The organism is Mameliella sp. CS4, from assembly GCF_019392335.1.
Taxonomy (GTDB): domain Bacteria; phylum Pseudomonadota; class Alphaproteobacteria; order Rhodobacterales; family Rhodobacteraceae; genus Antarctobacter.
In genome coordinates this window covers 57672-112545 of record NZ_JAHXRQ010000007.1, presented here as the reverse complement: position 1 = coordinate 112545, position 54874 = coordinate 57672, and the positions used below count along the sequence as shown (strand labels likewise).

General features: G+C 65.9%; 54 protein-coding genes and 2 tRNA genes (2 of these 56 only partly in view). 29 read left to right on the top strand and 27 right to left on the bottom strand.

Annotated features, from left to right (window positions below; translation table 11 throughout):
* The 3 genes from KZZ07_RS10960 to KZZ07_RS10950 form a co-directional block, all read left to right on the top strand.
* Window positions 1-1538 carry the 3' portion of a xanthine dehydrogenase family protein molybdopterin-binding subunit gene (locus tag KZZ07_RS10960; RefSeq protein ID WP_219514139.1) on the top strand. It extends 760 nt beyond the left edge of the window, so the window shows 1538 of its 2298 coding nt (coding positions 761-2298); its start codon lies beyond the left edge, outside the window; the stop codon is at window positions 1536-1538.
* Window positions 1519-2568 carry a T6SS phospholipase effector Tle1-like catalytic domain-containing protein gene (locus tag KZZ07_RS10955; RefSeq protein ID WP_219514138.1) on the top strand — a complete coding sequence of 350 codons (1050 nt, stop codon included), beginning with the start codon at window positions 1519-1521 and terminating at the stop codon, window positions 2566-2568. Before KZZ07_RS10960 ends, KZZ07_RS10955 begins: the two co-directional genes overlap by 20 nt.
* Window positions 2569-2757: 189 nt before the next feature.
* Window positions 2758-3225 carry a CoA-binding protein gene (locus KZZ07_RS10950; protein ID WP_219514137.1) on the top strand — a complete coding sequence of 156 codons (468 nt, stop codon included), beginning with the start codon at window positions 2758-2760 and terminating at the stop codon, window positions 3223-3225.
* Between the two features lie 22 nt (window positions 3226-3247).
* Here KZZ07_RS10950 and KZZ07_RS10945 read toward each other — a convergent pair whose 3' ends face one another.
* From KZZ07_RS10945 to hisA, 6 genes are all read right to left on the bottom strand, one after another.
* Window positions 3248-4219, bottom strand: coding sequence for a zinc-binding metallopeptidase family protein (locus KZZ07_RS10945; RefSeq protein WP_219514136.1), 972 nt, complete (start codon window positions 4217-4219; stop codon window positions 3248-3250).
* A gap of 58 nt (window positions 4220-4277) precedes the next feature.
* Complete coding sequence (locus KZZ07_RS10940; protein WP_219514134.1) at window positions 4278-4805, bottom strand: YcxB family protein; 528 nt, start codon at window positions 4803-4805, stop codon at window positions 4278-4280.
* Window positions 4806-4814: 9 nt separating this feature from the next.
* Window positions 4815-5120, bottom strand: coding sequence for a phosphoribosyl-ATP diphosphatase (locus KZZ07_RS10935; protein WP_219514131.1), 306 nt, complete (start codon window positions 5118-5120; stop codon window positions 4815-4817).
* 23 nt (window positions 5121-5143) lie between these two features.
* Window positions 5144-5551, bottom strand: a complete 408-nt coding sequence (locus KZZ07_RS10930; protein ID WP_219514130.1) for a hypothetical protein — start codon at window positions 5549-5551, stop codon at window positions 5144-5146.
* Window positions 5552-5562: 11 nt separating this feature from the next.
* Entirely contained in the window at window positions 5563-6345 is a 783-nt protein-coding gene (gene hisF / locus KZZ07_RS10925) for an imidazole glycerol phosphate synthase subunit HisF (protein WP_219514128.1), read from the bottom strand.
* A 430-nt stretch (window positions 6346-6775) separates the two neighbouring features.
* Complete coding sequence (gene hisA / locus KZZ07_RS10920) at window positions 6776-7498, bottom strand: 1-(5-phosphoribosyl)-5-[(5-phosphoribosylamino)methylideneamino]imidazole-4-carboxamide isomerase (RefSeq protein ID WP_219514127.1); 723 nt, start codon at window positions 7496-7498, stop codon at window positions 6776-6778.
* A gap of 135 nt (window positions 7499-7633) precedes the next feature.
* Here hisA and KZZ07_RS10915 point away from each other — a divergent pair, with 135 nt between their 5' ends.
* Both KZZ07_RS10915 and KZZ07_RS10910 read left to right on the top strand, forming a co-directional pair.
* Entirely contained in the window at window positions 7634-8017 is a 384-nt protein-coding gene (locus KZZ07_RS10915) for a DUF2147 domain-containing protein (RefSeq protein WP_219514126.1), read from the top strand.
* Between the two features lie 128 nt (window positions 8018-8145).
* Complete coding sequence (locus tag KZZ07_RS10910; protein WP_219514125.1) at window positions 8146-8538, top strand: DUF2147 domain-containing protein; 393 nt, start codon at window positions 8146-8148, stop codon at window positions 8536-8538.
* Between the two features lie 40 nt (window positions 8539-8578).
* Here KZZ07_RS10910 and hisH read toward each other — a convergent pair whose 3' ends face one another.
* From hisH to KZZ07_RS10855, 11 genes are all read right to left on the bottom strand, one after another.
* The gene (gene hisH, locus KZZ07_RS10905; RefSeq protein ID WP_219514124.1) at window positions 8579-9214 is read right to left on the bottom strand and encodes an imidazole glycerol phosphate synthase subunit HisH; all 636 of its coding nucleotides are present in this window, start codon (window positions 9212-9214) and stop codon (window positions 8579-8581) included.
* A 39-nt stretch (window positions 9215-9253) separates the two neighbouring features.
* Window positions 9254-9841, bottom strand: coding sequence for an imidazoleglycerol-phosphate dehydratase HisB (gene hisB, locus KZZ07_RS10900; protein ID WP_219514273.1), 588 nt, complete (start codon window positions 9839-9841; stop codon window positions 9254-9256).
* 65 nt (window positions 9842-9906) lie between these two features.
* Window positions 9907-10944 (bottom strand): COG3904 family protein, encoded by a 1038-nt coding sequence (locus KZZ07_RS10895; RefSeq protein WP_219514123.1) that lies wholly within the window; start codon window positions 10942-10944, stop codon window positions 9907-9909.
* A gap of 90 nt (window positions 10945-11034) precedes the next feature.
* A complete protein-coding gene (locus KZZ07_RS10890; protein ID WP_219514122.1) occupies window positions 11035-12084 on the bottom strand; it encodes a COG3904 family protein in 1050 nt (349 codons plus the stop codon).
* 196 nt (window positions 12085-12280) lie between these two features.
* Window positions 12281-12355 (bottom strand) — tRNA-Gly (locus tag KZZ07_RS10885).
* A 67-nt stretch (window positions 12356-12422) separates the two neighbouring features.
* Window positions 12423-12497 (bottom strand) — tRNA-Gly (locus tag KZZ07_RS10880).
* Window positions 12498-12595: 98 nt separating this feature from the next.
* Complete coding sequence (locus tag KZZ07_RS10875) at window positions 12596-13234, bottom strand: autoinducer binding domain-containing protein (protein ID WP_219514120.1); 639 nt, start codon at window positions 13232-13234, stop codon at window positions 12596-12598.
* A gap of 77 nt (window positions 13235-13311) precedes the next feature.
* Entirely contained in the window at window positions 13312-13695 is a 384-nt protein-coding gene (locus KZZ07_RS10870) for a VOC family protein (protein WP_219514117.1), read from the bottom strand.
* Window positions 13696-13698: 3 nt separating this feature from the next.
* Window positions 13699-14283, bottom strand: a complete 585-nt coding sequence (locus KZZ07_RS10865; protein WP_219514115.1) for a DUF2314 domain-containing protein — start codon at window positions 14281-14283, stop codon at window positions 13699-13701.
* A gap of 201 nt (window positions 14284-14484) precedes the next feature.
* Complete coding sequence (gene pyc / locus KZZ07_RS10860; RefSeq protein ID WP_219514113.1) at window positions 14485-17928, bottom strand: pyruvate carboxylase; 3444 nt, start codon at window positions 17926-17928, stop codon at window positions 14485-14487.
* 95 nt (window positions 17929-18023) lie between these two features.
* On the bottom strand, window positions 18024-19181 hold the full coding sequence (locus KZZ07_RS10855; RefSeq protein ID WP_219514271.1) for an alpha-hydroxy acid oxidase: 1158 nt from the start codon (window positions 19179-19181) through the stop codon (window positions 18024-18026).
* Window positions 19182-19304: 123 nt separating this feature from the next.
* Between KZZ07_RS10855 and KZZ07_RS10850 the strand changes: the two genes are divergently transcribed.
* Both KZZ07_RS10850 and KZZ07_RS10845 read left to right on the top strand, forming a co-directional pair.
* Window positions 19305-19793 (top strand): hypothetical protein, encoded by a 489-nt coding sequence (locus KZZ07_RS10850; RefSeq protein WP_219514111.1) that lies wholly within the window; start codon window positions 19305-19307, stop codon window positions 19791-19793.
* Window positions 19794-19897: 104 nt separating this feature from the next.
* Window positions 19898-22303, top strand: a complete 2406-nt coding sequence (locus tag KZZ07_RS10845) for an ATP-dependent helicase (protein ID WP_219514110.1) — start codon at window positions 19898-19900, stop codon at window positions 22301-22303.
* Window positions 22304-22315: 12 nt separating this feature from the next.
* On the opposite strand, the gene KZZ07_RS10840 is transcribed toward KZZ07_RS10845, so the two are convergent.
* From KZZ07_RS10840 to KZZ07_RS10830, 3 genes are all read right to left on the bottom strand, one after another.
* On the bottom strand, window positions 22316-23407 hold the full coding sequence (locus KZZ07_RS10840; protein ID WP_219514109.1) for an N-acetylglucosamine-6-phosphate deacetylase: 1092 nt from the start codon (window positions 23405-23407) through the stop codon (window positions 22316-22318).
* 21 nt (window positions 23408-23428) lie between these two features.
* The gene (locus KZZ07_RS10835) at window positions 23429-23905 is read right to left on the bottom strand and encodes an Lrp/AsnC family transcriptional regulator (protein ID WP_219514108.1); all 477 of its coding nucleotides are present in this window, start codon (window positions 23903-23905) and stop codon (window positions 23429-23431) included.
* Between the two features lie 92 nt (window positions 23906-23997).
* Window positions 23998-27321: a hypothetical protein gene (locus KZZ07_RS10830; protein ID WP_219514107.1), complete on the bottom strand. Its 3324-nt coding sequence runs from the start codon at window positions 27319-27321 to the stop codon at window positions 23998-24000.
* A 248-nt stretch (window positions 27322-27569) separates the two neighbouring features.
* Here KZZ07_RS10830 and KZZ07_RS10825 point away from each other — a divergent pair, with 248 nt between their 5' ends.
* On the top strand, window positions 27570-28196 hold the full coding sequence (locus KZZ07_RS10825; protein ID WP_219514106.1) for an SIMPL domain-containing protein: 627 nt from the start codon (window positions 27570-27572) through the stop codon (window positions 28194-28196).
* Window positions 28197-28278: 82 nt separating this feature from the next.
* Here the strand turns inward: KZZ07_RS10825 and KZZ07_RS10820 are convergent, their stop codons facing one another.
* Window positions 28279-29574 carry an O-acetylhomoserine aminocarboxypropyltransferase/cysteine synthase family protein gene (locus KZZ07_RS10820; RefSeq protein ID WP_219514105.1) on the bottom strand — a complete coding sequence of 432 codons (1296 nt, stop codon included), beginning with the start codon at window positions 29572-29574 and terminating at the stop codon, window positions 28279-28281.
* A gap of 251 nt (window positions 29575-29825) precedes the next feature.
* Here KZZ07_RS10820 and KZZ07_RS10815 point away from each other — a divergent pair, with 251 nt between their 5' ends.
* Both KZZ07_RS10815 and KZZ07_RS10810 read left to right on the top strand, forming a co-directional pair.
* Window positions 29826-31448: a thiamine pyrophosphate-binding protein gene (locus tag KZZ07_RS10815; RefSeq protein ID WP_219514104.1), complete on the top strand. Its 1623-nt coding sequence runs from the start codon at window positions 29826-29828 to the stop codon at window positions 31446-31448.
* Between the two features lie 75 nt (window positions 31449-31523).
* Window positions 31524-32441, top strand: coding sequence for a haloalkane dehalogenase (locus tag KZZ07_RS10810; RefSeq protein WP_219514103.1), 918 nt, complete (start codon window positions 31524-31526; stop codon window positions 32439-32441).
* Window positions 32442-32445: 4 nt separating this feature from the next.
* Here KZZ07_RS10810 and KZZ07_RS10805 read toward each other — a convergent pair whose 3' ends face one another.
* Together KZZ07_RS10805 and KZZ07_RS10800 are read right to left on the bottom strand one after the other, a co-directional pair.
* A complete protein-coding gene (locus KZZ07_RS10805) occupies window positions 32446-33606 on the bottom strand; it encodes a WD40/YVTN/BNR-like repeat-containing protein (protein ID WP_219514102.1) in 1161 nt (386 codons plus the stop codon).
* A 66-nt stretch (window positions 33607-33672) separates the two neighbouring features.
* Window positions 33673-34674, bottom strand: a complete 1002-nt coding sequence (locus tag KZZ07_RS10800) for a GT-B fold glycosyltransferase domain-containing protein (RefSeq protein ID WP_219514101.1) — start codon at window positions 34672-34674, stop codon at window positions 33673-33675.
* Window positions 34675-34771: 97 nt separating this feature from the next.
* Between KZZ07_RS10800 and KZZ07_RS10795 the strand changes: the two genes are divergently transcribed.
* Window positions 34772-35359: a hypothetical protein gene (locus KZZ07_RS10795; protein WP_255564287.1), complete on the top strand. Its 588-nt coding sequence runs from the start codon at window positions 34772-34774 to the stop codon at window positions 35357-35359.
* A gap of 281 nt (window positions 35360-35640) precedes the next feature.
* On the opposite strand, the gene KZZ07_RS10790 is transcribed toward KZZ07_RS10795, so the two are convergent.
* Complete coding sequence (locus KZZ07_RS10790; protein WP_219514100.1) at window positions 35641-36333, bottom strand: metal-dependent hydrolase; 693 nt, start codon at window positions 36331-36333, stop codon at window positions 35641-35643.
* Between the two features lie 97 nt (window positions 36334-36430).
* On the opposite strand from KZZ07_RS10790, the gene KZZ07_RS10785 reads away from it, so the two are divergent.
* The 5 genes from KZZ07_RS10785 to KZZ07_RS10765 are packed head-to-tail and all read left to right on the top strand — an operon-like array spanning window position 36431 to window position 40319.
* Window positions 36431-37081, top strand: coding sequence for a ceramidase domain-containing protein (locus tag KZZ07_RS10785; RefSeq protein ID WP_219514099.1), 651 nt, complete (start codon window positions 36431-36433; stop codon window positions 37079-37081).
* Window positions 37082-37115: 34 nt separating this feature from the next.
* Window positions 37116-37403, top strand: coding sequence for an Asp-tRNA(Asn)/Glu-tRNA(Gln) amidotransferase subunit GatC (gatC, locus tag KZZ07_RS10780; RefSeq protein ID WP_219514098.1), 288 nt, complete (start codon window positions 37116-37118; stop codon window positions 37401-37403).
* Entirely contained in the window at window positions 37403-38890 is a 1488-nt protein-coding gene (gene gatA / locus KZZ07_RS10775) for an Asp-tRNA(Asn)/Glu-tRNA(Gln) amidotransferase subunit GatA (RefSeq protein WP_219514097.1), read from the top strand. Before gatC ends, gatA begins: the two co-directional genes overlap by 1 nt.
* 32 nt (window positions 38891-38922) lie before the next feature.
* Window positions 38923-39627 (top strand): hypothetical protein, encoded by a 705-nt coding sequence (locus KZZ07_RS10770; protein WP_219514095.1) that lies wholly within the window; start codon window positions 38923-38925, stop codon window positions 39625-39627.
* A gap of 8 nt (window positions 39628-39635) precedes the next feature.
* On the top strand, window positions 39636-40319 hold the full coding sequence (locus KZZ07_RS10765; RefSeq protein WP_370631124.1) for an N-acetylmuramoyl-L-alanine amidase: 684 nt from the start codon (window positions 39636-39638) through the stop codon (window positions 40317-40319).
* 299 nt (window positions 40320-40618) lie between these two features.
* On the opposite strand, the gene KZZ07_RS10760 is transcribed toward KZZ07_RS10765, so the two are convergent.
* Together KZZ07_RS10760 and KZZ07_RS10755 are read right to left on the bottom strand one after the other, a co-directional pair.
* The gene (locus tag KZZ07_RS10760) at window positions 40619-42019 is read right to left on the bottom strand and encodes a helix-turn-helix domain-containing protein (RefSeq protein WP_219514093.1); all 1401 of its coding nucleotides are present in this window, start codon (window positions 42017-42019) and stop codon (window positions 40619-40621) included.
* Between the two features lie 43 nt (window positions 42020-42062).
* Window positions 42063-43289, bottom strand: coding sequence for a multidrug effflux MFS transporter (locus tag KZZ07_RS10755; protein ID WP_219514091.1), 1227 nt, complete (start codon window positions 43287-43289; stop codon window positions 42063-42065).
* Between the two features lie 178 nt (window positions 43290-43467).
* Here KZZ07_RS10755 and KZZ07_RS10750 point away from each other — a divergent pair, with 178 nt between their 5' ends.
* The 11 genes from KZZ07_RS10750 (at window position 43468) to KZZ07_RS10700 (ending at window position 51243) form a co-directional block, all read left to right on the top strand.
* Window positions 43468-45000, top strand: coding sequence for an acyl-CoA carboxylase subunit beta (locus KZZ07_RS10750; protein ID WP_219514090.1), 1533 nt, complete (start codon window positions 43468-43470; stop codon window positions 44998-45000).
* Between the two features lie 18 nt (window positions 45001-45018).
* On the top strand, window positions 45019-45477 hold the full coding sequence (locus tag KZZ07_RS10745; protein ID WP_219514089.1) for a hypothetical protein: 459 nt from the start codon (window positions 45019-45021) through the stop codon (window positions 45475-45477).
* Window positions 45474-45818: a hypothetical protein gene (locus KZZ07_RS10740; protein WP_219514088.1), complete on the top strand. Its 345-nt coding sequence runs from the start codon at window positions 45474-45476 to the stop codon at window positions 45816-45818. The genes KZZ07_RS10745 and KZZ07_RS10740 overlap by 4 nt, the downstream gene beginning before the upstream one ends.
* On the top strand, window positions 45815-46312 hold the full coding sequence (locus KZZ07_RS10735; RefSeq protein ID WP_219514087.1) for a DUF6497 family protein: 498 nt from the start codon (window positions 45815-45817) through the stop codon (window positions 46310-46312). The genes KZZ07_RS10740 and KZZ07_RS10735 overlap by 4 nt, the downstream gene beginning before the upstream one ends.
* Window positions 46313-46526: 214 nt before the next feature.
* The gene (locus KZZ07_RS10730) at window positions 46527-46670 is read left to right on the top strand and encodes a hypothetical protein (protein ID WP_219514086.1); all 144 of its coding nucleotides are present in this window, start codon (window positions 46527-46529) and stop codon (window positions 46668-46670) included.
* 150 nt (window positions 46671-46820) lie between these two features.
* Window positions 46821-47183: a hypothetical protein gene (locus KZZ07_RS10725; protein WP_219514084.1), complete on the top strand. Its 363-nt coding sequence runs from the start codon at window positions 46821-46823 to the stop codon at window positions 47181-47183.
* Window positions 47184-47541: 358 nt separating this feature from the next.
* The gene (locus tag KZZ07_RS10720; protein ID WP_219514083.1) at window positions 47542-47739 is read left to right on the top strand and encodes a hypothetical protein; all 198 of its coding nucleotides are present in this window, start codon (window positions 47542-47544) and stop codon (window positions 47737-47739) included.
* A 138-nt stretch (window positions 47740-47877) separates the two neighbouring features.
* Window positions 47878-48090, top strand: a complete 213-nt coding sequence (locus KZZ07_RS10715) for a hypothetical protein (RefSeq protein WP_219514082.1) — start codon at window positions 47878-47880, stop codon at window positions 48088-48090.
* Window positions 48091-48216: 126 nt separating this feature from the next.
* Window positions 48217-50217: an acetyl-CoA carboxylase biotin carboxylase subunit gene (locus KZZ07_RS10710; RefSeq protein ID WP_219514081.1), complete on the top strand. Its 2001-nt coding sequence runs from the start codon at window positions 48217-48219 to the stop codon at window positions 50215-50217.
* Between the two features lie 3 nt (window positions 50218-50220).
* Window positions 50221-50643: a hypothetical protein gene (locus KZZ07_RS10705; protein WP_219514080.1), complete on the top strand. Its 423-nt coding sequence runs from the start codon at window positions 50221-50223 to the stop codon at window positions 50641-50643.
* 81 nt (window positions 50644-50724) lie between these two features.
* Window positions 50725-51243: a hypothetical protein gene (locus tag KZZ07_RS10700; RefSeq protein ID WP_219514079.1), complete on the top strand. Its 519-nt coding sequence runs from the start codon at window positions 50725-50727 to the stop codon at window positions 51241-51243.
* Window positions 51244-51331: 88 nt separating this feature from the next.
* Here the strand turns inward: KZZ07_RS10700 and KZZ07_RS10695 are convergent, their stop codons facing one another.
* Window positions 51332-51775 carry a DUF4174 domain-containing protein gene (locus KZZ07_RS10695; protein ID WP_370631123.1) on the bottom strand — a complete coding sequence of 148 codons (444 nt, stop codon included), beginning with the start codon at window positions 51773-51775 and terminating at the stop codon, window positions 51332-51334.
* A gap of 168 nt (window positions 51776-51943) precedes the next feature.
* On the opposite strand from KZZ07_RS10695, the gene KZZ07_RS10690 reads away from it, so the two are divergent.
* Window positions 51944-52831 (top strand): hypothetical protein, encoded by an 888-nt coding sequence (locus tag KZZ07_RS10690; protein ID WP_219514077.1) that lies wholly within the window; start codon window positions 51944-51946, stop codon window positions 52829-52831.
* 23 nt (window positions 52832-52854) lie between these two features.
* Window positions 52855-54874 carry the 5' portion of a methylmalonyl-CoA mutase gene (gene scpA / locus KZZ07_RS10685; RefSeq protein WP_219514263.1) on the top strand. Its footprint extends 119 nt past the window's final position, so 2020 of the gene's 2139 nt are visible here — the first part of the coding sequence; the start codon lies at window positions 52855-52857; the stop codon falls past the right edge of the window.

The following is a 54874-nucleotide window of genomic DNA, read 5'->3' as shown; positions in this document are numbered from 1 at the left end:
TTCCCTACCCGGAGTATTTCGTGCTGCCCTTTGCGGCGAGGGAGACGGGCCGCTCGGTGCGCTGGATGTCGGACCGGTCAGAGGCGATGCTGTCCGACAACGGCGGGCGCGACCTGGTGACGACGGCAGAGCTTGCCTTTGACGCGGACAACCGCATCACCGGCTACCGGCTGCATACGCGGTCGAACCTGGGGGCCTATAACTCGCATTTCGGGCAGTTCATCCAGTCGAACCTCTTTGCCAGGGTGCTGACCGGCACATACGACATCCAGACGGCCTTTTACCGTGCCGAAGGGTTTTACACCAATACCGTGCAGGTGGATGCCTATCGCGGCGCGGGCCGCCCAGAGGCGATCTATGTGCTGGAACGGGTGATGGACCGCGCCGCGCGCGAACTGGGCGTCGACCCGCTGGAGTTGCGCCGCATCAACTTCATCAAGCCCGACCAGTTTCCCTACAAGACCGTGACCGGCGAAAACTACGACGTGGGCGATTTCGTGCGTGTCATGGGCCATGCCGAGACGACAGCGGACCTGTCCGGTTTCGCGGCCCGCCGCGCGGCCTCGGAAAAAGCGGGCAAGCTGCGCGGTTTGGGGGTTTGTTATTACATCGAGTCTATCCTGGGCGCCCCGAACGAGGATGTGAAGGTGGAATTCACCGAAGACGGCGGTGCAAAGATCTATGTCGGCACCCAGTCGAACGGGCAGGGGCATGAAACCGTGTTCCGCCAGTTCCTGGCCGACCAGACCGGCATTCCCGCCGAAAAGATCGAGGTGGTGCAGGGCGACAGTGACCTGATTGCCAGCGGTGGCGGCACGGGTGGGTCGCGCTCTGTCACGGTGCAGACCAACGTGACGCTTCAGGCGGTCAGCGACATGGTTGCAGGCTTTTCCGATTTCCTCGCCGGCGAAATGGGCGTGGACGCGTCGGAGATCAAATTCGACGATGAGACCTTCCGTGCAGACGGGTCGAACCTGACGCCCACCATGCTGGAGGCGGCGCAGATGGCGCGTGAGGCGGGCCGCGAGGATCTGCTGGTCTGGCAGGCGACCTCGACCCTGCCGGGGCGGTCCTATCCCAACGGCTGCCATGTCGCCGAGGTCGAGATCGACCCGGAAACCGGCCAGACGGTCTGTGACCGCTACAACGTGGTTGACGATTTCGGTAACCTCATCAACCCGATGCTGGCCGAGGGGCAGGTGCATGGCGGTGTGGCGCAGGGGCTGGGCCAGGCGCTGACCGAACATGTGGTCTACGACGAGGATGGGCAACTGCTCACGGCCTCGTTCATGGACTATGCCATGCCGCGGGCCGACAATATGCCCATGATCGGGTTCGAGACAGAGCCGGTGCCTTCCGCCGCCAACCCGATGGGGATGAAGGGCTGTGGCGAGGCCGGGACGGTGGGGTCCATGGCCGCCGTGTCGAACGCGGTTCAGGACGCGCTTTGGGCGCGTGGGATCAAACAGGTGGACATGCCCTTCACGCCGGCGCGCGTCTGGGCCATGCTGGAAGGTGATGCGATCGCAGCTGAGTGACATTGTTTTCGGCTGGCTCCGCCGCAAGTCTTCGGCGGACCATTCCGCCTATGCGCGGCGGCGCGGGCCGGTCGATCATGTCCTTATCCTGGATGGCACCATGTCTTCGCTTACGCCCGGCGAGGAAACAAACGCCGGGCTGACCTATCTCCTCCTCAAAGAGGCCGGGCATTCCTCGCTCTACTACGAGGCCGGGGTGCAATGGACGGACTGGGGCGCCACGACCGACGTGGCGCTTGGCCGTGGCATCAACCGGCAGATCCGCCGCGCCTATGGCTATCTCGCCTCGCGCTATCGCGCGGGAGACAGAATCTTTCTGATGGGCTATTCGCGTGGCGCCTACGCGGTGCGGTCGCTGGCGGGGATCATCGACATGGTGGGGTTGCTACGAGCGGAATGCGCCACCGAACGCAATATCCGCCAGATCTATCGCCTGTACCAATACGCCCCCGAGGGGCCCGCCGCACGGGCCTTTGCCGCGCGCACCTGCCACGCCGAGTCGCCGGTCGAGATGATTGGCGTCTGGGATACGGTCAAGTCGCTGGGCCTGCGTCTGCCGCTGCTCTGGCGGCTGACCGAGTCCGAACACCAGTTTCACAATCATTCCCTGGGGCCCGCGATCCGGCATGGTTATCATGCGCTGGCCCATGACGAGACGCGCTCTGCCTATGCGCCGGTGCTCTGGGACTGCCCGCCGGGCTGGGCGGGCAAGGTCGAACAGGTCTGGTTCCGTGGCACACATGGCGATATCGGCGGGCAATTGGGCGGATACGATGCCGCGCGGCCTCTGTCCAATATTCCCCTGGTCTGGATGCTGGAGCGGCTGGAAGCGCGCGGCGTGACCCTGCCGGAGGGATGGAGGACGCGATTTCCCTGCGATGTCACCGCCCCCTCGATCGGCACATGGATGGGGATCAGCAAGCTGTTCATCCTGCGCCGGGCGCGCCGGATCGGCCAGGACGCGTCAGAAAGCCTGCATCCCACTCTGGTGGACTCGATGGCCCCCGACGGCGCGCAAGTTGCGGGATAGGCGGATAGTCAAGAAAAATGTTCACAGTTTCTTTACAGACCTTGGAACTGTGGCTTTGACGCCTATCTTTCTATCAGGATCGCGGGGCCGGAACCCCCGTGAGACCTTCACTGTCCCTCGTTCCGTGACTGGCGCCCGGGTTTTATCCCGGGCGCTTTTTCTTTTCGCGAAGCCGGTATATTGGGGGGTATGAGCTATTCGGATGACAAGCTGAAAGAGATTCTGACGCGGACCAAGGTCGTTGCGGTCGTTGGCGTGTCGATGAACCCGGTGCGGCCCAGCTACTATGTCGCGCGATATCTTTCGCTGAAGGGATTTACAGTGATCCCGGTCAATCCGGGACATGCTGGCAAACGCCTCTTCGGGCAGGAGGTGCGGGCCTCGCTGGCCGATTGCCCCGATACCGTGGACATGGTCGACATCTTTCGCCGCCCGGAATATGTGCCGCCCATCGTCGAAGAGGCGCTGGAGGTTTTTCCCAAGCTGCGCACGATCTGGATGCAGATCGGTGTCGTCAACCAGGAGGCGGCGGAACTGGCCGAGGCGCGCGGCGTCGACGTGGTGATGGACCGCTGTCCCAAGATCGAATACCAGCGCCTGTTCGGTGAACTGCGCATGGGCGGTTTCAACACCGGGATCATCTCGTCCAAACTGTGACCGATCGTCTTGGAGGCCTGCGCTAGGTCCTGAAGGCGGCGCGCAGCTGGGCATGGACAAAGCCCTGTTTTTCGCGGACCGCCGGGGTCAGCACGAACGGGTAGAGATCCGGCAGCTCCAGCGCGCGGTTCACATGCGTCACGGCCAGCGACAGGCGCACCGCGTGATCCAGCACGCGGTCGGCCTGTGGGTCGGCGTAGGCGTCATAGCCGGGCGGCGGCCCCTCGGGCAGGGCAAGCCCTGCGGCAGCGGCGCTGTCGGCGATATCCACCAGGTGCAACAGGTGAGCGACGGTTTCGGCCCAGTCCTCGTGCGGGTGCGCCGTGGCATAGGGGGTGATGTGGGTCTCGCCGGGATCGCGCGGGGCGGCGTAGTGGCGTTCCAGCGCCTCACCGTAGTCGGCGCGCTCATCGCCGAAGAGCGCGCGAAAGGCGGGTGTGAAAGCGGGCCGCACGGTCAGCCGTTCGAAGAGGAAATGCGCGCATTCGTGGCGCATGTGGCCCAGCATGGTGCGGTAGAGTTCTCCCATGTCGTCCTGGCGTTCCGCCCGGGTGGCCTCGTCTGCCTCGCTGACGTTGATGGTGATGACGCCCTGTGCGTGTCCCATCGTCACGGCCTGTTCGCCCTGCGCGGTCTCCTCGGACAGCATGCGGAACACCGGGCGCGCACCGGGGTCACTGTCGGTGAACCAGCCCCAGCGCGCGAGGTTGGCCAGCATCCAGCGCTTGGCCGCCTCTGTCCGCGCCCAGAGCGGCAGGTTGTCCGGTTCGCGCAGGTCCGGCACCGTTTCCGTCATCGCGCAGGAGCGGCACAGCCCGTCCGCCTCCGGTTCGGGCAACCAGTTGCAGCCGATGGCCTCATGATTGGCGCAGCGGTCCGCTGTGGCCACCATTCCCTGCGCCTGTGGATCGAAACCGACCTCCTGCCCGCAGGTGCAGCGGTCATTGTCGAACCAGAGCGGGGTCTGGCAGGCGGGACATTTGAAAACCTGCATCCGGGGTCCTTTCAGGAGTGTCCGGCAGGCCAACGCGGCATGGCGGCTTTGGGGTGCCTCAGCGGTGGGCGGCCATCCAGCGCAGGCAGTCGTCGCGCGCGGCGCGCATCTCTGCATCGTCGGCAAAAGCCGCTGCCGGGATCACGATGTACTCCATCTGCCCGGTCAGGAACAGCAGGCCCTCGGGGTCTTCGATGACTTCCAGCACGGCGGGCCAGCGCAGCAGGCTCTCGCTCAACTCGCCGGTGATGCGCAGCCCCTCTGCCGACAGGTGGTACTGTTGCGGCGCCTGGCGGACCGGCGCGTCCCGGACCGACTCCCAGACGTGGCGGCGGCGCCAGATGAGCAAGCCGATCAACGCGACCATCAGGGCGGCAAATGGCAGGTACGACGACCATTCCGGCAGGCGCATGTCGGTCGCATTGGCAAGTGTGACCAGCCCCAGCAGGACCGCGACATAGACAATCAGGGCGGCCAGAACGCCCCAGCGCATCAGCCAGGGCTGATGGCGGCGGCGCAGGCGGGCGCAGATCGCTGCGTGTTTCAGGTTTCGGATCGTGCCAGTGAATTGCAGCGTGTCGGACATGGTATCGCCTCAGCGCGCCGCTTTTTCGGCGATGCCGGATTGCCCCTGGCGCCGGGCCAGCTCTGCCATGACCTCGCTCAGCGCCACGTCGCGCGATTTCAGCATGACCAGCAGGTGAAAGAGCACGTCGGCGGATTCCGAGACCAGTCGCGCGCGGTCGTCCTTGACCGCCTCGATGATCGCCTCGATCGCCTCTTCGCCGAATTTCTCGGCCACTTTTTCCGGGCCTTTCGCCAGCAGCTTGGCGGTCCAGCTATCGTCGGGCGAGGCTTTGGCACGGGTGGCGATGATCTGTTCGAGGTCGTCCAGGGTCATGTCGGTTCCTTTTCAGGCGGCTGTCAGAGACGGCTGTCCCCGGTCAGAATTGTATCGAGCAGGGACCAGAGTTGAGGCTCCATCGGCGTGCCCAGCACCTGCGCGCTGTTGAGTGGGGTAAAGACCGGGCGGGCCTCGGCCCTGTCGTCCTCGGACCAGTCCAGCAGACTGGGTCCGTCGCGTGAAATGCCGATCCGCAGGCCCCATCGTTCATCCGGTCCCGCGCCTTCGGTCCAGTCCCCTATGAAAAGCCGGACGAGGGGCAGGTGGTCCTTTGTCCCCAGCGTCACGCCGACGGTGTACCACCCGGCGGACAGGTCCCCGACCTCCAGGTAGCCGGTGACGACGGTTGTGGGCGCGCCGCAGCAATTGCAAGCGGTCTCTTCGATCTCGCCCTCGCGGAGGGTGACGTCAGAGCCGTCGCTGAACACGCGTGCCCCCTTTATAGCCTGACCGGGATGCCGGCGGCGGCCATGTGCGCCTTGGCCTCGCCGATGGTGAAAGTTCCGAAGTGAAAGATCGAGGCGGCCAACACCGCGCTTGCGTGCCCCTCGGTCACGCCTTCGACAAGGTGGTCCAGCGTGCCGACCCCGCCAGAGGCGATCACCGGGATGTCCACGGCGTCAGAGATGGCGCGGGTCAGGGGCAGGTTGAAGCCCGCCTTGGTGCCGTCGCGGTCCATCGAGGTCAGCAGGATTTCCCCGGCGCCCTTGGCCGCGATGGTGCGGGCGAATTCCACGGCGTCGATGCCGGTGGGCTTGCGGCCTCCGTGGGTGAAGATCTCCCAGCGGCCCGGCAGGCCTTTTTCGCGATCCTCCGGTTCGACCGTCTTGGCGTCGATGGCGCAGACGATGCATTGGCTGCCGAACTGGTCGGCGGCCTCGGCGACCACGTCGGGGTTGGCCACGGCGGCAGAGTTGAAGGACACCTTGTCCGCGCCCGCGAGCAGCAGGGCGCGGACATCCTGAACCGTGCGCACGCCGCCGCCCACGGTCAGCGGGATGAAACACTGTTCGGCCGTGCGGGTGACCACGTCGAACATGGTGCCGCGGTTTTCATGGGTGGCGTGGATGTCGAGAAAACAGATCTCGTCCGCGCCGGCGGCGTCATAGGCGCGGGCGGCGTCCACGGGATCGCCCGCATCGCGCAGGTCAACGAAATTGACGCCTTTGACGACACGGCCGTCGGCGACATCGAGGCAGGGAATGATGCGGGTCTTGAGCATGGCGTTGCGTTAGCGCGAATTGACGGGCGAGGGAAGGGGCAGGACGTCGGGCCTGCGTCTCTTCGGGAGGTTGCAAAGCTGCACCCGCGCCCGACTGGGACGGTGCAGAAGCTCTGCTTACTGGACGGAGAGCTCGGGCCGGGGGGCTTTCGGCCGGAAACCCGCTGGCCGGGACCGTGCAACGCGATGCAGGGCAGTGGCGGGGACAAGATAGTAGCCCAAGGGCAGGCGTGCGTTCCACAAAAGGTCATTCGGACGCAAAGGGCCGCCTTTTTCCGGGTTTTCCAGCACGGAAAAGATCACGTTTACGATCCAGATCGCGGCCATGAACATGAAACGGTCCTTTTGGGAACTTGTCTGTGAAAGAGGTGTATCAAGCCGCCCGAAGGCGGCGCAGTCAGGAAGTCCCGACCTGGTCCTGTGATGCGATTCAGCCCTTGAGCGCCTCAAGGGCTGCCTTGAGGTCTATGGCGCCGTCATAGAGCGCGCGACCCGAGATCGCCCCGTTCAGGGGGGCGCCGCAGTCGCGCAGGGCCTTGAGGTCCTTGATCGACGACACGCCGCCTGAGGCGATCACCGGGATCGTCACCGCGTTGGCCAGTGCTGCCGTGGCCTCGACGTTCGGGCCCTGCATGGCGCCGTCGCGGTTGATATCGGTGTAGATGATCGCCGCCACGCCCGCGTCCTCGTAGCTGCGCGCCAGGTCCACGGCATCCACCTGCGTGACCTCGGCCCAGCCCTTGGTCGCCACGCGGCCGTCCTTGGCGTCGATGCCCACGGCCACCTGTCCGGGAAAGGCGCGCGCGGCCTCGCGCACCAGTTCGGGGCGTTCGACGGCCACGGTGCCCAGGATGACCCGCGACAGGCCCTTGCCCAGCCACATCTCGATGGTGGCCATGTCGCGGATGCCGCCGCCCAGCTGGGTCGGCGTCTTGGTCTGCTTCAGGATCGCCTCGACGGCAGCGGCGTTCACCGGCTCTCCGGCGAAGGCGCCGTTCAGGTCGACAAGGTGCAGCCACTCACAGCCCTGCGCCACGAATTCCAGTGCCTGGGCGGCGGGATCGTCGTTGAAGACGGTCGCCTTGTCCATGTCGCCGCGCAGCAGGCGCACGGCCTTGCCGTCCTTCAGGTCGATCGCGGGATAAAGGATCATTTCGGGCTGCCCTTTCAGAGTTTTGCCGCGCCTTAGTATGACGCCACGATAGATGCAACGCGACCTTGCGTCATGCTTGAACGGGGTCGGGCGCCGCCGACACAGTCAGATTGACCTGAACGGGAGGAGACGGACATGAAACTACTCAAGATTGCGGCACTCTGCGGATTGGCGGCGAGTGCGGCGGCAGCGGACCCGGTCGAAGGCATTTGGCAGACCCAGCCGGACGACGGGTCCTATGCGCATATCGCGATGGCGCCCTGCGGTGGCAAGATCTGCGGCAAGATCGCGCGCACATTCAACGCGGGCGGTGAATACGCCTCTTCGACAAAGGGCAAGACCCTGGTGATCGACATGGTCCCGCAGGGCGGGGGCAAGTACCAGGGCAAGGTCTGGCGCCCGTCGAACGACAAGATCTACCTTGGCAAGATGACCTTAAACGGCAACAGCCTGAAACTGCGCGGCTGCGTGGCGGGTGGCTTGATCTGCTCGGCGCAGACCTGGAGGCGGGTGCAGTGACGGGGCCGGCAAAGACCTGATCAGCAATATTTTGCGGACAGGCTTGCGGGCACTGGAAAAGCGCCGTGCGCCATCCATATGCGTGGTAGGGTCCACTCCCGAAACTTCTGTATCAAAGGACGCATCTCATGCCCCGCTTTCGCCTGCTTCTGCCGCTTGTGCTCGGTAGCCTGGCGGCCCCCGCTCTTGCCGATCCGGCCGTCGGACTCTGGCGCACGGAACCCGACCGCAAGAACCTGACCAGCCTGATCCGCATCGACACCTGCGGCGCCGCGCTCTGCGGCACGGTGCTCAAGGCCTTTGACCCCCAGGGGCGGGAGGTACAGACAGCGAATGTCGGCAAGCGGCTGTTCTGGGATCTCAAGCCCGCCGGGTCGGGCAACTATGGCGGCGGGACCGTGCGTGTGCCGCTGCTGAACGTCCAGGCCAAGGCCAAGGCGGAACTCTCCGGCAACAAGCTGCACGTGACCGGCTGCAAGGGGCTGGTCTGCGACGGCCAGACCTGGGTCCGCGCGAACTGAGACAGGTCGGGGGCCTCTGGCCCCCCGCCTCGCGTTGCGTTCAGGGCTGCCAGGTCAGGAAATTGGCGATCATGCGCAACCCGGCCCCGGCGCTTTTCTCCGGGTGGAACTGCAACCCGATCATGGTGCCGCGCGCCACGATGGCAGTGACATCGCCGCCATAGTCCACATGGGCGACCCGCTGTGCCGGGTCGTTCAGCCGCATCTGGTAGGAATGCACGAAATAGGCGTGTTCACCGGTCTTGATCCCGTCAAGAACAGGGTGAGGGTTGTCGATCACCAGGTCGTTCCAGCCCATGTGCGGGACCTTGAGCGTCTTGTCCGCGGGCGCAATCACCTCAACCTCGCCGTCGATCCAGCCCAGGCCCGGCGTCTCGGCGTATTCATGGCCGACGCGCGCCATAAGCTGCATCCCCACGCAAATCCCCAGGAAAGGCCGCCCGCGGGTTTCCACCGCTTCGATCATCGCCTCGAAACAGCCAGAGTTCCGCAGGGCCGAGGCGCAGGCCGGAAAGGCGCCGTCGCCGGGTAGCACGATACGGTCGGCCCGGGCCACCACGTCGGGGTCGTCGGTAACGCGAACCTCGCCCGCGCCGGTTTCCAGCGCCATCTTCTGAAACGCCTTTTCGGCGGAATGCAGGTTGCCGCTTTCGTAGTCGATGATTGCCGTCAGCATCGCGGCCTCCTTGGTCAGCGGATCGCGTTTTTGGGCGGTCTAGAGCGCGCCCTTGGTCGAGGGCACCGCATCCGCCTTGCGCGGATCGGTTTCCAGCGCGTCGCGCAGGGCGCGCGCCACCGCCTTGAAGGCGGCCTCGGTGATGTGGTGGCTGTTGACCCCGTGCAACTGGTCGACGTGCAGGGTGATGCCGCCGTGCGTGCTGAGCGCCTGGAAGAACTCACGCACCAGTTCCGTGTCGAAGGCGCCGATCTTCTGGCTGGGCAGGTCGAGGTTCCAGACCAGGAAGGGGCGCGCAGACAGGTCCAGCGCGGCGCGGACCAGCGCATCATCCATCGGCAGCAGGCAGGAGCCGTAGCGCACGATGCCCTTTTTGTCGCCCATCGCCTGGGTCAGCGCCTGGCCCAGGGCGATGCCCACATCCTCGACCGTGTGGTGATCGTCCACATGCAGGTCGCCCTTGGCCCGCACGGTCATGTCGATCAGCGCGTGGCGCGAAAGCTGGTCCAGCATGTGGTCGAAGAAACCGACACCGGTTTCATTGTCGTAAGTGCCGGTGCCGTCGAGATTGATCTCGACGCTGATCTCTGTCTCGGCGGTCTTGCGGGTGATCTTGGCGGTGCGCATCATCTTGTCCCCTGAAGTCGGCCCCTTATAGGCATGGCTGCGGCGGCGTCAAAGGGGGAGGGGGCTCAGTCGGCGCAGGCCCGCAGCATCGCGTCCAGCGTGGCGGCGTCGGGGAACTGACCTCCTCCGGACAACACGCTGCGTTCGCGGGGCAGGTCGTTGCTCTCAAAGAAGAAACGCTTGCCGGTGTGGTCCTTGGGATTGACCGGCAATCCCAGGGTCATCCAATGCACATCGGTGTCGACGCCGCTGTCGATCCTGTGGGCCTGCCACATGGGAATCCGCTCTTCACCGATGGTCAGGGCCATGTCATTGGCCTTGGCCGGGTCGAAAGAATAGATGTAGTCACGTGCCGAGTGGTCACGGATGGTCAGCAGCCAGCCCTCTTGTTTGCGCGAACAGCGCAGCGTGAATTCCTTTTCCGGCGCGCCACTGTCGAAGAGGATGTCCCAGCGCATCACCAGCCCGCCCTCGGCCACCTCGACGCGGCGGGTGTCCTGCGGGGCCGAAGCGATGCGCAGGCGATCCAGTTCCCAGGCGTCGAGAAAGTGCATGGCCCCGGGGGCAACCTGGCTGGCCAATGTCAGAAATTCGGCGCTGATGCCCATCTCGATCAGGTAAAGGACCAGCTGTCCCATGATCTGCTGCGTTGCCGAGGTGGGCAATTCCTGTCCCTGCGGCGCGTAGAACTGGTGCACGCCCAGCTGGCCCGGTTCGATCCAGCGTTCCTGCCCGCCGATCAGGGCAAAGGCGCAGGCAGATTCGCAAGTGCCTTCGCCTTGCAAGGTTTCGGCATACCCGTCGAGAAATTCCGTGCGCCCAACGCTGACGGTCAGCCCGTGCTCCCGAAACAGCCGCCCCAGGGCGATGGCCGCGCCAAGGTTTCCTCCGGGCGAATCAAGCTCGACGTGGCCGTCTACGCCCGTCTCTTCGAGTAAGGCGCGAAAGGCGTCCGGGGTCGCAGCGGTGATCTCGCCTTTGGCGGAAACCCATGTGCACCCGACGCAGTTGCCGCCGCTGGAGGCGCGCTTGAAGGTCATCGGATCCGCAGCGGCGGCGGAGGTGGCAATGCACAGGGCGGCGGCAAGAAGGGAACGCAGCATGGAAACTCCGGGTGTCGAAATCGCGCTGACGTTAATCAGCGTCGGGTGCGCTGTAAACTTCTGATGGCACGGACTGTCGAGGCGCGTCCGTCAGTCCCCGCAGGCCCGGGTGAGAACATCCAGCGTTGTCTTGTCCGGGACGGTTCCCTGGGCCGAGAGAACGTATATGAAATTTGTCATCCGGTTGGTCTGGAACCGAAAGTCCTTGCCGACATGGCGGTGCAGATCGAGTGGCAGGCGGACCGTGAGAAAATAGTCGTCTGCCCGGGGGCCCAGCTCGATGACATTGTCAAAAGACATCGGGTAGGCCGTGTCCCCCAGGGCGACCTGCATGTCCGGTGCCCCTCTTTGCCGGTCGGGAACGCCGTTGTTTGCGCCGATCCCCGTATCGAGGATCGAGAGCAACCAGCCCGAATGCCCGCGCGAACACCGCAGGCTGTAGGCCCTGTCGAGATCGCCGTCCGAGCCAAGGGAGTCCCAGCGGGCCACAAGGCCCCCATCCCCTGTTTCGAGGCGGAGAGGCGTGCGGCTGCTTTCCGTGCTGATGCCAAGGCGCGCCAACTCCGCCTCGGTCAGATAGTGCATCTGGTCGCCCGGGATCTTGCTGGCCAGCGTCAAGAGTTCGGCGCTGATGCCCATTTCGATCAGGTAAAGGACAAGCTGGCCCATGATCTGCTGCGTGGCGGCGGTCGGGATATTGCCGCCATCGGGGCTATAGAACTGGTGCACGCCCAATTCGTCACCCTCTACCTGGCGGCTGGTGCCACCAAGCAGGGCAAAAACGCAGGCTGACTCACAAACGCCACCTTCGATTCCCTGATCGTATTGCGGCAAATCCGGCATGGGCGCGCTGCGGCCGACGGTTGTGCGGATGCCCTCTTTGCGGAACAGGCGCCCCAGGGCGATGGCGGCGCCCAGGTTGCCGCCGGGGGAATTCAGGCGGAGACTGTAGCCAACGCCGTTTTCCTGCAGATAGGTCCGGAACGCCTCGGGCGTCTCGTCGGTGATTTCACCCTCTGCCGAGGTCCATTCGCAGCCGATGCAATTTCCGCCCGACCAGCGTTTCTCAAACCGCATGGGCTCTGCAGCGGCAGAGAGCGCGCAGGTTCCCAGAACGGTAGCCAGAAAAAGAGACTTCATCACGATACCCCGCGGAACGAATCCTTTGACGCTAACCAGCGTCGCGCGCCATGTAAACCACTGAGGAGACTGGCGGATAAGTGGGGAGGCATCGGTTGCCGCGGGCCTGTGAGGACTTCATGAAAGACGGTGATGGCGCGTTGTATGTCGAAACCATACCGCGCCAGATATTTTGTGAACCGAAGAGAATGACAGATGGAGCGGGCGAGGCGATTCGAACGCCCGACCCTAACCTTGGCAAGGTTATGCTCTACCCCTGAGCTACGCCCGCGAAACCATCTTGTCGTTCCGGATCCTTGTGTCCTGCGGTGGGTGCCGCCCAAGGAAGTCCGGCCATTTGGAGCGGGCGAGGCGATTCGAACGCCCGACCCTAACCTTGGCAAGGTTATGCTCTACCCCTGAGCTACGCCCGCGTGCCAAATGGTGAGCGCGGAATTAGCCTCTACGGCGTGAGGGTGCAAGAGGAAAATGCACGCGCGCGCCGCTTTTGATCCAGGCACCTGCCGCCGGACTATTCGGCGGCCGCCGGCGGGCTTGTCCCGGGGCGGCGGACCTCTGTCCCGGTCTTTCCATCGCCGGTGCACAGGAACACCGTCAGGTCATCCCCATGCGCCCGAAGCAGGGGGGCCGACACCAGTCCGGCCCGCGCCGCAAGTGCCGCCAGGTCAGCGCGGCCCAAATCGCCGCCCAGGGTGATCAGCGCGGCCTGTCCCGGGTCGCCAATGCGCAGGGGAATAGAGATCCCGGCCCGCATCCCCATCTCTGCGCCGATCCGGACATGACGGCGGCGGTCCCCTGAAATCTCGCCCATCTCGTCCAGGTATTCTTCGCCGACCATGATGGGCGTCAGGTAGCGGCAGCCATGCATCCGAAAGGCAGAGGTGTAGCGGATATGCGGAAATCGGCGCAGGTCGTCGAACCAGCGCGAGTCGATCGTGGTGCGTATGAACTGCGCCTGTTCCCAGTTACGGAAATCGGTGGCGTAGACGTAGTCGACAACCGTCAGGCCCAGGTCGCGGGCAAGACCGACGATCAGGTCGCAGACATGTTCGGTGGTTATAGTGGCTTCCAGCTGTACGAGGAAATCCAGAAGCCGTGGGGGAATGAATTTTTCAGTGCCCTGCAGGGCGGTGCCGTCGAAATGTGTCATGCAGACAGTTTCGATTGTGGTGGCGGAAATGACAGTAGGGATTTCCGGAGACTGGCAGAATTGACAGGTGCTGCGGCTCAGTCCCCGGCGGGTTCGATCAGGTCCCAGCGGTTGCCGAACGGATCGCGAAAGACCGACACGGTGCCATAGGTTTCATGCCTCGGGGCCTCTTCGAATTGCGCGCCGGCGGCGATCAGCCGGTCATGGTCGCCCGCGAAATCCTGCGTGTGCAGGAATAGCCAGACCCGTCCGCCCCCTTGTTGGCCGATGTGGTCTCGCTGCGGGCCGACGGCCCGGGCCAGCAGGAATTGGGTTTGCGCGCCTTTCGGGGCCACCCGCACCCAGCGTTTTCCGTCGCCGTGGTCGCTGTTTTCGATCAGCTCAAAGCCCAGGCCATCGACGAAAAAGACCAGGCCCGCGTCGTAAGAGGGGACAAGGATTGCGACGAGGGCGAGGTGCATGGATCACTGCCAGAGTTGGGGAACGGGAGTGTCCACCAACAGGGCGCGCAATTCGCTGGCCAGCGGCTCTTCGATTCTGCCCAGCCGGGCGCGGGTTGTGAAATAGCCATAGTACCGACCGTCTTGCGCCTGTACCGCCCAATCCGCGATCTGCGGGTTCAGAAAGTCGATCGGGGCGCGCAGGCGCTTGCCGGGCATAAAGCGCGGGTCGCTGGCGAGCCTGCCGGAGAACCCCTTGCCCTTGCGCCGGATGTTGTCGACCCAGACGAATTCGATCCGCTTGTCCGGATCATCGACGCGCACCGCGACGTAAAGCGCGAGCGAGGGCGAGAAGTATCCGTATTTCTTTTCCGTGGCAGAGAGAGCCGCAGGCAGCGAGGCCCGGGCCAGCCCAAAGGCGCGATTCATCGCCGGGTCGCTGCTGCGGACCTTCAGCACGTCCAGCTCACCCGGCGGCAGCGCATCTTCGGGGATCTCGTAGACCGGGCCGGGGGTGTCGAAGGGGATCTCGCCGTCGGTCGCACCGCGGGCCGCGAGCGCAAGCGCCATCAGGGCGCAGAGCATGGCGGTTGTCCGGCGGAAGAGCATGCGGGAATCCTTCCCGATTCTGGAATGGCAGCAAGAGGATCATAGCCGCCGGACCCGCGCGCGGCAACGTCCCGGGGTGTCGTGCGACGTCCGCTTGTCCACAGGCCGGGGCGGATCTGACGTCAGGCTGTGGATATCCCGATTGGGAAAAGAAAAACAGCCCCTTGCGGGGCTGTTCTCAGATCATGGAAGAGGCGGGCCTCACTCCAGTTCGATCAGCAGGTCCTTGGCGTCGATCTGGCCGCCCGGCGTGACATGGACCGCCTTCACGGTGCCGTCGCGCTCGGCGTGCAGGCCGGTTTCCATCTTCATTGCCTCGATGGTCAGCAGCAGGTCGCCTTCCTTGATCCTCTGCCCGACGGTGACCGAAACGGTCGCCACCACGCCCGGCATCGGCGCGCCGATGTGGTCGGGGTTGCCCAGCTCGGCCTTGGGGCGCGCCGCGCTGGTGCCTTGCGCCTTGCGGTCCGGCACGCGGATGGTGCGCGGCTGGCCGTTCAGCTCGAAGAAGACCCGCACTTCGCCATCGTCATGGGTTTCGCCCACCGCCTGCAGGCGGATCTCCAGCGTTTTCCCCGGGTCGATCTCGGCGGTGATCTCCTCTCCCGGCTCCATGCCGTAAAAGAAGGTCCGCGTGGGCAGGGTGCGCACCGGGCCATAGGTCTCGTGCCGCGCGGCGTAATCGGTAAAGACCTTGGGGTACATCAGGTAGCCGTTCAGGTCCTCGTCGTCGAAGACAACACCTTCCAGCTTGCCTTCCAGCTCCTTGCGGGCGTCGTCGATGTTGATCGGCGCCGCCTTCAGGCCCGGACGCTCGGTAAAGGGCTTGTCGTCCTTGAGGATCTTCTTCTGGATCTTCTTCGGCCAGCCGCCCGGGGGTTGGCCCAGGTTGCCCTTCATCATGTCGATGACCGAGTCGGGGAAGCTGAGGTCCTTCTTGGGGTCCTCGACATCTGCCCGCGTCAGGCCCTGGCTGACCATCATCAGTGCCATGTCGCCCACCACCTTGGACGAGGGCGTAACCTTGACGATATCGCCGAACATCCGGTTCACGTCGGCGTAGGTGTGCGCCACCTCGTGCCAGCGGTCCTCCAGGCCCAGGCTGCGGGCCTGCGCCTTGAGGTTGGTGAACTGGCCGCCCGGCATCTCGTGCAGATAGACCTCCGATGCGGGCGACTGCATGCCCGACTCGAAGGCCGCGTACTGGCCGCGCACTGCTTCCCAGTAGTTGGAAATCTCGCGGATCGCCTCCATGTCCAGACCGGTGTCGCGCTCGGTGAACCGCAGGCCCTCGACGATCGAGCCCAGCGTCGGCTGCGAGGTATTGCCCGAGAGCGCATCCATCGCGGCATCCACCGCGTCCACGCCCGCGCGCGCGGCCTCCATGATGGTGGCAATCGCCGCGCCCGAGGTGTCATGCGTGTGGAAGTGGATCGGCAGGCCGACCTCTTCCTTCAGCGCCTTGACCAGCGCCGCCGCCGCATTGGGTTTCAAGAGGCCCGCCATGTCCTTGAGACCGAGGATATGCGCGCCCGCGTCGCGCAGGTCCTTGCCCATCGCGACATAGTATTTCAGGTCGTATTTGGCCCGGTCGGGATCGAGGATATCGCCCGTGTAACAGACGGTGCCTTCGCAGATCTTGCCGGTTTCCAGCACCGCGTCCATCGCGACGCGCATGTTTTCGACCCAGTTGAGACTGTCGAAGACGCGGAAGACGTCGACGCCGGTCTCTGCCGCCTGTTTGACAAAGAACTGCACCACGTTGTCGGGGTAGTTGGTATAGCCCACGCCATTGGCGCCGCGCAGCAGCATCTGCGTCATCAGGTTGGGCATCCGCTCGCGCAGGTCGCGCAGGCGCTGCCAGGGGCATTCCTGCAAAAAGCGATAGGCCACGTCGAAGGTGGCGCCGCCCCAACATTCCACCGAGAAGAGCTGCGGCAGCTTATGCGCATAGGCGGGGGCCACCTGGATCATGTCCAGACTGCGCATCCGCGTCGCCAGCAGCGACTGGTGCCCGTCCCGCATGGTGGTGTCGGTGATCAGCACCTGTTTCTGCGCCGCCAGCCAGTCGGCCACCGCCTGCGGGCCTTTTTCCTCCAGCAGGGTCTTGGTGCCAGCGGGCGGCGTCTCCAGCGGCACCTTCGGCGGGCGAGCCGGTTTCAGGTCCGGGTGCGGCATGGTGCGGCCCTGCACCTCGGGGTGGCCGTTTACCGTGATGTCGGCGATGTAGGTCAGCACCTTGGTGCCCCGGTCACGCCGCTTCTTGAAGTCGAACAGCTCCGGCGTCGTGTCGATGAACTTGGTCGTGTACTGGTTGTTCAGGAAGACCGGGTGTTTCAGCAGGTTGATCACGAACTCGATGTTCGTGGTCACGCCGCGGATGCGGAACTCGCGCAGGGCGCGGTCCATCCGTCGGATCGCCTGTTCCGGTGTCGGTGCCTTGGCCGTGACCTTGACCAGAAGCGAATCGTAGAACCGCGTGATGACACCGCCGGCGTAGGCGGTGCCGCCGTCCAGGCGGATGCCCATGCCGGTGGCCGAGCGGAAGGCGGTGATGCGACCGTAATCGGGGATGAAGTTGTTCGACGGGTCCTCGGTCGTGATCCGGGTCTGCAGCGCGTGGCCGGTCAGGCGGATGTCGTACTGGCTGGCCTTGCCGGTGGCTTCGGCCAGGGACTTGCCCTCGGCGATCAGGATCTGCGCCTGCACGATGTCGATGCCGGTCACTTCCTCTGTGACCGTATGTTCCACCTGCACGCGCGGGTTCACTTCGATGAAGTAGAACTTGCCCGTCTCCATATCCATCAGGAATTCGACGGTGCCCGCGCATTCATAGTTCACATGGGCGCAGATCTTGCGGCCCAGCTCGCAGATTTCCTCGCGCTGCGCCTCGGACAGGTAGGGGGCCGGGGCGCGTTCCACGACCTTCTGGTTGCGGCGCTGCACGGAACAGTCGCGCTCATAAAGGTGATAGATGTGGCCCTGCTTGTCGCCGAGGATCTGCACCTCGACGTGACGGGCGCGGGTGATCATCTTTTCAAGATAGCCCTCGCCGTTTCCAAAGGCGGCCTCGGCCTCGCGCCGGCCTTCCAGCACCTTGTCCTTCAGCTCCTTGGGGCCTTCGATCGGGCGCATGCCGCGACCGCCGCCCCCCCAGGACGCCTTGAGCATCAAGGGATAGCCGATCTCCTCGGCCTCCTTCGCGATCTTGTCGAAATCGTCGCCCAGCACCTCTGTTGCCGGAATCACCGGCACACCGGCCTGAACCGCCACCTTGCGGGCGCTGGCCTTGTCGCCAAGGGCGCGCATGGTTTCCGCCTTGGGCCCGATAAAGGTGATGCCGGCGGCAGTGCAGGCGTCCACGAAATCGGGGTTTTCAGACAGCAGGCCATACCCCGGGTGGATCGCATCTGCGCCCGAGGCCTTGGCAACGCGGATGATCTCTTCGATCGACAGATAGGCCTGAACGGGGCCAAGCCCTTCGCCGATGCGATAGGCCTCATCCGCCTTGAAGCGGTGCAGCCCCAGCTTGTCTTCCTCCGCGAAGACGGCCACCGTCTTCTTCCCCATCTCGTTCGCCGCACGCATGATGCGGATCGCGATCTCGCCCCGGTTGGCTACCAGGATCTTTTCAAAATCTGCCATGTGTCGAGGGTCCTTCTCCGGCACAGTCGCGCCATTCTGCGCAATATTATTACTTTGAGAGTATGCCGCGACGCAGCGCAAGAGGGGTTTGCAAATTATTCCTGCGCGACGGTCGCGTTTGCAAACTCTGTTTTCCCGCGCAGATCGGCGGGCCGTGACACGCCAAGCTGGCCGATATTGGCCACCAGGTCCCGGCGCAGAATCTCTGCCAGGTGGGCGGGGCCGGGCGCGCCCAGGGCGCAGACGGCATAGTGCCACGCTCGGCCCAGCATGACGAAATCCGCCCCCAGCGCGATGGCCCGCAGGATGTCCAGCCCGCCCTCGATCCCGCTGTCGAAGATCACCGGCAGGCGCGTGGCGGCGCGCACTGCGGGCAGGTAGGACACCGCGCCGCGGGCGCCGTCGAACTGCCGGCCGCCGTGGTTCGAGACCCAGACCGCATCCACGCCTTCGCGCTCAAGCCGTTCCGCATCCTCGGCTTTCAGGACGCCCTTGACCACCAGCGGCCCCTCCCAGGCCTCGCGCAGCCAGCGCAGGTAATCCCAATCGGGCGCCGTGCGCAGCAGGTAGCCGATATGCGCGGTGGGATCGCGGCTGGCCATGTCCTGCGAATAGCGGTCCAGCGTCTTCATCCGGGGCATCCCGGCGCGCAACCGTGCCAGGGACCAGGCCGGGCGCCGCGCGCATTGCAGCGCGATCCGGGGCGTGATCCGGGGCGGCTGCACCAGCCCGCCCTTGACCTGTCTTTCCCGCCGCGAGGCGACGGGAACGTCGACCGTCACCACCAGGACGTGAAAGCCGCTGGCCTTGGCACGTGCCAACATGTCGCGCCGCATGTCGGGGTCGCGCGGCGGGTACAACTGGAACCAGCCCTTGCCGCCGGTCTCGGGGCCGACCTCCTCGGGGGTGGCATTGGCGACGGTCGACAGCGTGTAGGGCAGGCCGGCCTGTGTTGCCGCCCGTGCCAGTATCCGTTCCGCCCCGGGCCAGAGCAGCCCCGACTGGCCCACCGGCGCCACGCCGAAGGGCAGGGGATGGGTTTCCCCGAACAGCGGGACAGAAAGATCCGGCGCCACCTCGCCGTCAAGGATTGAGGGCGTAAACAGCACCTGATCGAGCGCCGCCCGATTTCGGCGGGCCGTGGCCTCTGTCCCGGTCGCCGTGTCCAGGTAGGCCCAGGCGAATCGCGGCACGCGGGCCCGCGCGGCCCGGCGCAAATCGGCGACAGTCATGAAGCGGCTGTGCAGGTCCATGCGGGTATCTGGCGTCGGAAAGCAGCGATCCGCAAGCGGGTCGACCTGCATTCGCCTCAAATCTTCAACTTATTTTAAGTGCCGTGGCGGAGTGTGTGGGCATCGACACGGAAAGGACAGCACATGCACGCGATGATCGTCGACCACGATGCCACCCGGCTTGAACGCAGCCAGATCGCCTTTCTGGAGGCGGGGATTCACGTTACCGGCTCTGGCAGCCACGCGGTGGCCGAAACCTGCCTGAAACGGGCGGTGGTCGATGTGCTGGTGCTGGATGACGATTGCGGCCCGGACCGGATCGCGGCGCTGACCGCCCTGGCGCAGCGGCGCAATCCCCGGCTGGTCACGCTGATGCTGGCCCGCGAGGTGGGCGAGGCGACGGATCTCTATTCCGACGCCGTGACCTCGCTGCATTGCGTGCTGGACGGGCGGGTGTCGCCGCGCATGGTGGCGCGCATGGCGCAGGCCTCGCTTGCGGGGCGCGCTGCCTGCAAGATGACCCCGGTCCGTGCCGATGCCGCGTCGCAGCCCGCCCGAGAGGTGCCGCTGCCGGTGTTTTCCACCACCCGGCGCAAACCCGTCATGCCGACAGAGGTGGCGATGCACGCCTGAGCGGCGGCGGATCAATGCGGCGGGGCATGAAAAACCCCGCCGAGGCAAGGAACACAAGGCGAACACGGCTTTCCCTGCGCGCGCAATGACGCTAGATTGGCGTCATGAGCAGTTTCGATGAATTCGACGCTTTCGAGGCGTCCTCGCTGTCGGCGCGCGCAATGGCCGCGCGCCCGGCCCCCTACCTGGACGAGCTGAACCCCGCGCAGCGCGAGGCGGTGGAAACGCTCGACGGGCCTGTGCTGATGCTGGCCGGGGCCGGGACGGGCAAGACCAAGGCGCTGACCGCGCGGGTGGTGCACCTGTTGAGCACAGGGCGCGCCCGTCCGAACGAGATCCTGTCGGTCACCTTTACCAACAAGGCCGCGCGCGAGATGAAGAATCGCATCTCGGGTATGCTGGGCCAGACCGTCGAGGGGATGCCCTGGCTGGGCACCTTCCATTCGATCTGCGTCAAGCTGCTGCGCCGCCATGCGGAGCTGATCGCCGATGATTCCGATTCGGTGGTCGAGGGCGCCGGCGAGCCTACCGGCCCGCATCTGAAATCCAATTTCACCATCCTCGACACCGACGACCAGCTGCGCCTGCTCAAGCAACTGGTCCAGGCGGCGGGTATCGACGACAAGCGATGGCCGGCGCGCCAGCTGGCCAACATCATCGACGGTTGGAAGAACCGTGCGCTGACGCCCGACAAGATCCCCGCCTCTGACGCGGGCGCCTACAACCACCGTGGGCCAGAGCTTTATGCCGCCTACCAGCGCCGCCTGCTGGAACTGAACGCCGTCGATTTCGGCGACCTGCTCTTGCATGTGGTCACCATCTTCCAGACCCACCCGGACATCCTGGAGAAATACCAGCGCTGGTTCCGCTACATCCTTGTGGACGAATACCAGGATACCAACGTCGCCCAATACCTCTGGCTGCGCCTGCTGGCCTCCGCGCACAAGAACATTTGCTGCGTGGGCGACGACGACCAGTCGATTTATGGCTGGCGCGGCGCCGAAGTGGGCAACATCCTGCGGTTCGAAAAGGATTTTCCAGGCGCGCACGTCGTGCGGCTGGAGCAGAACTATCGGTCCACCCCGCATATCCTTGCCGCTGCCGGCGGTGTGATCCGGGGCAACCAGGGCCGCCTGGGCAAGGAACTCTGGACCGAGGCGCAGCAGGGCGAAAAGGTCCGCCTGATCGGCCATTGGGACGGCGAGGAAGAGGCCCGCTGGATCGGCGAGGAAATCGAATCCATGCAGGGCGGCACCCGCGGAATGCGCCCTTACAGCCTTGACGAGATGGCCATCCTCGTCCGCGCCAGCCACCAGATGCGCGCCTTCGAGGACCGTTTCCTGACCATCGGTCTGCCCTATCGTGTCATCGGCGGCCCCCGCTTTTACGAGCGGATGGAGATCCGCGATGCGATGGCCTATTTCCGCCTCGTGGTTTCACCCACTGATGACCTTGCCTTTGAACGCATCGTCAACACACCCAAGCGCGGCCTAGGCGACAAGGCGCAGCAGACCATCCAGCGCATCGCCCGTGAAAACGGTGTCAGCCTGCTGGACGGCGCGGCGCTGGCGGTGGAACAGGGGGCGATCAAGGGCAAGGGCGCCAAGGCACTGGGGGAGCTTGTGGTCGGCCTCGCCCGCTGGGGCCGCATGACCGGGGACAAGGACCTCAGTCACATGGAACTGGCCGAGATCATCCTGGATGAAAGCGGCTACACCACGATGTGGCAGAACGACAAGACGCCCGAGGCGCCGGGCCGGTTGGAGAACCTCAAGGAACTGGTCAAGGCGCTGGAAAGCTTCGAGAACCTGCAAGGGTTCCTTGAACACGTCAGCCTCGTCATGGACAACGAATCCGACGCCGAGGGGGCCAAGGTTTCGATCATGACGCTGCACGCGGCCAAGGGGCTGGAATTCCCGGTGGTCTTTCTGCCGGGGTGGGAGGATGGTCTTTTCCCTTCACAGCGCAGCATGGACGAAAGCGGGGTCAAGGGGCTCGAAGAGGAACGGCGCCTGGCCTATGTTGGCATCACCCGCGCCGAGGAAGTCTGTACCATCAGTTTCGCCGGCAACCGCCGCGTGTTCGGCCAGTGGCAATCGCAGATGCCGTCACGCTTTGTCGATGAATTGCCCGAGGACCATGTCGAGGTGCTGACACCTCCGGGGCTCTACGGCGGCGGATATGGCGCGGCGGGCGGCGTGGGGGGCATGTCCTCGGGGCTGGAAAGCCGCGCGGCAGAGGCCAATGTCTACAACTCCCCGGGCTGGAAACGCCTGCAATCCCGCCAGGGTGATCGTCCGATCAGCCAGCCACGCGAGAGCCGGAGCCAGGTGATCGACCTCGACGCCGTCTCGGCCCACACGGTGGGAGAGCGGGTCTTTCACCAGAAATTCGGCTACGGCACGATCCAGGGCATCGAGGGCGACAAGCTGGAAATCGCCTTTGAGAAGGCAGGCACGAAAAAGGTGGTGGCGCGGTTTATCCATGCCGCCGATGACGTACCGTTCTAATCGCGCATTTGCTCAGGCGGGCAGGGGATGCCCGCCGATATAGACAGCTGTGAGATCAAGCGCCCCGTCCAGAACCACCAGGTCGGCAGAGGCGCCTTCGCGGATGCGGCCGATGTCCGGGCGCCCGATCCAGTCGGCGGGCAATGTGCTGAGCCGCGCCGAGGCCTCTGCCAGCGGCAGACCGATGCCGACGAGGTTGCGCAAGGCCTGGTCCATCGTCAGCGCAGACCCCGCCAGCGTTCCATCGGTCAGCCGCATGGCGCCCCCGGCCTTGTGCACATGTTGCGCGCCCAGCCGAAACGCCCCGTCCGGCATCCCGGCGCCCGCCGTGGCATCGGTCACGCCGTACAGCCCGGGGATGGCCCGGCGCGCGGCAAGGATCGCGCCGGCTTCCACATGCAGCAGGTCCGGAATGACCTCGGCAAAACCGGCATGGGCCAGCGCCGCACCGGCCAGCCCGTTGCCACGATGCGCCGCCGGGCTCATCGCGTTGAACAGATGTGTCACGCCGCAGCCCGCCTGCAGGCAGGCGGCGGCGCGGGCGTAGTCACAAAGCGAATGCCCCAACTGTACCTTGATCCCTGCCGCCTGCGCGGCGGCGATCACGCGGTCGTCCGGGTCCATCTCTGGCGCCAGCGTCATCACCCGGACCGGGGCCAGCGTCAGCCAGCGGCGTAGGGCGTCCAGATCCGCCGCCACGGCAAAATCCGGCTGGGCGCCCAGCTTGTCGGGGTTCAGGAAAGGGCCTTCGAGATGTGCGCCCAGCACGCGGGCGGCGTCGGGCCAGTGCGCCGCCATCGCGGCATCGACGGCCCCAAGGAACCTCTCGACCTCGGCAAAGGGGGCGGTGACGGAGGTGGCCAGCATCGAGGTCGTGCCATGTCGGGCGTGCAGGCGGGCGGCGGTGCGGATCGCCTCGGCGCCGGCCATCATATCCTCGCCGCCGCCGCCATGCACATGCAGGTCGACAAAACCGGGCAGGACAAAGGGCGGCTCTGGCGTCTCCGTCGGGCGGCCCTCGATCCGGTCCACGCAGCGGCCAAAACCCAGGTCTCCGGTGACCCAGCCGGTTTCGGTCAGGATGCTGCCCCGCACTGTTTCCATCCTTGATCCTCCTGACGGGGCTCAGCCGATCGGCAAAGGCGCGTCGGGTTTCGGCTGATCCATGACGATCTGCGAATGCACCCGGGCCACCACCGGATGCGCCAGCAGCACCTCATGGATCAGGGCGTTGAGCGCGGGTAGGTCGGGGCAATAGACCCTGAGCAGGTAGTCCGCCTCGCCGGTCATGGTCCAGGCCGAGACGATTTCGGGCCGCAGCCGCAAGAGACGGGAAAAAGCGGTGCCTTCCTCGGCGCCGTGGCGGGCCAGTTGCACCTGAACAAAGGCCTGCACGTCGAGGCCGAGCTTTTCCGGATCCAGTCGCGCACTGTAGCCCTGGATCACCTTTGCCTCTTCCAGCCGCTGCCGCCGTCGTCCCGCCTGGCTGGCCGAAAGGTGCAGCCGCTCGCCCAGTTGCTGCGCCGTGGCCTGGCCGTCCCGCTGAACGGCGTCCAGCAGGGCGACGTCCGTTTCATCCAATGGCGTGCGTCGTTCCCGCATGTCCTGCCCTTTTCGCGCGTGTGTCATGTGCGCGGCGTTGGTCTTGCGGGAATGATGCGCGCCGCGCGGCGCGCCGTAAAGGGCAAACCCGGTCAGGTCTGCGGCATGGTCAGCGTCAGGTTGCGGTTGCCCTTGGTGTAGCGCAGGGCCTCTTCGCCGATGGCGGTTACGCGGCCACCGTCCAGCCGGTCGCCAACCTTGACCTTCTGGTACTTGCCATTGGCCAGCCGCACTAGCGCACGGCGATTTTCAGCGGTGCCGTAGACGCCGATCAGGTTGATCTTTTTCAGGTTGATCGCATTGGTCGCGGTGGCGGCCCGGGCGACGCTGGCGCTGGAGGGAACCTGCGGTGCGACGGTGCGCGGTGCCACCGCGGCGGCGGTCTGCACCGGCTCCGCGGGCACAAGGCTGCGGTCCGCGTTGTCGACGATGGCGGCCATGTTGCGCGGTCGGCCAACGGGCACCAGCGAGCGGCGCACCGCCTGGTCCGTCGCCTCGGGCGCGTCGATCTCGGCCTGTTCCTGCGCCGTGGGCGGGCGCATCACGGGGCGTATTTCGGCCAGTTCCGACCGAGAGATGCCGCCCAGCTGGCTGCGTTCGCGCAGTTCCATCAAGTCGTCCGGCCGGGTCTGCGGCCGGACGCGGGGCATGGCGTTCAGCCGGGTGCGGATCGCGCCCGGTGCGTCAAGCTCGGGGTCCGGGGCCAGGGCCGCTTCGTCCCGCAGGGGCGGGATGACCGGCGGCCGCCCGGTAAAGATGCGCAACCCGTCCGGTGTCAGCGCACCCTCGGGCGTGGCGCGCACAAGATCCCGTTCGTCGAAATCAAAGGTCAGCCCGGCTGGCGGCGGCAGGCCCGGGTCCTGGAAGTCAGGTCCTCGCTCCAGATCCTTGGCCTGGGGCAGGGCGACGGCGTCGAAGATCTGGATGTTCGGGTCGATCGAGGCGGCATAGACGTCATCGACACCGTCCTCGGGCGGGCGGTGCGGCTTGGCAGGCGCCCGTTGCCAGATGCCGGAGGCGGCATAGCTGACCGCGGCCTCTTCGGGGGTCAGCTGGCGCGGATCTGTCGGCACGGCAAGCGGTGCGACCAGGGACTCGGGCGCCGTGGCGGGCGGGTCAAAGGCGGCGATCTGGACCTTGCCCTCGGGGCGGGCCACGGGACGCGCCGAGATCGCCGGCGCCGCGCTGGCCGGTGGCGTGGCGGATTCGAGGATCTCGCCATCGTCGCCTGTGGCGCGGGGGGCATCGGGATCGCCATCGGGCAGAGAGGCAACGGCGCTTGCCGGTTCATCGGCTGAACGGAACAGCCGCGCCAGCCCGTCTTCAAGGAAGACGGCGGCCCAGGCTGCGACCCCGGCCAGGAACAGCAGCAGGATCGCCGTGAGCATCAATCCCAGGTATTTAGGCTTGCCTCCGGTTGTGTCCCGATCACGCGCGCCGAAAACGGTCATGCGGTCCCGTTCGCTGGGCTGGTTGAAGGCCATTCCGGCAGGGATCGCGGCAACGCCACCGCCGACAGCGGCCTGTCCGCCGCTCCGGTCCTGACCCTGAGGGCCGCGCAGGGCCGCCAGTTTGGCCAGCGGGCTCGGACGCGGCAGACCGCCGGGTTTCGAGCCGACATGCGGCCCCTTGCCGGGGGCGGGAACGGCCTTGCGCGCGGCGGCGGGCGCGGCAAGAAACTCGTCTTCCTTCGCCTCGCGGGCGGGCACGGCGGCAAGCGCCGCGGCGCGGGCGGCGGCCACCTTCGGGATCGGTTTGACGCCGGGTTTCGCCGCAGGCTTGGTCTTGCCTTTCGTCTTGGGCGGCAAGACCGGGCGCTTGGCCTGTGCTGGAGCGGCACGATCACCAGAGGGTTTTGCGGCCTCGGCTTCGTCCGCTGCGGCTGAGGCCTGGGCCAACAGGGCAGAGGCGGTCGGGGCCGAAAAGAAGCCGGTACGTGCCTGCGGGGCAGGCGCCGACGCCGGAGCCTTGGAGGGCGACTCCGGCATCTCTGTCTTGCTGTCCGCGGCGGGGGCGACAGGGGTGAAACGTGCTTTCAACTCGCCCGTGACGGGCGGTCGCGGAGCGGCGACATCCCCTGATGGCCCGGACCCAACTGCCCCGGAGCGGGTCGCCCGGATGGTTGAAAACGTATAGGGCCGCTCTGCGTCGGTTTCGGCCGGGGCGGCGGAAGGCGCGGGCTGTTGCACCTGCGCGGCGGGGCGCGGTGCGGGGGCCTTGGGGGCCGCAGGCTCGGCAGCGGGTTGAGGGGCGGCAGGCGCTTTCGGTGCCGGGGCGGACCTGGGGGGAACCGCCGGTGCCTTCGGCGCCCCTTGGCCAGCGGGGGCCTGTGGCGGGATCGCAGGCGCCTTCGGTGCAGCGGCAGGGGCGACAGGCCCAGGCTGCGGCGGTGCCGACGGGGCCTGCGGGGCTGCCGGGACAGAGGGCTCTGGCCCTTTCGCCTTGGGCGCAGGGGCTTTGGGCGCCGGTTCACTGGGGGCCACAGCGGGCGCAGGGGCCTTCGGGGCCGGTGCTTCCGGGGCCGGGGCGGCTGCCTTGGGGGCCGCTGGTTGCGCGCTTACGTCCGGCTTTGCGGCCGGAGCGGGCGTGTCGGTCGGGGCCTTGGACTGCGCCGCCGGGGCCGGAACGGCTGCCTTGGGGGGCGCTGGTTGCGCGCTCACGTCCGGCTTTGCGGCCGGAGCGGGCGTCTCGACCGGGGCCTTGGACTGCGCCGCCGGGGCCGGGGCGGCAGGAGATTTGTCCGCTGCGGGGGCGGGCTGCGCTTGCGGCTTGGGCGCCGGGGGGCGGGCTGCTTCGGGCTTGGGCGCATCCGGCTTTGGCGCCTGGGGTTTCGGCGCGGCGGGCGCAATCAGCTCGGGCTTGGGCAGCGGTTTCAACGCGGCCTCGTCGGCCTCGACGATGCGAATGGCCCGCGCGGGGCGCGAGGCGGGTTTGTTCCACCCCTTGGCCTTGCCGAAAAAGACCGCCGAGTCGAACGCCCCGTCTGGCGCCTGCGCCATGAAGCTGACCGGGTCGAACCCGTGTTCGACGGCAAAGCTCTGCGCCTCGTCCAGCGTTTCGATCGCAACGGCGGCGATCTGCAAACGCCCGTCCGTCACCACGTAGTCGAATTTCAACTCGTTCACGGCGTAGGGCGTCGCGCCGTCCAGAGAGGCGCGGATGGCGATGTCGCGCGCCGTCTCGTCCCCGCCCAGGTCGGGCTGGTCCAGGTAACGGATCTGCTCGTTCGGGATGATCAGCGCCACCTGGGCGCCGGTCGGGTCCAGGCTTTCGGCCCGGTCCCGCAAGGCGATCACCTGGGAATCGAAATCGGCGTGATCGAGCGGAACATCGTCGATCAGGGCCCATCGGGGGCCCATGCGCCGCAGCAGGGCGATGCCTTCGAAGGAGAGCGAGAGCGCGAAATTTGGTATCATGAAGCGTGTCTTATCAGGCCATCCATGCCTGCGGGAGTCCTAAGGCAGTGCCTAAAATATATAGGGCAACTCTTTGCCGAAGAAAAGAAAGCGGCTGTTGCCCTCTTGCCGATTTTCCCCGGTCAGGGGACAGTCAGTGCAGATTCCTGCTGATTGTGAGGTAATTTATGCGAATTTCAGCATTCTTGACGATCCTGGCCCTCGCGCTCCCCCTGGCGGCGCCACATGCGGCATCGGCGGAAGGCCGCTTGTCCGTCTCGGGCGAGGCCCGCATCGCGGCAGTGCCCGACATGGCGACGATCTCGCTGGGCGCCACGGGGCGCGGCAAGACGGCGGTCGAGGCGATGAATGCCACCTCGACGGCGGTGGATGCCATCCTGGCCCGGCTGTCGAGCCTCGGGGTCGAGGCGCGTGACATCCAGACCACCCAGCTGCGGGTCAGCGAACAGACCCGCTGGGACCGCGACCGCAACGAGGACATCTTTGTCGGCTACTACGCCACAAACACGGTCCGCGTGCGCATCCGTGACATGGAGGGCATCGGCGCGCTGCTGTCGGCGGTGCTGGACGACGGTGCCAACCAGCTGCAGAGCCTGACCTTCGGCGTACAGGAGCCGCGCGAGGTCGAAGACGAGGCTCGCCGCCGCGCGGTGGCCGACGCCATTGCCAAGGCCGAGCTGTATGCAGATGCCGCCGGCGTGACGCTGGGCCCGGTGCTGGAGCTGCGCGACAATGCCGAACCGCTGGTGCGGTCCATCGTCGAGCCGGAACCGATGATCCTGGAAGACGCGCCCGCCGCCCGCGACGTGCCGGTGGCCGCCGGGGAAATCGAGGTAAGGGCCGAGGTCACGATGGTCTTTTCCGTCAGCGAGTGACGCGCGCCTGTCCCCGCCCTATCCAACCAAGAGGCCGCCGCAGTTGCCCTGCGGTGGCCTCTTTCATTCGTGTCGATCCGGTTCAGGCAGAGGCCTTGTTCAGCGCCTGGTCAAGGTCGACGATAAGGTCGTCCGCGTCCTCGATCCCGATCGAGATCCGCACCACGTTCGGTGCGGCGCCCGCGGCGATCTGCTGGTCCTCGGTCAACTGGCGGTGCGTGGTCGAGGCCGAGTGGATCACCAGGCTGCGCGTGTCGCCCAGGTTTGCGACGTGAGAGAAGATTTCCAGCGAGTCCACGAACTTGACGCAGGCGTCATAGCCGCCCTTCAGCGCTACGGTGAACAGACCACCCGCGCCTTTCGGGCAGATCCGGGCGGCGCGCTCCTTGTAGGGAGAGGAATCCAGCCCGGCATAGGTCACGCCCTCGACCGCGTCATGTTTCTCCAGCCAGGCGGCGATCTTCTCGGCGTTCTCGACGTGGCGCGCCATGCGCAGGCTCAGCGTCTCGATCCCCATCAGCGTGTAATGCGCCGCCTGCGGGTTCAGCGTCATGCCAAGGTCACGCAACCCGATGGCGATGCCGTGAAAGGTGAAGGCCAGCGGGCCGAATGTCTCGTGGAATTTCAACCCGTGATAGGCCGGCTCCGGCTCTGACAGGGACGGGAACTTGTCGCTGGCGGACCAGTCGAAGGTGCCGGAATCCACCACCACGCCGCCGGTCACGGTGCCGTTGCCGGTCAGGTACTTGGTCATCGAATGCACCACCAGCGTCGCACCGTGCTCGATCGGGCGGCACAGGTACGGCGTGGCCGAAGTGTTGTCGACGATCAGTGGCAGGCCCGCCTTGTCGGCGATCTTGGCCAGCGCATCGATATCGGTGACATAGCCGCCCGGGTTGGCGATGCTTTCGCAGAATACCGCGCGGGTGTCGTCGTCAATCGCGGCCTCGACGGCGGCCAGATCGTCGGTGTCGACGAATTTCGCCGACCAGCCGAACCGCTTGATGGTCTGGCTGAACTGGGTGATCGAGCCGCCGTAAAGCCGGGTCGAGACCACCACGTTGCGCCCTGGTGCCATCAGCGGGAACAGCGCCATGATCTGCGCCGCGTGGCCCGAGGAACAGCAGACCGCCCCGGCGCCGCCTTCCAGCACCGCGACACGTTCCTGCAGCGCCGCGACCGTCGGGTTGGTCAAGCGCGAGTAGATGTAGCCCACTTCCTGAAGGTTGAAGAGCGCGGCGGCATGTTCCGCATCGCGGAACACATAGGCCGTGGTCTGGTAGATCGGCACCTGCCGCGCGCCGGTGGCCGGGTCGGGCCGGGCGCCGGCGTGGATCTGCAAGGTGTCAAAGCCGAAGCTGGGCGCATCCTGGGTCATTCAATGGTCTCCCTATTGTCGGTTGCGCACAGGAGTATGCGATTGCCGCGGCGGGTGCCAGATTCTTCGCGGGCCCCGCATCTTTCTGCGGTACATTGGCGGCATTTCTTGTTGTGATGCGTGAATTGCGCGCGAACGCGGGGTTGAGCCGAAAAAAGTTCGCATAATTGACGGCGCTTTCGCCGGATTCGCGTGAAACCCGCATCTCTCCTCATGTATCTCCGTCCCGACAGGAACAGGAGCGCCGAAAGATGACCGACCAGATGCATGTCCACCAATCCATCGCCCGTGCCGTGGGGGATCACGGCATCAGTACGATGTTCGGGCTGATGGGGGATGCCAACCTTTTCATGGTCGACAGTTTCGTGCGCGACTGCGGCGGGCGCTTTGTTCCGGCGGCGCATGAGGGCAGCTCTGTCCTGATGGCCTTGGCCTTTGCCCATGTCTCGGGGCAGGTGGGGGTGGCGACCGTCACCCACGGGCCCGCGCTGACCAATTGCACCACCGCCCTGACAGAGGGTGCGCGCGGTCATATCCCGATGGTTCTGCTGGCGGGCGACACGCCGGTGTCGAACCCGCGCCACCTGCAGGGCATCGACCAGCGCGAACTTGTCAAATCCACCGGCGCCGGTTTTGTCCAGCTGCGCGCGCCGGAAACCGCCGGAACCGACGTCGCCCGCGCCTTTTACCGGGCGCAGGTGGAGCGCCGTCCCATCGTGCTGAACATGCCCGCCGATTTCATGTGGCAGGAGGTGGCGCACGACTGCCGCCCGCTTGATGTCTTCACCAACCCCGGCGGCGTGGCCGAGGGCGACACGCTGGACCAGGCCATCGGCATGATCGCCTCTGCCCGCCGTCCGATCATCCTGGCCGGTGGCGGCGCCGTGGGCGCCCGAGACACGCTGATCCGTCTCGCCGACCGGCTGGAGGCGCCTCTGGCCACCACGCTCAAGGCCAAGGGGCTGTTCAACGACCACCCCTACAACATGGACATCTTCGGCACGCTCTCGACCCCCGCCGCCTATGACCTGATCGCGAAATCCGACTGTATCGTCTGTTTCGGCACCGGCCTGCACGAATTCACCTCCGACCGGGGCAAGCTGATGCAGGACAAGCGCATCGTCCAGGTGGATATCGAGGCCACCGCCATCGGCGGCAGCATCCATCCCGACGCGGCCCTTGTGGCGGACGCGGGGCTGACCGCCGAAACCATCCTATACTGGCTGGACGAGGCAGAGATCCCCGGCAGCGGGTTCACCAAGGAGTTGGACGGAGAGACGCTGACCGCGCATCCCCTTGGTACCGACCGCACCGCGCCGGGCTGTGTCAACTACGTCCATGCGCTCGACCGTCTGGAAGAGGCATTGCCAAAGGACCGCGTGCTGGTCACCGACGGCGGCCGCTTCATGACAGAGGTCTGGTGCCGGATCTCTGCCCCCGATCCGCGCAGTTTCGTGGTGACGGCGAATTTCGGCTCCATCGGGTTGGGCCTGCAAGAGGCCATCGGCGCGGGGCTGGCCGCGCCTGACCGTCCCGTCGTGATGTTCACCGGTGACGGCGGTTTCATGATGGGGGGCATCAACGAGTTCAACACCGCCGTGCGGCTGGGCCTCGACCTGATCGTGATCCTGGCCAACGATTCCGCCTATGGCGCCGAGCATATCCAGTTCCTCGACCGCAAGATGGACCCCAGCCTGACCGAATTCGACTGGCCATCCTTTGCCGAAGTCGCCACCGCGCTGGGCGGGCAGGGGATCGAGGTGCGCTCTGCCGACGATCTGGAACTGGCGCTGTCGGCGCTGGACACCCGGACCAAGCCGGTGCTGATCGACCTGCGGCTGGACCCGAACGACGTGCCGCGCATGCGGATCTGAGGGCGGGACAGGCCCCCGGTGTTGACAGGGCAGGCTCGCCCGGGTCTGCTCCTGCCATCCTGGGGGAGAGTGACCATGCTGATGCCCGAAGCCCTCCGCACGGCGGAGGACAGATTTGCCGACCTGCCCGATTTTCCGTGGCAGCCACGGTATCGCGACGACCTCGTGGGCTACGAAGGTCTGCGCATGGCACGCATCGACGAAGGCCCCGAAGACGCCGATCAGGTCTTTCTCTGCCTGCATGGTCAACCGGCGTGGAGCTTTCTCTACCGCCACATGATCCCCGTCTTTCTGGACACCGGCGCGAGGGTCGTCGCACCAGACCTCTTCGGCTTTGGCCGCTCCGACAAGCCGGTCGATGACGCGACCTATACCTTCAACTTTCACCGCCAGAGCCTGATTGCCCTGATCGAGGCGTTAGACCTGCGGCGGATCACGCTTGTCGTGCAGGACTGGGGCGGGATTCTGGGCCTGACGATCCCGCCGGACATGGCCGACCGGTTCGACAGGCTGCTGGTCATGGACACCGTTCTGGGCCTTGGCGGCGGCAGCACCGAGGGCTTCGACGCTTGGCGCCGCATGCACGGGGAACAGCCGGATTACGACATGGCCGCACTGTTCAAGGACTATGTCCCCGGCATGAGCGACGCAGTGGCCGCTGCCTATGCCGCGCCCTTTCCCGATGCCCGCTATCGCGCAGGCGCCCGCCGCTTTCCCTTTCTCGTCATGACCGAGCCGCAGATGGAGGGGGTCGAGGTGTCGAAACGCGCCGCGCGCTGGTGGGCGTCGGAATTTCAGGGCGACAGCTTTATGGCCGTGGGCGAGCAGGACAAGCTGATCCCGCCCTGGCTGATGATGCGCATGCACGAGATTCTGGGCCTCACCCGGCCCCCGCTGAGGCTCCCCAACGCCGGGCATTTCGTGCAGGAAACCCACGGCGCCGAGGTCGCGCGCGCAGCGCTGGCGGCCTGGGCGGAAAACCCCGAAGGCTGACAGGTCAGGCCGCCGTCACCGTCTCGACGCAAAGCACCGTGGGCAGGTGGCGGGCAATTTCCGACCAGCTGTCCCCCTCGTCGAAAGAGGCAAAGACAGAGCCCGAGTTGGTGCCGAAATAGACCCCCGGCGTCTCGGCCCGGTCCGTGGCCATCGCCTGCCGCAGCACGGTGAAGAAACAGTTTTCGGAGGGCAGGCCGTCGCGGCAGGCCTCCCAGTTGTCGCCGCCGTCGCGGGACCGCCAGACCGCTGCTTTGCCCTCGGGCGGAAAACGCCCGGCCATGTCGCCGTTCAGCGGCAGGGTCCAGAGTGTTTGCGGTTGAGCGGGATGGACTGCGATGGGAAAGCCGAAGGTCGAGGGCAGACCCGCGGTGATGTCCTCCCAGCTGCGCCCGCCATCGGAAGAGCGCCAGACCCCGTGATGGTTCTGCTGATACAGAAGGTCCGGATCGCCCGGCGCCCGCACCATATTGTGCACGCAATGGCCGGTCTCGCCGTCCTTTGGCCCTGCCGGATGGTGGACGTGCCCGCAGGCCTCTGCGTTGGACAGGCGGTTGCGCCGCTCCCAGCTTGCCCCGCCGTCTTCGCTGGCAAAGACCCCCGCCGCAGAGATCCCCAGCCAGACTTTGTCGGCATCCGCCGGGCTGGCCACGATCGTGTGCAGCGTCAGCCCCACCGCACCCGGCGTCCAGCTGTCCGCAGAGGGGTGATCCGTCAGGCTTTCGACCGCGGTCCAGCTTGCGCCCGCATCCTCGCTGACAAACAGCGTCGCGGGCTTGGCACCGGCGTAGAGCTTGCCGCCCACCTGGCCCAGCGACCAGATCGCCTCGACCCGGCCGGTAAACTCTGCTGGCGGCTTTGGCTCGGTTCCGAAAAAGGCCGCCGTATCCGGGTCATTGCGGATCCATTCGTCGACAGTGCCGTCCGCCAGCTTGACCAGATCCCAGCTTTCGCCGCCATCCGGGGACCGCCAGACCCCTGCGCCCGACCATTCGCCACCCCCGCCGGCCCAGAGCGTTCCTGTTTCCGCATCGCCGATGGCGTGGTTGATTCCCCAGCCATCGCAGAGCGGTCCCTTGACCGACCAGTCCGCCCGCGCCGCATCCGATTGCAGCAGGAACAAGCCCTTGCTGGTGCCCACCAGCACCGTGATCGCCTGTGTCATGACACACCCTCCTGAACGCCAGGGCAGGGTAACATGGGTCGCGCAGGGGCGAGCGGAATTCCGCGCTCAGCGCATCCAGAACCCTTCGCGTTTGATCCGGTTGCGGATCGCCTGTTCCTTGCGCGGCAGGTTCTCGCGGTCGAACAGCGCGCGCACCTTCTGGCCGCGCCCCTGGTAGATCATCCGCTTGAAGGGGTCGTGCCCCTTGAGCACCTTCTTGATGCGGTTCGGCGCGGCGACCTCTTCCAGCACCTCGACCACCTTGTCGCTTTCGCGGGCATAGAGCAGGGGCAACAGCCGGTAATGGCAGGTCACATCCCCATCCAGCAGCCCGGCGGGCAGCGTGTCGCGCCCGCCGCCCAGCCCGTGGATCACCAGCGGCAGAACCACCTGGTCCAGCCAGGGATCGAGGCTCTGGCAGGCCAGTTCCGGCGGCGGGTCGTCCCGCACCGACAGCGCGTAGTCGCGAAAGCGCTGCCCGAAGACGCGGGGGCAGCGGTAAAAGAAGACCCCGGCGTTGAAATAGAGATACCGCCGCCAGTATTCATCGGGCTGGGACAGGTCGAGGCTGCTGTCGAAATCCAGCCCGAACCGGTCGTAGAGCGATCTCCAGATCTGCGCGTAGCCGGGGCCGTACAGTTCGATCTGCGGCCAGGTGCCCTCGCGCCGCAAAGAGGCTGTGGGGCGGTCGAAGTCGAAGGGCACATGATCCAACCTGTCCAGGATCAGCGTATCGGTGTCGAAAAAGATGAAGGGCTCACCCTCGGGCAGGACCTCCAGCGCCTCGATCTTGTTGCCATAGGGGTAGGCGGCGCCGAAATGCTGGCTCTCGAGGGGGCGGATCTCTGCGCCAAGCTCTTGCAGCAGCGCGCGGACCTCGGGCTGGCGGATGCCCGGGTCCTCGGGCCAGAGCGGGCCGGGGGCGGGTTCCGCGACGATGAGGCGAAAGCCCGGGCCGCCCCGTGCCTTGAGCGAGGCGGCAAAGAGCGCGGCCTCGTAGGACAGCCGCCCGGCCTGGGCAACGATGAGAATATTTACGGTTTGAGCCGCCGCGCCCTCGCGTGTCATGATGAACCTGCCACTGCCTGTCGGGCGCCACTATAGGCGGGGCGGACGGGCGCCGGAAGCCGCAAGGCCCCGGGGAATTATTTGAAGGAAATACCTAATGTTCGATCTTGTTCTTCTCGTCATTGCCGTCGCCAGCGGGGGGGCGGGGGACGCGGCCCGCCTGGAAACCGCCGAGGCCCCGCCCGCCGCCGAAGTCGCCGATGCGCCCGTGGCCCCCCGGGCCGAAACCGACGAGGCGCGCCCCTTTTCCTCGGAAGCGCCGCCGCCCAGTGCGGAAGCTGACCCGGCGCCGCCGCGCGACCTGCCCTATACCGCCGAACAGCAGGTGCCCTCGGGCAAGTTCACCACCGCCGTCGAGGTCAAGCCGATCCTGAACGCCACCCGGTCCAATTGGATCGCGGTGCGCGAGTTCAACGGGCAGGACCTGGTCTATGTCACGCACCTCTGGTCCTGGCGCTGCGGGCTGGTGGCCATCCATATCGGCCTCAACGGGGCCGAGCCCGAGCCCTGGCCACTGCCCGCCTGCGACGAGGACAGCCCCACGCCCAACGCCATGCCGGCGGATGCACTGCCCTACCGGGCGTTTCCGCTGAACTCCGTGGAGGAGATGACGGTCGAGCTGATCTACGACGACCTCAGCATCGACCGGGCGACCTTCAACCGGACGGGGGCCTTGATCCCGTGATCTGACCGCGGGTCGGGAGCGGGACTCGCGGTCCCTTCGGGCCCGCATCACCCGCCCACCGACCCGTGTCCGACGCGCATGCGCGCGGTGTTACGCTTCGAGGCTCACCAGGGAACAGGCCTGCCCCCCGGTTCCCCCTGTCGCTGAAGATGCCTGCGCCAGCCGCCGGGGGCATGCAAGGGCAAGCCGCCTCCGGCGGGCCTGCGGCCCCTTGCATCCCCCCGCCGCCCGTCGCGGTACGGCATCAGCGACAGGCGGCTCCGGGGAACAGGCTGGATGCCTCAGAGGGTGATCGGCTGCAGCACCTGCGGTTCGATGACATCCACGCCGGGCAGGCCCTCCGCCAGCACCTGGGCCGATTGTTCCAGCGCCGGGAAGGTGCGGTAATGGCCGGGGATCACCGTCTTGAAGGCGAAGTATTTCTTTGCCGCCCAGGCCGCCTGTTCCATGTCCATCGTGAAATAGCCGCCGGCCGAGAGGATGCCGATATCCGGCTGGAAATACTCGCCGATCCAGGCCATGTCCGCCATGATGCAGGTATCGCCGGAGAAATAGATCGTGTGGCCGTCCCCCTTGATGACAAGCCCGGTTTCCATGCCGGTGTAGGTGGTCCTGCCATCGACCTGCATCGAGGAACTGTGCGAGGCTGGGACCATTGTGACCGAGGCCTCGCCGAATTGGACGGTGCCGCCCTTGTTGAAGGCATGGCCTTCCTTGGCGCCCTGGCCGGTCAGCAGGGCGGCCAGCTCGAAGATGGCGGACACCGGTGCGCCGGTCTCCTGGCTGATCTCGACGATATCATTGGTGTGGTCGAAATGGCCGTGGGTGACGAGGATCTGTGTCGCACCTTTCAGGGCGGCGTCCGTGTCCTGGCCTTCCATCATCGGGTTGCCGTTGATCCAGGGATCGATCAGCAGCACCTCGCCGCCGATCTCGATGCGGAAACTGCCGTGGCCGAGCCAGATGATTTGCATGGTGGTCTCCCGTGGTTGATCTATCTGGACCCTAGCATGATGGCGCGGCGAGGCCAGGCCGCCTAGGGGCGGTTGGGTATATTTTGAGAGACTTGACATGGACTTGACACGGGCCGTTGACGGCTATTGCGAGCGGTTGGGGCCGGAGTTCTGGGCCGAGCCGGTGAATGCGGTGACCAATGCAGCCTTTGTCCTGGCGGCGCTGGTGATGTGGCGGCGGACATTCGGGCTGGGCCGGGTGCTTTGCGCCATCCTGGCGGTGATCGGGGTGGGCTCCTTCCTGTTTCACACCTTTGCCCAGCCCTGGGCCGGGCTGGCGGACGTGCTGCCGATCCTGGTCTACGTGCTGGTCTATATCTATGGCGCGAACCGCGATTTCTGGGAGTTGGGGCGCTGGGCGGCCCTGGGTCTGACAGTCCTGTTCTTCCCCTTTGCCGCGGTCACCGCGCCCCTGTTCGGCATGATCCCCGGCCTGGGCGGGACGGCAAGCTATGGGCCGGTGCCGCTGCTGATCGCGATCTACGCGGTGCTGTTGCGGCACCGCGCGCCGGAAACGGCGCGGGGGCTGGCCATCGGGGTGGTCATCCTGCTGGTCTCGATGCTGGCGCGCGCGCTCGATGAACCGCTGTGCAATGTGATCCCTCTGGGCACGCATTTCCTCTGGCATCTGCTCAATGCGGTGATGCTGGGCTGGATGATCGAGGTCTGGACGCGGCATGTGCTTGCGGCGCGCGGGGCAGAGCGGTAAAGCCTGCGCTGAATTCACAGTCAAAGAGGCCCCCATGTCGATCGACATCGAGACCGCGGCACGCGTGGCGCACCTGGCCCGCATCAAGGTGGAAGAAGACGAGCTTCCGGCGCTGGCCACTGCCTTCAACGACATCCTCGGCTTTATCGAGCAGCTGAACGAGGTCGATGTCGAGGGGGTGGAGCCGATGGTGTCGGTCACGCCCATGCGGCTGAAGCGCCGGCAGGATGGCGTCACCGATGGCGGCATGCAGGACAAGGTGCTGTCGAACGCGCCCGATGCGCGCGAAGGCTTCTTTGCGGTTCCGAAGGTGGTTGAGTGATGACGGATCTGACCAAGCTGAAGATCGCCGAGGCCCGGGACGCGCTGCGCAAGGGCGAGGTGACGAGTGTCGAGCTGACCGAGGCCTGCCTGACGGCCATCGAAGGGGCCGGTGCGCTGAACGCCTTTGTTCACAAGACGCCCGAGATCGCGCGCGAACAGGCCGCCGCCGCCGATACGCGGATCAAGGCGGGTGATGCGCCGTCGCTCTGCGGCATCCCGCTGGGCATCAAGGATCTGTTCTGCACCAAGGGCGTGGCCAGCCAGGCGGCCTCGAACATCCTTGGCGGTTTCAAGCCGGAGTACGAAAGCACCGTGACCAGCCAGTTGTTCGACGCGGGCGCGGTTATGCTGGGCAAGCTCAACATGGATGAATTCGCCATGGGCTCGTCCAACGAAACCTCGTGCTATGGCAATGCGGTGAACCCCTGGCGGCGCGGCAATGACGATGCGCAGCTGACGCCGGGCGGCTCCTCGGGCGGGTCGGCCTCGGCCGTGGCCGCCGACCTCTGCCTTGGCGCGACGGGCACCGACACCGGTGGCTCCATCCGCCAGCCTGCGGCCTTTACCGGCATCACCGGGATCAAGCCGACCTACGGGCGCTGTTCGCGCTGGGGGATCGTGGCCTTTGCCTCGTCGCTGGACCAGGCCGGGCCAATGGCCAAGGACGTGCGCGACAGCGCCATCATGCTGCAGGCCATGTGCGGGCACGATCCCAAGGACTCGACCAGCGCCGATCTGGCCGTGCCGGATTTCGAGGCCATGCTGACCGGCGATATCAAGGGCAAGACCATCGGCATTCCGCGCGAATACCGCATGGAGGGCATGCCCGAGGAGATCGACGCGCTCTGGGCCGAGGGCCGCAAGATGCTGGAGGACGCGGGCGCTAGAATCGTCGATATCTCCCTGCCGCATACGAAATACGCGCTGCCCGCTTATTACGTGATCGCGCCGGCCGAGGCCTCGTCGAACCTCGCGCGCTATGACGGGGTGCGCTATGGCCACCGCGCCAAGCTGAGCCAGGGCGACGGCATTGTCGAGATGTACGAAAAGACCCGCGCCGAGGGCTTTGGCGACGAGGTCAAGCGCCGTGTCATGGTGGGCACCTACGTGCTGTCGGCGGGCTTTTACGATGCCTATTACAATCGCGCGCGCAAGGTCCGGACCTTGATCAAGAAGGACTTCGAGGACGTGTTTGCGCAGGGCGTTGACGCGATCCTGACGCCGGCGACCCCCTCCGCGGCCTTTGGCCTGGGCGAGATGACAGAGGCCGATCCGGTGGCGATGTATCTCAACGACGTCTTTACCGTGACGGTCAACCTGGCCGGTCTGCCGGGCATCAGTGTGCCCGCCGGGTTGAGTAAGCAGGGGCTGCCGCTGGGCCTGCAACTGATCGGCCGTCCCTGGGAAGAGGGCGACCTGCTGAATACCGCTTATGCGCTCGAACAAGCTACGGGATTTGTGGCAAAACCGTCGAAATGGTGGTAAGGCCTGCGGCAAAAGCACAGGCAGGACAGACGATGCGGAACTATCTACTGGTTGTGGCGGCTCTGGCCGTGGCGGCTTGCGAACCCAGTGTTCCCGACAGCGGCGCCGGGGTGGCCGACCCGGGCACCGGCGTCGGCTTTGGCAGTTATGACGATTATGCGACCCGCCGCGAGGCGCAGCTGAACGGGGACGCCGGGCCGATTCCCCTGGCGCCGAACGTCCAGTCCGGCCCCATCGACGGGGACGAGGCCCGCGCGGCCGCCGCGGCCCGGCAAGGCAATTCCGGCGTGGCCCCGATCGAGGCGGATCCGTCCAATCCGCCGCCGCAGATCGTGTCGAACGCGCGCGGCATCTCGGGTGAGAATGACTTTACCGCCGTGTCGCGGACCCGCGACATTGACGCCGACGCCCGTCTGATCGAGCGTAACCGCGCGCAATACACCGTGGTTCAGCCCGAGGCCCTGCCCAAGCGTCCCGGGACCGATGCGCCGAACATCGTCGAATATGCCCTGCGCACGACCAACCCGGTTGGAACGGCGCTCTACAAACGGTCGAGCTTTAACGCGCAGGCGCGATATCAGCGGGCCTGTTCGACCTATTCCTCGGCCGATCTCGCGCAGGAGGATTTCCTGCGGATGGGCGGACCGGAAAAGGATCGCAAGGGCATGGACCCGGACGGGGACGGCTTTGCCTGCACCTGGACCCCGGCGCCTTTCCGCGCGGTGCGCGGCGGCTGACCCAAGCGGTGACGCCCGACCCGGAATGGTATCCTTCGCCGAATTTCGGTGACCGGCGCGGGGGGACCGCGCCGGACATGGTGGTTCTGCACTACACCGCCATGACCTCCGCCGAGGCGGCGCGGGATTGGCTGTGTGCTCCCGAAAGCGAGGTGTCCTGCCATTACGTTATCGCAGAAGACGGGCGATGCTGGCAGCTGGTCCGCGAGGCGGATCGCGCCTGGCACGCCGGGCGTGGCTGCTGGGGGGGCACGGCGGATGTGAACTCGCAGTCCATCGGGATCGAATTGGCGAATGCCGGGTTTCACCCCTTTCCCGAACCGCAGATGAGCGTTCTGGAGGCGCTGTTGCGCGGCATCTGTTCCCGCTGGTCGGTGCCGCTAGAACGTGTCCTGGGCCATTCCGACACCGCACTTGGCCGCAAGATCGACCCCGGCGCGCGGTTCGACTGGCGCCGTCTGGCGCGGTGCGGGCTGGCCGTCTGGCCGGAGGTGGCTGGCGAGGGACTAGACGAGGCGCGGTTCTGGCGGGACTGTCGGCGCTTTGGCTACGAGGTTGCCCCGGAGACCCGGGACGAGGTGCTCGCCGCAGTGCGGATGCGCTTTCGCCCCTGGGCGGAGGGGGCGCTGGATGCCGGGGATTGCGCGATCATGGCCGACCTTGCGCGGCGGTTTCCTTGCCGGGGCGCGTGAGCCGGTTAGGAAAATGAGCGCTTCCGCGCGTATTTATCCGCGTCTTGTGTCGTGACGCTTTTGTTCAGTTGGTCGCTTGTGGCGCCGTGGTCCGGAGCTTCAGGACTCACCAGAACGAAGCTCTTCTCCCCGGCCCCATCCCCCGTCCCGCCTTGTGCCTGACAGCCCCGCGCGCCCGCGCTAAGCAAAATAGCGGTTTCCCCGCAAGCGGGGCCCCTCCGCGATTTGGCTTGTCCCGGTCGCCCGGCGCCGTCTTTCGGCAGGCAGGACGAGGGATGGCTCCGGAACGAAGATCAGGCTCAATCCAGGCGGTAAGGCAGCACGTCGCGGTGGTTGGGCGTGGTGGTCAGGCGTTTTTCCAGTGGCGGGACAGAGCGTTGGTGGCAATGGGTGCGCTCGCAGATGCGGCAGCTGATGCCGATCGGCTCGAAGGCGCTGGGGCGGGTGAAGTCCATGTCGTCGGCATAGACGAGCGCCGCGGCGTGGCGCACTTCGCAACCGATGGAAATGGCGTAGCGGCGGACGGGGGCGCCGAAATGGCCGCCGGTCTTCGAGACGTCGACGGCGAGGCTGATGTAGCGCACGCCGTCCGGGGTTTCCGCAAGCTGGCGCAGGAAGCGGCCCGGCGTTTCAAAGGCGCGGTGCACGTTCCACAAGGGGCAGGCGCCGCCGAAGCGAGCGAATTGCAGGCGGGTGGCGGAATGGCGTTTCGTGATGGTGCCAGCCTGATCGACCCGGACAAAGAAGAAGGGCACGCCCTTGGCGCCGGGCCTTTGCAGCGTCGAGAGCCGGTGCGCCACCTGCTCGATCGAGGCGCCGAAACGGGCGGCCAGCAATTCCAGGTCATGCCGGGTTTCCTGCGCTGCCGAGAGGAAGGCCTTGTAGGGCATCATGGCGGCGCCGGCGAAATAGTTGGCCAGCCCCAGCTTGGCGATGGCGCGGGCCTCTTCGGTCTGGAAACGGGCGAGATCCAGCGTCGCTTCCAGCAGCTGGTTCTGGCGCAGGAGCGCCACCTGGACCAGGAGCTGAAAGGTCTGGGTTTCCACCGGCAGCAGCGAGGAGAGCACCAGTTCCTGGCGGTCTTCGTCGAAGGCACGCATCGGCGCGCCCTGCGATTGCCGCACCGTGATGCCGCGCGATTCCAGCCGCTCGATGGCGGCGGCGCGCATGTCCGTTTCGCTGCCGTGCAGCTTGGCGAAATGTTCCGCCGCGCGGTCCACGGCGTCGATGTAGTTGTCGCAGTAATGGAAGAAGTCGCGCACCTCTTCCCAGGGGCTGGGCTGCAGCTGCGCGCCCTCGCGCCCCAGCGCCTCGTCCAGAGAGGCAAGCCGTTCGTGGGTCTGCCGATAGGCGCGGTGCAGCGCCAGAAAGGCCCGTGCCAGCACCGGCGCGTTGGAGGCGGTCAGGCGCAGATCGGCAAGCTGCGGGCTGTGTTCGCCGAAGATCGGGTCGGCCAGCGCCTCGCGCATGTCGGTGACCAGCCGTTCCGCATCGCCCTGGCCCAGTTCGGTCACGTCAAAGCCGAACTCCTGGGCCAGGGCCAGCACCACGGTGGTGCTGACGGGCCGGTTGTTGTTTTCCATCTGGTTGAGATAGGGCAGGGATATGCCAAGTTTGGCGGCAAAATCCTTTTGCGTCAGGTTCAGGCGTGTGCGGATGTCGCGCAGCTTGGCGCCGGCATAGAGTTTCTGGGTGGCCATCTTTGCATCTTTGCGAATGAGTCGGGCAAAGATGCAAACTTTGTCAGGCCGCGTCCAGCCCCCCGACGCGCCTTGCCCGGCGGATCACCAGCAGGGCCGCCACGACAGAGGCCAGGCCCGAGCCGAACATGATCCACAGGAGCGGCCAGACGCCCGCATCCTCGGTCAGCAGAACACCGGCCAGCTGCGACAGGGCGGCGCCGCCGCCCAGCATGATGGCGCCCGACAGGCCCGAGGCGGTGCCCGCGAGATGCGGGCGGACCGACAGCGCGCCGGCGGTGGCATTGGGGATTGTCAGCCCATTGCCAAGTCCGACCAGCGTCATGAAGCCGAAAAAGGTAAAGGCGTTGCCCAGACCGAAGGCGAAAACCATCAGCGAAAGGCCGACTCCACCGGCCACGATCAACCCACCCCAGAGCACCATCACGTTCACCCCGAACCGGGCCGAGAAGCGCCCGGACAGGCCGTTGCCCAGGGCGTAGCCGATCGCGGGGGCGCCAAAGAGCAGGCCCAGGAGGCTGGCCGAGAGGCCAAAGACCTCGATCCCCACGAAAGAGGCGCCGCCGACATAGGAAAAGAAGGCGCCCGAGGAAAAGGCGCAGGCCAGCGCATAGCCCCAGAAGCGCGGGCTGCGGAACAGCTCGGGGTATTCGCGGAACTGTTGGGCCAGGCTCAGCCCGCTGCTGGCCTTCGTCTCTCCCAGGTCCTTGTAGCAGAGCCACAAGAGCAGCACGCCCAGGATCAGCATCAGCCAGAAGTTGGAATGCCAGCCGAACGATTCGGCCAGCAGGCCCCCCAGCACCGGGGCCAGCATCGGCACCAGCGACATGCCCATCGTGACATAGCCGATCATCGAGGCGGCCTTGTCCGGTGGGTAGAGGTCGCGCACGACGGCGCGGCTGAGGACCATCGTGACCACGACGGTGGTCTGAAACATGCGGAAGATCAGGAAAACCGTGATGCTGGTCGCCATCAGGCAGCCGATGGTGGCCAGGATGAACAGCGCGATGCCGCCCAGGATCACAGGGCGGCGGCCCAGCTTGTCCGAAATCGGCCCGATGAAGAGCTGCAGCACCGCGTTTCCGGCCAGGTAGCCGGTCACAGAGGCCTGCATCAGCGCGTAATCCACCGCGTACCAGTCCGCCATGATCTGCAGGGCGGGCACAAATATGTTCATGGCCAGCGCGGACATGCCGGCCATCAGGACAAGTGTTGCGATATGTGGCGGGGTGCTTTGGTCGAGAAAGCGCACCGGAGAATTCGGGCTCATGAAAAATGGGGTAGGGTGCACCGTGGGAAATGTCCATACATTACATGTCGTCAGCATGTAATTTTCATATTTGCATTATGCGCGGGTCGATATTTTCTAGTTTTGCAAATTTGCGAGGAAATCCTTGAGGCGCGGGGATTCCCCTGTATTTTCGCGCCAAAGCGAAAGGGGCCGCCAGATGAAAGACATTATCCAGGAACTGCACGACCGCCGTGAGAACGCCCGCCTGGGCGGGGGGCAAAAACGCATCGACGCACAGCACGCCAAGGGCAAGCTGACCGCGCGCGAGCGGATCGAACTCTTGGTCGACGAAGGCAGCTTCGAGGAATACGACACCTTCGTCGCCCATCGCTGCACCGACTTCGGCATGGAAAAGAACCGCCCCTACGGGGATGGTGTCGTGACCGGCGTGGGCACGATCAACGGCCGCATGGTCTATGTCTTCAGCCAGGATTTCACCGTGCTGGGCGGATCGGTCTCGGCCACCCATGCCGCCAAGATCTGCAAGATCATGGATATGGCGGTGCAGAACGGCGCGCCGGTGATCGGCCTGAACGATTCGGGCGGCGCCCGCATTCAGGAAGGCGTCGACAGCCTAGCGGGCTATGCCGAGATCTTTCAGCGCAACATCGAGGCCTCCGGCGTGATCCCGCAGATCAGCGTCATCATGGGCCCCTGTGCCGGCGGCGCCGTCTATTCGCCCGCCATGACCGATTTCATCTTCATGGTGAAAGACACCTCTTACATGTTCGTGACCGGCCCCGACGTGGTCAAGACCGTGACCAACGAGGTCGTCACCGCCGAGGAGCTGGGGGGCGCAAGCACGCACACCAAGAAATCTTCGGTCGCCGACGGCGCCTTTGAAAACGACGTCGAGGCACTGGCCGAGGTGCGCCGCCTGGTCGACTTCCTGCCCAAGTCGAACCGCGAAAAGCCGCCGGTCCGCCCCTTCTTCGACGACGTGGACCGGATCGAGTCCAGCCTCGACACGCTGATCCCCGACAATCCCAACATGCCCTACGACATGAAGGAACTGATCCTGAAGGTCGCGGACGAGGGCGATTTCTACGAGATCCAGGCCGATCACGCGGGCAACATCATCACCGGCTTCATCCGGCTGGAAGGGCAGACCGTGGGCGTGGTGGCCAACCAGCCGATGGTGCTGGCGGGCGTTCTGGACATCGACAGCTCGAAAAAGGCGGCGCGCTTTGTCCGCTTCTGCGACTGTTTCGAGATCCCGATCCTGACGCTGGTCGATGTGCCCGGCTTCCTGCCCGGCACCTCGCAGGAGTATAACGGCGTCATCAAGCACGGCGCCAAGCTGCTGTTCGCCTATGGCGAGGCGACGGTGCCGATGGTCACGGTCATCACCCGCAAGGCCTATGGCGGGGCCTATGACGTGATGGCCTCGAAGCACCTGCGCGCCGACGTCAATTATGCCTGGCCCACCGCGCAGATCGCTGTCATGGGCGCCAAGGGCGCGGCCGAGATCATCTTCCGCGCCGACCTGGGCGATGCGGACAAGATCGCGGGCCACGCGGCGGAATACGAAGACCGTTTCGCCAATCCCTTCATCGCGGCCGAACGTGGCTTTGTCGACGAGGTGATCCAGCCGCGCTCGACCCGGCGGCGCGTGGCACGGGCCTTTGCCATGCTGCGTGACAAGAAACGCGAGATGCCCTGGAAGAAGCACAATAACATCCCGCTTTGATCGCCGGAGGGTCCGCGCATGATCCCCGGTCCGGAACGAGCGCCCCAGGTCGCGCAAGCCTTCGTCAAGACGGCGCGCGACGTCTACGGGCGTGACATGGATTTCAGCCTCGACAGCCTCGGCCTCGTCGAGGAGATCCTGGACGACCTCGCCCAGGGCGAGGGCGGCGGATCGGGCTTTCGTCTGCTGCTGCAGGCGGCCTCTTGCTATCTCGGCGAGGTCATCATCCGCGCCGGGGCCGGGGGCTGGGTGGCTGGCGCGCGGGGCGAACCGCTGATCCTGCGCGAAGGTGGGCTGAGCGCGGTGCCCTACAACAAGGTGATGAAGCGGCTGGAGGGCGGCCCCGAAGAGGCGCTGCGCCCCTACGCGCTGATCTTCATCGAGCGGGCGGAACAGGAACGGGCGCAGGCCGCCGCGCTGGCGGCGGCGCAATCCCGCGGGCTGATGGCGCGGCTGCGGAAATGGGTGAGGGCATGACACGCAACGCTTGGCATATCCGGGAAGAGCCGGGGCACTACGTCCTCGCGCGGCACTGGCCGCCGCGGTTCGATGTCTCGGCGGTCAGCGGTTTTCCGCCCGTGCGCCCCTCGCGGCTCGCGCGCCATATTCGGCAGGACCTCTGGCGCGCGCTTCAGGGCTTGCGCGGTTTTTCACCGGTGATACAGATTGACGCGGCGGAGGACGGGCTAACAGTGCGCGCCGGGGGCCGCCTGCAAGGGCGGGCGCCGCAAGGCACCGAAAGCCGCATCCGCGACCTGCTCGACAGCCCGGCACATCGCGCCCGCTGGCTGCGCTGGGCAGGGGAGGGCCGCGAATGACATGGCCCATAGACGTTTCCGCCCCGGGTGTGCCCGGGGCTTTGGTGGCCCCGGTGGGAGGAGCCGCGAGCATCGCTCGCAGGTGCCGGGGCTGCCGCCTGTTCTTTGCACCCATCCTTGCCCTCGCGGTCCTGTGCGGGCCGGTCGATGCGCAAGAGGAGACGGCGCCCGTTCTGCGGGACATCCTGCCGACCTCGGGGCTGGAATTCACCTATCACGACGTGATCGCCGAACCGCCGCTCTGGCGGGTCCGCTATGTCGTTCCCGCCCTGGGCCGTGCCGAACTGCCGTTCGAGGAAGTGGCGGGGGATATCGAGCTGCTCTGCACCCAGGACGCCCTGCGCCGGGTGGTCGACGCGGGCGGCGAACCGGCCACCATCGTGATCACGCTGATGTCCGAACCAGTCGATTTCGGGGTCATGACCCCGGATGTGACCCAGTTTTTCGAGAGTTTTTTCGTCCAAAGCGACCTCTGCATCTGGGAGGCTTTCTGATGACTCCACAATATCTTGCGATACGACTCTCATGTGGACAAGTTTATGAGGCTTCTGAGTCACAACCCGATTCGTTGCCCGGGGGTGCGTATCTTTTTGCCCGCCAGTGGGGTAGGTTCGTGACTGATTGCACCCAAGCAATCGAAACCTCTGAACGGGGACAGGCAGGGCGCTCGCGCGCTGAATGTTTCAATGCACTAGACAGGAGTAGAAGATGTCCAAGAGCATCAAACTGCTTGCCATGTTCGCTGTCGTCGCCGGCGTTTCCGCCTGCGCGCAGCAAGAAGAAGAAGAGTATATCGTGGTCGATCCCGAGCCCATCTCGGTCGAGCCGGTCTACACAGGCAAGTACAAGTAAGAACCTATCGGGGCGGGCGCGCGCGTCCGTCCCGCTTTTCCGCCGGTTCGGGGCAGCAGGCGGAGGATTGACGAGCAATGCCACCGTTGCGCGCCGTCTTGGCGCGCGATCTCTTCATGTGTCGTCTCTCTGCGCAGGGGAGGCGGGCACATGCTGAAGCACCGCGGGTTCCCGGGCCGTCTGACCGGCACCGACTTTCAGTTCACGATCCGCCGCGCCAATCCCAAGGGCGTCACGCCGATCACCCGCCGAGAGCGTTACCGCGACCGCCGGCCTGCCGACCGTCGCGCCGATACCGCCTTCATGGCCGCGCTCTGGCAGCATTTCGGGGACGAACCCTTTGAACGGGGCAACCTCGACGCGGGCCGCCTGTCCTGGCTCTTTGGGCGCGAGGTTCTGCCCTACGACGACCCATTCGACCCAGAGAGCTACGACGCGCTCCTGGTCATCGATGAGACCGCCGCAAGAGCGGCTTTTCCCGAGGCCTTCGATCCGTCGGAGGACTGGGAATGAGCTTGGGCGTTTTCTTGCCAGTTCGCCGCCAGATTGCGCGGGCGATTGCCGATGAAAATTTGGAACGCATTGCGGGCTTTGCAGATCGCGGCGTTTCTGCAAGCGTGATCACGGGTCGCGGCGCAGGTCCCTTTTCGTCCCTACGTCCCCGCGAAACCCAACCCCCCTCGGGGCGGTCAGGTCAGTCCCCGGCCCGGCCGCCCCAATTCTGTCTTTCCCCGGTAAAACACGCCCTGAGTCAATGGCTTGGCGGATTTTCGCGCTCCGCGGGTGACGTTGGGACAAGAGACTGGATTTTCCCCCTGGCATGGTGTTCCCTGCTCCCCGAGCAGTCGCAGAACGATGAGGAGAACCTCACATGCAAAGACGGGACATCATCACGCACCGCACATCCCTGGCCCTGGTCACGCTGGTCGCGCTTTCGGCCTGTGGCGACAACCTGGGCGAGCAAGAGGGCGGGGACGCCGTGGCGCTTGACGTCAACGTGCTCTCCGGCTCGCAGGTCGGCGTCGCGAACAATATCGACTATTGCAGCCGCTACCCCTCGCGCTGCTGACCCGTGCTTTCGGCGGCTTGTCGCCGACCCTGCGCCGGATCTTGCCGCTCGGCGCCATCCGTACCGGAACCAGCTTTCACAGCGCGCGTTGATCGACAATGATCCCGACGCACTGACATGGGAGAAGGAGTGGTCCTCATGCGTATTCTCACGATTTCCGCGGCACTTGCCGCAACTCTCGGCCTGGCGGCCTGTGAAGGCACAGACATCGAACGCGGCGTCATCGGCGCAGGCATCGGTGCGGCCGGTGCAGCCGCAACAGGAGGCAACGTGGCGGCCGGTGCCGCTGTCGGCGGCGCGGCCGGTGTCGTCTGTGACGACGTCACGCCAGAGGTTTGCCGCAACCGCTGATCCGATCCGCGCGCGCCTGACCGGCGCCGCCACAGATCCGTTTCAACGCCGTCCGGGGTCCATGCCCCGGGCGGCGTTTGCATGTTCAGACGCAGCCCCCCAGCGGGCCAAGAAGAAGGGACAGACATGTTCGACAAGATCCTGATCGCGAACCGGGGCGAGATCGCCTGCCGGGTCATCAAGACCGCCCGCAAGATGGGTATCAAGACGGTGGCGGTCTACTCGGACGCCGACAAGCACGCGCTGCATGTGGAAATGGCCGACGAGGCCGTCCACATCGGCCCGCCGCAGGCCAACCAGTCCTACATCGTGATCGACAAGATCATGGGCGCGATCAAGCAGTCGGGCGCGCAGGCGGTGCATCCCGGCTACGGCTTCCTGTCGGAGAACCCGAAATTCGCCGAGGCGCTGGAAGCCGCCGGTGTCGCTTTCATCGGACCGCCCAAGCCCGCGATCGAGGCGATGGGCGACAAGATCACCTCCAAGAAGATCGCCCAGGAGGCCAAGGTCAACACGGTCCCCGGCTACATGGGTCTGATCGAGGATGCCGAGGAGGCCGTGAAAATCTCGAACCAGATCGGCTACCCGGTCATGATCAAGGCCAGCGCGGGCGGTGGCGGCAAGGGCATGCGCATCGCCTGGAACGATGACGAGGCGCGCGAGGGCTTTCAATCGTCCAAGAACGAGGCGGCCAGCAGCTTTGGCGACGATCGGATCTTTATCGAGAAATTCGTGACGCAGCCGCGCCATATCGAGATCCAGGTGCTCTGTGACGCACATGGCAACGGCATCTACCTGAACGAGCGCGAATGCTCGATCCAGCGCCGCAACCAGAAGGTCGTCGAAGAGGCGCCCAGCCCCTTCCTTGACCCCGAAACGCGCAAGGCGATGGGCGAACAGTCTGTCGCCCTGGCCAAGGCCGTGGGTTATGCCAGCGCGGGCACGGTGGAATTCATCGTCGACGGGGAAAAGAATTTCTACTTCCTGGAAATGAACACCCGCCTGCAGGTGGAACATCCGGTCACGGAACTGATCACCGGCGTCGACCTGGTCGAACAGATGATCCGCGTCGCCAATGGCGAGCCGCTGAGCATCACTCAGGACGACGTGCAGATCAACGGCTGGGCCATCGAGAACCGGCTGTATGCCGAGGACCCGTACCGCGGCTTCCTGCCCTCGATCGGGCGCCTGACCCGCTATCGTCCGCCAGAGCAAGGCCCGCTGGGCGAGGGCATCGTGCGCAACGATACCGGCGTCTACGAGGGCGGCGAGATCAGCATGTATTATGACCCGATGATCGCCAAGCTCTGCACCTGGGGCAAGACGCGGGACGCCGCCATCGAGACCATGCGCAACGCGCTGGACAGTTTCGAGGTCGAGGGCATCGGCCACAACCTGCCCTTCGTCGCCGCCGTCATGGATCACCCCAAGTTCATCTCGGGCGACATGACCACCGCTTTCATCGCCGAGGAATACCCCGAGGGTTTCGAGGGCGTGACCCTGGGTGAGGATGAGCTGAAGCGCGTCGCGGCAGCGGCGGCGGCGATGAACCGCGTGGCCGAGATCCGGCGCACCCGCGTCACCGGGCGCCTGGGCAACCATGAACGCCGCGTCGGCAGCGACTGGGTCGTCAGCCTGCAGGGGGTCGATTACGATGTCGTCATCGACGCCGATCCCGATGGCTCCACGGTCAAATTCGCCGATGGCTCCAGCCTGCGGGTCGAGGGCAACTGGACCCCGGGCGACACGCTGGCCCATATGACGCTGAACGGCGCGCCGCTGGTGCTGAAGGTCGACAAGGTCACGCATGGCTTCCGCCTGCGCACCCGGGGCGCCGACCTGCGCGTCCATGTGCGCTCGCCCCGGCAGGCCGAACTGGCCCGACTCATGCCCGAGAAACTGCCGCCCGACACCTCCAGGATGCTGCTCTGCCCGATGCCCGGCCTGATCGTGAAGATCAACGTCGAAGAGGGGCAGGAGGTCCAGGAGGGGCAGGCGCTCTGCACCGTCGAGGCGATGAAGATGGAAAACATCCTGCGCGCCGAGAAGAAGGGCGTGGTGGCCAAGATCAACGCCGGACCGGGCGACAGCCTGGCCGTCGACGACGTCATCATGGAGTTCGAATAAGGCATGGTCCGCCGCGCCCTCCGCATCTGGCTCATGCACAGCCTGGCGTTTGTCGCCGGGTTGGTGGTGTCGGGGGTGGTGGCGGTCGGCCTGTGGTTCGTGGTGCCGACAGAGGGCGGCAACGCGTTTTTCGTCGGCAGCGCGTTGGCGGTTTCCATCGTCTCGGTGGGGACCGGCTATGCCGTCTACCTGGCGCTGCTGGCGGCCTTGCTGGACCTGGTGCCCGGCTGGGGGTTCTACCTGGGCGGGCCATTTGTGGTGCTGGCGGTCATGACGCTGGTCTTTTGCGCTGTCTATTTCCGGATGCTGGCGGCCGGGGCCGGCAGCCTGCTGGGCTATGGCCTGATGTACGCGATCGGCGGCGTTGCCCTGCATCTGAGCCTCCAAGGCGACGCGCCGCAGGTGGACCCGGGGGACGGCCTATGACCCGGCCTTCGGCAACGGATCCTAAACGCCTTGGCGCTAGCCTGCCCGCAACGAATGCGGGCAACGGGGCAGGGCGGTCTGGTGCGAATCCTTCGGCATATGGCGGTTTTCGCGGCCCTCGGGGGGCTGCTGACGGGCTGTTTCCGCCTCGATACCGAAGAGGCGGTGCGCGCGCAGTTGGGCGGCTGGGTTTTCCTGGCGCAGACACGGGATTTTACCTCGCGCGGGACATGCACGGCGGCGATCTTCGATACGATCTCTGGCGAGCTGCGCGCCTCCGGTCCTCTGCGGCGGGTGGACGACCTGCACGCGGGGCAGCGCCTGCTGTCCCAGGGCCGCGCGGTGGCCTTCGAAATCCCCGGCATGACGCCCAACATGGTGTCCGAGGGGCTGATGTCGGTCAATCTCTACGAGGGGCTTGGCCTGATCTCCAGCTTTGTCGGTCCGGCGCGCGCCTGCATGGACGCGAGCTTTCAGGCCGATGTCTACCTGGCGCTGATGTCGGACGAGACGGTGATGATCTACGATCCGGCCAGCAACGCGCTGGTGCTGCTGCACCGGCCGTCGCAGATCGCCTTTTTCCTGCGCGGCAACGTCTGAACGGGGCCGGCAAAGCCGCTTGCAAGCGGCTTGCAAGCGGTTTCAAAACCGCTTGTCCAAGGCCTTTGCAAAGGCCTTGGCGCCGGGCCTACCTGTCGCGCTGTTCCTGCTGGCGCAGCGGCAGCTTGTCGATCGAGCGTGAGATTTCGCGCACCGACCAGGGGCCAGGCTTGCGGGTCACGATGCTGCCGTCCTTGGCGATGATCGCCAGCATGAAACCGCGCGGGCGCAGTTTCTGCCGGGTCGAACTGCGGGCGCCGGGGTCGGTGTCGGTGATCACCACCACGTCGCGCTCTTCCAGCGCGGTCAGCCGTTCGGTGATCAGGTTTATCTGTTCGACATACCGTGGGTCGGCGGGGCTGTCGGCAAAGACGACCACAGGCCGCTTGATCCACAGCCAGTCCTCAAGCGAGGTTTCGGCTGCGGGACGGATCATCTCGAAGTCCTCCGTTGTCTCGGCCCCCTGGGAGGCCGAGGTACTGGCAAAGGCGCCCATCAGGGCAGCGGCGATCAGTCGGGTCAATCCATGCATGGGACAAGATATAAGCGCGGACCGGCGGACTGCACAGCTTTCCCGCGCCAGTGCCCGGAAAAATTTTATTTTTAACGGCATCCTCACCCGCCTCTGCGCAGGGTCAGGCCCGTTCCAGGACCCCGGCGCAGCCTGCGCCACGGGGTCACGAGAGGGGGGCATCGCCTGATGGACATCATCCTGCACGCCGGTGCCCATCGCACCGCCACCACCAGTTTCCAGGCCTACCTGCGCACGCATGGGGCCGCGCTCAAGCCGCGCGGAATCGGCTTCTGGGGGCCGCGCAGGACGCGCAACGGCCTGCTCTTCGACGTGGTCGAACGACCAGAGACGCCAGAGGCCGCCCGCCGCGCTGCCGGGCGCCTTGGCGTGAACCTTGAAAAATCCCGTGGTCTTGGCCTGCGTCACCTGGTCATCACCGATGAGAACATGATCGGGACCGCGCGCAACTGCCTGCGGCAGCAGGCCCTGTACCCGGCCATCGGCGAAAGGATGGCACGCCTGTCCTCGGCGGCGGGCGGCGCGGTGCGGATCACACTACAAATCCGCTCGCTGGATCACTGGTGGGCTTCCGTTGTGGCCTACCTGGTGCCGCGCGGGCAGTCGCGCCCGGCGCCCGAGGCGATTGCCGCGCTGGCGCAGGGCACGCGCAGCTGGCGGGCGGTCATCACGGACCTGGCCTGCGCCTGTCCCGACGCGCAGATCCAGGTCACCCCCTTCGAATGTTTCGCTGACCGTCCCGACCTGCTGTTGCAGGTCATGACCGGCGTCACGGACCTGCCGCTGGCGGAAACTGGGCGGTTCCTGGAAAACCGCCGTCCCGACACCACCGCCCTGCACGCGGCGCTCGAGGCGCGCGGAGAAGACACGGGCGGCCTGAAAGAGGCCCCGGTGCCGACGCGCTGGTCGCCCTTCGACGACGTTCAATCGGCGCGCCTGCGCCATGCTTACGAACAGGATCTGGCCTGGCTGCGCGCGGGCGCCGACGGGCTGGCCACACTGACAGAGACCCCGCAGCCGTCAACCGGGACAGAGACCCGGACACGGCTGCCATGAAGACTTTAAGAGAGGACGAGACGATGACGGATCTGCCCGAAAGCTGGCGCGAGACGGCTGAAAAGGAACTGCGGGGCCGCCCCCTGGATGACCTGACCTGGAACACGCTCGAAGGGATTGCGGTCAAGCCGCTTTATACCGCTGCCGACACCGAGGGCCTGCCCCACATGGGCACCCTTCCGGGGGCAGAGCCCTTTACCCGCGGCGTCAAGGCGACGATGTATGCCGGACGCCCCTGGACCATCCGGCAGTATGCCGGGTTCTCGACCGCGGAGGAGAGCAACGCCTTCTACCGCCGCGGCCTCGCCGCCGGTCAGCAGGGGGTCTCGGTCGCCTTCGACCTTGCCACCCACCGGGGCTATGACAGCGACCACCCGCGCGTGGTCGGCGACGTGGGCAAGGCCGGTGTCGCCATCGACAGCGTCGAGGACATGAAGATCCTCTTCGACGGCATCCCGCTGGACAAGGTCTCGGTCTCGATGACCATGAATGGCGCGGTGATCCCGGTGCTGGCCAGTTTCATCGTCACGGGAGAGGAGCAGGGCCACGACAAGTCGGTGCTGTCCGGGACCATCCAGAACGACATCCTCAAGGAGTTCATGGTCCGCAACACCTATATCTATCCGCCCGCGCCTTCGATGCGGATCATCTCGGACATCATCGAATACACCTCGAACGAGATGCCGAAATTCAACTCGATTTCCATCTCCGGCTACCACATGCAGGAGGCGGGCGCGAACCTGGTGCAGGAGCTGGCCTTCACACTCGCGGACGGCAAGGAATACGTGAAGACCGCGATGGACGCGGGGATGGACATCGACAAGTTTGCCGGGCGGTTGTCGTTCTTCTTTGCCATCGGCAAGAACTTTTTCATGGAGGTGGCCAAGCTGCGCGCGGCGCGGATGCTCTGGCATCGCATCATGACGGAACTGGGCGCGCAGAACCCGCGCTCCAAGATGCTGCGCACGCACTGCCAGACTTCCGGCGTTTCGCTGGCCGAACAGGACCCTTACAACAACGTGATCCGCACGGCCTATGAGGCGATGTCGGCGGTCCTCGGCGGCACCCAGTCGCTGCACACCAACGCGCTGGACGAGGCGATTGCCCTGCCCACCGATTTTAGCGCCCGCATCGCCCGCAACACCCAGCTGGTCCTGCAGGAGGAAACCGGCGTGACCAAGGTGGTCGACCCGCTGGCCGGGTCCTACTACGTCGAGAAGCTGACCCATGACCTGGCCGAAGAGGCCTGGAAGCTGATCGAGGAAGTGGACGAGATGGGCGGCATGACCCGCGCCGTCGAAAGCGGCATGCCCAAGCTGCGGATCGAGGAAACCGCCGCCCGACGCCAGGCCGACATCGACCGGGGCGACGACGTGATCGTGGGCGTGAACAAGTACCGGCTGGAGAAGGAAGAGGACCTGGATATCCTCGACATCGACAACCAGAAGGTGCGTGAAAGCCAGGTGGCGCGCCTGGAAAAGATCCGGGCCACCCGTGACGAGGCGGCCTGCCAGGCGGCGCTGGACGAGGTGACGCGCCGGGCGAAAGAAGGGGGGAATCTTTTGGACGCGGCGGTCGAAGCGGCCCGCGCGCGTGCCTCTGTCGGAGAGATCAGCATGGCAATGGAAAAGGAATTCGGCCGTCACCGCGCCGAGGTCAAGACACTGGCGGGCGTCTACGGCGCCGCCTACGAGGGCGACGAGGGCTTTGCCGCCATCCAGAAATCGGTCGAGGATTTCGCCGAGGCCGAGGGACGCCGTCCGCGCATGCTGGTGGTCAAGATGGGCCAGGACGGCCATGACCGGGGCGCCAAGGTGATCGCCACGGCCTTTGCCGACATCGGCTTCGACGTCGACGTCGGCCCGCTGTTCCAGACGCCCGAAGAGGCGGCGCAGGACGCCATCGACAACGACGTGCATGTGATCGGCATTTCCAGCCAGGCGGCGGGCCACAAGACGCTGGCGCCGCAGCTGGTCAAGGAACTGCAGGCGCAGGGCGCGGGCGACATCATCGTGATCTGCGGCGGGGTGATCCCGCATCAGG

Excerpts from the sequence above, each read along its gene's own strand:
- KZZ07_RS10955 (WP_219514138.1), top strand. The coding sequence starts at position 1,519 with ATGCGATCGCAGCTGAGTGACATTGTTTTCGGCTGGCTCCGCCGCAAG.
- KZZ07_RS10950 (WP_219514137.1), top strand. The coding sequence starts at position 2,758 with ATGAGCTATTCGGATGACAAGCTGAAAGAGATTCTGACGCGGACCAAG.
- KZZ07_RS10945 (WP_219514136.1), bottom strand. The coding sequence starts at position 4,219 with ATGCAGGTTTTCAAATGTCCCGCCTGCCAGACCCCGCTCTGGTTCGAC.
- KZZ07_RS10940 (WP_219514134.1), bottom strand. The coding sequence starts at position 4,805 with ATGTCCGACACGCTGCAATTCACTGGCACGATCCGAAACCTGAAACAC.
- KZZ07_RS10935 (WP_219514131.1), bottom strand. The coding sequence starts at position 5,120 with ATGACCCTGGACGACCTCGAACAGATCATCGCCACCCGTGCCAAAGCC.
- hisF (WP_219514128.1), bottom strand. The coding sequence starts at position 6,345 with ATGCTCAAGACCCGCATCATTCCCTGCCTCGATGTCGCCGACGGCCGT.
- hisA (WP_219514127.1), bottom strand. The coding sequence starts at position 7,498 with ATGATCCTTTATCCCGCGATCGACCTGAAGGACGGCAAGGCCGTGCGC.
- KZZ07_RS10915 (WP_219514126.1), top strand. The coding sequence starts at position 7,634 with ATGAAACTACTCAAGATTGCGGCACTCTGCGGATTGGCGGCGAGTGCG.
- KZZ07_RS10910 (WP_219514125.1), top strand. The coding sequence starts at position 8,146 with ATGCCCCGCTTTCGCCTGCTTCTGCCGCTTGTGCTCGGTAGCCTGGCG.
- hisH (WP_219514124.1), bottom strand. The coding sequence starts at position 9,214 with ATGCTGACGGCAATCATCGACTACGAAAGCGGCAACCTGCATTCCGCC.
- hisB (WP_219514273.1), bottom strand. The coding sequence starts at position 9,841 with ATGCGCACCGCCAAGATCACCCGCAAGACCGCCGAGACAGAGATCAGC.
- KZZ07_RS10895 (WP_219514123.1), bottom strand. The coding sequence starts at position 10,944 with ATGCTGCGTTCCCTTCTTGCCGCCGCCCTGTGCATTGCCACCTCCGCC.
- KZZ07_RS10890 (WP_219514122.1), bottom strand. The coding sequence starts at position 12,084 with ATGAAGTCTCTTTTTCTGGCTACCGTTCTGGGAACCTGCGCGCTCTCT.
- KZZ07_RS10875 (WP_219514120.1), bottom strand. The coding sequence starts at position 13,234 with ATGACACATTTCGACGGCACCGCCCTGCAGGGCACTGAAAAATTCATT.
- KZZ07_RS10870 (WP_219514117.1), bottom strand. The coding sequence starts at position 13,695 with ATGCACCTCGCCCTCGTCGCAATCCTTGTCCCCTCTTACGACGCGGGC.
- KZZ07_RS10865 (WP_219514115.1), bottom strand. The coding sequence starts at position 14,283 with ATGCTCTTCCGCCGGACAACCGCCATGCTCTGCGCCCTGATGGCGCTT.
- pyc (WP_219514113.1), bottom strand. The coding sequence starts at position 17,928 with ATGGCAGATTTTGAAAAGATCCTGGTAGCCAACCGGGGCGAGATCGCG.
- KZZ07_RS10855 (WP_219514271.1), bottom strand. The coding sequence starts at position 19,181 with ATGGACCTGCACAGCCGCTTCATGACTGTCGCCGATTTGCGCCGGGCC.
- KZZ07_RS10850 (WP_219514111.1), top strand. The coding sequence starts at position 19,305 with ATGCACGCGATGATCGTCGACCACGATGCCACCCGGCTTGAACGCAGC.
- KZZ07_RS10845 (WP_219514110.1), top strand. The coding sequence starts at position 19,898 with ATGAGCAGTTTCGATGAATTCGACGCTTTCGAGGCGTCCTCGCTGTCG.
- KZZ07_RS10840 (WP_219514109.1), bottom strand. The coding sequence starts at position 23,407 with ATGGAAACAGTGCGGGGCAGCATCCTGACCGAAACCGGCTGGGTCACC.
- KZZ07_RS10835 (WP_219514108.1), bottom strand. The coding sequence starts at position 23,905 with ATGCGGGAACGACGCACGCCATTGGATGAAACGGACGTCGCCCTGCTG.
- KZZ07_RS10830 (WP_219514107.1), bottom strand. The coding sequence starts at position 27,321 with ATGATACCAAATTTCGCGCTCTCGCTCTCCTTCGAAGGCATCGCCCTG.
- KZZ07_RS10820 (WP_219514105.1), bottom strand. The coding sequence starts at position 29,574 with ATGACCCAGGATGCGCCCAGCTTCGGCTTTGACACCTTGCAGATCCAC.
- KZZ07_RS10815 (WP_219514104.1), top strand. The coding sequence starts at position 29,826 with ATGACCGACCAGATGCATGTCCACCAATCCATCGCCCGTGCCGTGGGG.
- KZZ07_RS10810 (WP_219514103.1), top strand. The coding sequence starts at position 31,524 with ATGCTGATGCCCGAAGCCCTCCGCACGGCGGAGGACAGATTTGCCGAC.
- KZZ07_RS10805 (WP_219514102.1), bottom strand. The coding sequence starts at position 33,606 with ATGACACAGGCGATCACGGTGCTGGTGGGCACCAGCAAGGGCTTGTTC.
- KZZ07_RS10800 (WP_219514101.1), bottom strand. The coding sequence starts at position 34,674 with ATGACACGCGAGGGCGCGGCGGCTCAAACCGTAAATATTCTCATCGTT.
- KZZ07_RS10795 (WP_255564287.1), top strand. The coding sequence starts at position 34,772 with ATGTTCGATCTTGTTCTTCTCGTCATTGCCGTCGCCAGCGGGGGGGCG.
- KZZ07_RS10790 (WP_219514100.1), bottom strand. The coding sequence starts at position 36,333 with ATGCAAATCATCTGGCTCGGCCACGGCAGTTTCCGCATCGAGATCGGC.
- KZZ07_RS10785 (WP_219514099.1), top strand. The coding sequence starts at position 36,431 with ATGGACTTGACACGGGCCGTTGACGGCTATTGCGAGCGGTTGGGGCCG.
- gatC (WP_219514098.1), top strand. The coding sequence starts at position 37,116 with ATGTCGATCGACATCGAGACCGCGGCACGCGTGGCGCACCTGGCCCGC.
- gatA (WP_219514097.1), top strand. The coding sequence starts at position 37,403 with ATGACGGATCTGACCAAGCTGAAGATCGCCGAGGCCCGGGACGCGCTG.
- KZZ07_RS10770 (WP_219514095.1), top strand. The coding sequence starts at position 38,923 with ATGCGGAACTATCTACTGGTTGTGGCGGCTCTGGCCGTGGCGGCTTGC.
- KZZ07_RS10760 (WP_219514093.1), bottom strand. The coding sequence starts at position 42,019 with ATGGCCACCCAGAAACTCTATGCCGGCGCCAAGCTGCGCGACATCCGC.
- KZZ07_RS10755 (WP_219514091.1), bottom strand. The coding sequence starts at position 43,289 with ATGAGCCCGAATTCTCCGGTGCGCTTTCTCGACCAAAGCACCCCGCCA.
- KZZ07_RS10750 (WP_219514090.1), top strand. The coding sequence starts at position 43,468 with ATGAAAGACATTATCCAGGAACTGCACGACCGCCGTGAGAACGCCCGC.
- KZZ07_RS10745 (WP_219514089.1), top strand. The coding sequence starts at position 45,019 with ATGATCCCCGGTCCGGAACGAGCGCCCCAGGTCGCGCAAGCCTTCGTC.
- KZZ07_RS10740 (WP_219514088.1), top strand. The coding sequence starts at position 45,474 with ATGACACGCAACGCTTGGCATATCCGGGAAGAGCCGGGGCACTACGTC.
- KZZ07_RS10735 (WP_219514087.1), top strand. The coding sequence starts at position 45,815 with ATGACATGGCCCATAGACGTTTCCGCCCCGGGTGTGCCCGGGGCTTTG.
- KZZ07_RS10730 (WP_219514086.1), top strand. The coding sequence starts at position 46,527 with ATGTCCAAGAGCATCAAACTGCTTGCCATGTTCGCTGTCGTCGCCGGC.
- KZZ07_RS10725 (WP_219514084.1), top strand. The coding sequence starts at position 46,821 with ATGCTGAAGCACCGCGGGTTCCCGGGCCGTCTGACCGGCACCGACTTT.
- KZZ07_RS10720 (WP_219514083.1), top strand. The coding sequence starts at position 47,542 with ATGCAAAGACGGGACATCATCACGCACCGCACATCCCTGGCCCTGGTC.
- KZZ07_RS10715 (WP_219514082.1), top strand. The coding sequence starts at position 47,878 with ATGCGTATTCTCACGATTTCCGCGGCACTTGCCGCAACTCTCGGCCTG.
- KZZ07_RS10710 (WP_219514081.1), top strand. The coding sequence starts at position 48,217 with ATGTTCGACAAGATCCTGATCGCGAACCGGGGCGAGATCGCCTGCCGG.
- KZZ07_RS10705 (WP_219514080.1), top strand. The coding sequence starts at position 50,221 with ATGGTCCGCCGCGCCCTCCGCATCTGGCTCATGCACAGCCTGGCGTTT.
- KZZ07_RS10695 (WP_370631123.1), bottom strand. The coding sequence starts at position 51,775 with ATGCATGGATTGACCCGACTGATCGCCGCTGCCCTGATGGGCGCCTTT.
- KZZ07_RS10690 (WP_219514077.1), top strand. The coding sequence starts at position 51,944 with ATGGACATCATCCTGCACGCCGGTGCCCATCGCACCGCCACCACCAGT.